This window comes from Streptomyces sp. GbtcB7, from assembly GCF_019091445.1.
GTDB classification, from domain to species: Bacteria; Actinomycetota; Actinomycetes; order Streptomycetales; family Streptomycetaceae; genus Streptomyces; species Streptomyces mirabilis.
Genome location: NZ_JAGXJM010000004.1, coordinates 73,152 through 130,822, shown reverse-complemented (window position 1 = coordinate 130,822; position 57,671 = coordinate 73,152). Strand labels below are relative to the sequence as shown.

General features: G+C 70.3%; 44 protein-coding genes (2 of these 44 cut by a window edge). 16 read left to right on the top strand and 28 right to left on the bottom strand.

Annotated elements, in window-relative coordinates; translation table 11 throughout:
* On the top strand, positions 1-165 hold the 3' portion of the coding sequence (locus KVT44_RS08495) for a hypothetical protein (protein WP_217566581.1). The gene continues 84 nt to the left of window position 1, outside the view; only the last 165 of its 249 coding nucleotides appear in the window; its start codon lies beyond the left edge, outside the window; its stop codon occupies positions 163-165.
* A gap of 798 nt (positions 166-963) precedes the next feature.
* Here KVT44_RS08495 and wecB read toward each other — a convergent pair.
* The gene (gene wecB, locus KVT44_RS08490) at positions 964-2,229 is read right to left on the bottom strand and encodes a non-hydrolyzing UDP-N-acetylglucosamine 2-epimerase (RefSeq protein ID WP_099922586.1); all 1,266 of its coding nucleotides are present in this window, start codon (positions 2,227-2,229) and stop codon (positions 964-966) included.
* 415 nt (positions 2,230-2,644) lie between these two features.
* On the opposite strand from wecB, the gene KVT44_RS08485 reads away from it, so the two are divergent.
* Together KVT44_RS08485 and wecC are read left to right on the top strand one after the other, a co-directional pair.
* Positions 2,645-3,397, top strand: coding sequence for a WecB/TagA/CpsF family glycosyltransferase (locus tag KVT44_RS08485; RefSeq protein WP_217566580.1), 753 nt, complete (start codon positions 2,645-2,647; stop codon positions 3,395-3,397).
* 86 nt (positions 3,398-3,483) lie between these two features.
* Positions 3,484-4,725, top strand: a complete 1,242-nt coding sequence (wecC, locus tag KVT44_RS08480; protein ID WP_099922588.1) for a UDP-N-acetyl-D-mannosamine dehydrogenase — start codon at positions 3,484-3,486, stop codon at positions 4,723-4,725.
* A gap of 66 nt (positions 4,726-4,791) precedes the next feature.
* Here wecC and KVT44_RS08475 read toward each other — a convergent pair whose 3' ends face one another.
* On the bottom strand, positions 4,792-5,553 hold the full coding sequence (locus KVT44_RS08475) for a class I SAM-dependent methyltransferase (protein ID WP_217566579.1): 762 nt from the start codon (positions 5,551-5,553) through the stop codon (positions 4,792-4,794).
* Between the two features lie 268 nt (positions 5,554-5,821).
* Between KVT44_RS08475 and KVT44_RS08470 the strand changes: the two genes are divergently transcribed.
* The 5 genes from KVT44_RS08470 to KVT44_RS59975 are packed head-to-tail and all read left to right on the top strand — an operon-like array spanning position 5,822 to position 14,821.
* Positions 5,822-7,444, top strand: a complete 1,623-nt coding sequence (locus tag KVT44_RS08470; RefSeq protein WP_217566578.1) for a glycosyltransferase family 4 protein — start codon at positions 5,822-5,824, stop codon at positions 7,442-7,444.
* A gap of 2 nt (positions 7,445-7,446) precedes the next feature.
* Positions 7,447-9,366, top strand: coding sequence for an asparagine synthase (glutamine-hydrolyzing) (asnB, locus tag KVT44_RS08465; RefSeq protein ID WP_099922590.1), 1,920 nt, complete (start codon positions 7,447-7,449; stop codon positions 9,364-9,366).
* Positions 9,353-11,335, top strand: coding sequence for an alginate lyase family protein (locus tag KVT44_RS08460; protein WP_217566577.1), 1,983 nt, complete (start codon positions 9,353-9,355; stop codon positions 11,333-11,335). Before asnB ends, KVT44_RS08460 begins: the two co-directional genes overlap by 14 nt.
* Positions 11,332-12,537, top strand: a complete 1,206-nt coding sequence (locus KVT44_RS08455; RefSeq protein ID WP_217566576.1) for a glycosyltransferase — start codon at positions 11,332-11,334, stop codon at positions 12,535-12,537. Before KVT44_RS08460 ends, KVT44_RS08455 begins: the two co-directional genes overlap by 4 nt.
* Before the next feature lies 1 nt (position 12,538).
* Positions 12,539-14,821, top strand: coding sequence for a bi-domain-containing oxidoreductase (locus KVT44_RS59975; protein ID WP_217566575.1), 2,283 nt, complete (start codon positions 12,539-12,541; stop codon positions 14,819-14,821).
* Positions 14,822-14,964: 143 nt separating this feature from the next.
* Here KVT44_RS59975 and KVT44_RS08445 read toward each other — a convergent pair whose 3' ends face one another.
* The 7 genes from KVT44_RS08445 to KVT44_RS08415 all read right to left on the bottom strand — a co-directional run bounded on the left by KVT44_RS08445 (position 14,965) and on the right by KVT44_RS08415 (position 24,346).
* Positions 14,965-16,326: a lipopolysaccharide biosynthesis protein gene (locus tag KVT44_RS08445; protein WP_217566574.1), complete on the bottom strand. Its 1,362-nt coding sequence runs from the start codon at positions 16,324-16,326 to the stop codon at positions 14,965-14,967.
* Positions 16,323-17,804 carry an O-antigen ligase gene (locus KVT44_RS08440; protein ID WP_217566573.1) on the bottom strand — a complete coding sequence of 494 codons (1,482 nt, stop codon included), beginning with the start codon at positions 17,802-17,804 and terminating at the stop codon, positions 16,323-16,325. Before KVT44_RS08440 ends, KVT44_RS08445 begins: the two co-directional genes overlap by 4 nt.
* 26 nt (positions 17,805-17,830) lie before the next feature.
* Positions 17,831-18,982 carry a hypothetical protein gene (locus KVT44_RS08435; protein WP_217566572.1) on the bottom strand — a complete coding sequence of 384 codons (1,152 nt, stop codon included), beginning with the start codon at positions 18,980-18,982 and terminating at the stop codon, positions 17,831-17,833.
* A gap of 408 nt (positions 18,983-19,390) precedes the next feature.
* Entirely contained in the window at positions 19,391-20,863 is a 1,473-nt protein-coding gene (locus tag KVT44_RS08430; protein WP_254649130.1) for a sugar transferase, read from the bottom strand.
* A 279-nt stretch (positions 20,864-21,142) separates the two neighbouring features.
* The gene (locus tag KVT44_RS08425; RefSeq protein ID WP_308313932.1) at positions 21,143-21,976 is read right to left on the bottom strand and encodes a glutaminyl-peptide cyclotransferase; all 834 of its coding nucleotides are present in this window, start codon (positions 21,974-21,976) and stop codon (positions 21,143-21,145) included.
* Positions 21,969-23,855: a DUF4012 domain-containing protein gene (locus KVT44_RS08420; RefSeq protein WP_217566571.1), complete on the bottom strand. Its 1,887-nt coding sequence runs from the start codon at positions 23,853-23,855 to the stop codon at positions 21,969-21,971. The genes KVT44_RS08425 and KVT44_RS08420 overlap by 8 nt, the downstream gene beginning before the upstream one ends.
* Complete coding sequence (locus KVT44_RS08415) at positions 23,852-24,346, bottom strand: hypothetical protein (RefSeq protein ID WP_217566570.1); 495 nt, start codon at positions 24,344-24,346, stop codon at positions 23,852-23,854. Before KVT44_RS08415 ends, KVT44_RS08420 begins: the two co-directional genes overlap by 4 nt.
* Positions 24,347-24,698: 352 nt before the next feature.
* Between KVT44_RS08415 and KVT44_RS08410 the strand changes: the two genes are divergently transcribed.
* Together KVT44_RS08410 and KVT44_RS08405 are read left to right on the top strand one after the other, a co-directional pair.
* On the top strand, positions 24,699-26,150 hold the full coding sequence (locus KVT44_RS08410) for a polysaccharide biosynthesis tyrosine autokinase (protein WP_217566569.1): 1,452 nt from the start codon (positions 24,699-24,701) through the stop codon (positions 26,148-26,150).
* Positions 26,147-26,761 (top strand): low molecular weight phosphatase family protein, encoded by a 615-nt coding sequence (locus tag KVT44_RS08405; RefSeq protein ID WP_217566568.1) that lies wholly within the window; start codon positions 26,147-26,149, stop codon positions 26,759-26,761. Before KVT44_RS08410 ends, KVT44_RS08405 begins: the two co-directional genes overlap by 4 nt.
* Positions 26,762-27,029: 268 nt before the next feature.
* Here the strand turns inward: KVT44_RS08405 and KVT44_RS08400 are convergent, their stop codons facing one another.
* Together KVT44_RS08400 and KVT44_RS08395 are read right to left on the bottom strand one after the other, a co-directional pair.
* Positions 27,030-27,689 (bottom strand): response regulator transcription factor, encoded by a 660-nt coding sequence (locus tag KVT44_RS08400; protein WP_190168931.1) that lies wholly within the window; start codon positions 27,687-27,689, stop codon positions 27,030-27,032.
* Positions 27,662-28,927 carry a sensor histidine kinase gene (locus KVT44_RS08395; RefSeq protein WP_217566567.1) on the bottom strand — a complete coding sequence of 422 codons (1,266 nt, stop codon included), beginning with the start codon at positions 28,925-28,927 and terminating at the stop codon, positions 27,662-27,664. The genes KVT44_RS08400 and KVT44_RS08395 overlap by 28 nt, the downstream gene beginning before the upstream one ends.
* Positions 28,928-29,163: 236 nt before the next feature.
* On the opposite strand from KVT44_RS08395, the gene KVT44_RS08390 reads away from it, so the two are divergent.
* Together KVT44_RS08390 and KVT44_RS08385 are read left to right on the top strand one after the other, a co-directional pair.
* Positions 29,164-29,901 carry an ABC transporter ATP-binding protein gene (locus KVT44_RS08390; protein WP_217566566.1) on the top strand — a complete coding sequence of 246 codons (738 nt, stop codon included), beginning with the start codon at positions 29,164-29,166 and terminating at the stop codon, positions 29,899-29,901.
* On the top strand, positions 29,895-32,459 hold the full coding sequence (locus tag KVT44_RS08385; protein WP_217566565.1) for an ABC transporter permease: 2,565 nt from the start codon (positions 29,895-29,897) through the stop codon (positions 32,457-32,459). Before KVT44_RS08390 ends, KVT44_RS08385 begins: the two co-directional genes overlap by 7 nt.
* A 47-nt stretch (positions 32,460-32,506) precedes the next feature.
* Here the strand turns inward: KVT44_RS08385 and KVT44_RS08380 are convergent, their stop codons facing one another.
* Both KVT44_RS08380 and KVT44_RS08375 read right to left on the bottom strand, forming a co-directional pair.
* Entirely contained in the window at positions 32,507-33,457 is a 951-nt protein-coding gene (locus tag KVT44_RS08380) for a nucleoside hydrolase (protein ID WP_217566564.1), read from the bottom strand.
* A 150-nt stretch (positions 33,458-33,607) separates the two neighbouring features.
* Positions 33,608-33,916 (bottom strand): DUF1876 domain-containing protein, encoded by a 309-nt coding sequence (locus KVT44_RS08375; protein WP_229888807.1) that lies wholly within the window; start codon positions 33,914-33,916, stop codon positions 33,608-33,610.
* Between the two features lie 738 nt (positions 33,917-34,654).
* Between KVT44_RS08375 and ettA the strand changes: the two genes are divergently transcribed.
* From ettA to KVT44_RS08360, 3 genes are read left to right on the top strand one after another with little or no spacing between them, the layout of a single operon-like run.
* On the top strand, positions 34,655-36,319 hold the full coding sequence (gene ettA, locus KVT44_RS08370) for an energy-dependent translational throttle protein EttA (RefSeq protein ID WP_082417016.1): 1,665 nt from the start codon (positions 34,655-34,657) through the stop codon (positions 36,317-36,319).
* Between the two features lie 6 nt (positions 36,320-36,325).
* Positions 36,326-36,739: a thioesterase family protein gene (locus KVT44_RS08365; protein WP_099922606.1), complete on the top strand. Its 414-nt coding sequence runs from the start codon at positions 36,326-36,328 to the stop codon at positions 36,737-36,739.
* Positions 36,740-36,741: 2 nt separating this feature from the next.
* Positions 36,742-37,431, top strand: coding sequence for a hypothetical protein (locus KVT44_RS08360; protein WP_217566766.1), 690 nt, complete (start codon positions 36,742-36,744; stop codon positions 37,429-37,431).
* 20 nt (positions 37,432-37,451) lie between these two features.
* On the opposite strand, the gene KVT44_RS08355 is transcribed toward KVT44_RS08360, so the two are convergent.
* The gene (locus KVT44_RS08355) at positions 37,452-37,856 is read right to left on the bottom strand and encodes a globin (protein WP_217566563.1); all 405 of its coding nucleotides are present in this window, start codon (positions 37,854-37,856) and stop codon (positions 37,452-37,454) included.
* Between the two features lie 130 nt (positions 37,857-37,986).
* Between KVT44_RS08355 and KVT44_RS08350 the strand changes: the two genes are divergently transcribed.
* A complete protein-coding gene (locus KVT44_RS08350) occupies positions 37,987-38,994 on the top strand; it encodes a methyltransferase domain-containing protein (protein WP_217566562.1) in 1,008 nt (335 codons plus the stop codon).
* 33 nt (positions 38,995-39,027) lie between these two features.
* On the opposite strand, the gene KVT44_RS08345 is transcribed toward KVT44_RS08350, so the two are convergent.
* From KVT44_RS08345 to KVT44_RS08280, 14 genes are all read right to left on the bottom strand, one after another.
* Positions 39,028-40,419, bottom strand: coding sequence for an FHA domain-containing protein (locus KVT44_RS08345; RefSeq protein ID WP_217566561.1), 1,392 nt, complete (start codon positions 40,417-40,419; stop codon positions 39,028-39,030).
* 73 nt (positions 40,420-40,492) lie between these two features.
* Positions 40,493-41,839: a VWA domain-containing protein gene (locus tag KVT44_RS08340; protein WP_099922609.1), complete on the bottom strand. Its 1,347-nt coding sequence runs from the start codon at positions 41,837-41,839 to the stop codon at positions 40,493-40,495.
* Positions 41,840-41,956: 117 nt separating this feature from the next.
* Entirely contained in the window at positions 41,957-43,390 is a 1,434-nt protein-coding gene (locus KVT44_RS08335; protein ID WP_217566560.1) for a PP2C family serine/threonine-protein phosphatase, read from the bottom strand.
* On the bottom strand, positions 43,391-45,955 hold the full coding sequence (locus tag KVT44_RS08330) for a serine/threonine-protein kinase (RefSeq protein ID WP_217566559.1): 2,565 nt from the start codon (positions 45,953-45,955) through the stop codon (positions 43,391-43,393).
* A gap of 19 nt (positions 45,956-45,974) precedes the next feature.
* Complete coding sequence (locus tag KVT44_RS08325; protein ID WP_190168921.1) at positions 45,975-47,300, bottom strand: hypothetical protein; 1,326 nt, start codon at positions 47,298-47,300, stop codon at positions 45,975-45,977.
* A gap of 82 nt (positions 47,301-47,382) precedes the next feature.
* A complete protein-coding gene (locus tag KVT44_RS08320) occupies positions 47,383-48,402 on the bottom strand; it encodes a glutamate ABC transporter substrate-binding protein (protein WP_190168920.1) in 1,020 nt (339 codons plus the stop codon).
* 29 nt (positions 48,403-48,431) lie between these two features.
* On the bottom strand, positions 48,432-49,883 hold the full coding sequence (locus KVT44_RS08315; protein WP_254649160.1) for a hypothetical protein: 1,452 nt from the start codon (positions 49,881-49,883) through the stop codon (positions 48,432-48,434).
* Between the two features lie 404 nt (positions 49,884-50,287).
* Positions 50,288-51,301, bottom strand: coding sequence for an N-acetylglucosamine kinase (locus KVT44_RS08310; protein WP_229888806.1), 1,014 nt, complete (start codon positions 51,299-51,301; stop codon positions 50,288-50,290).
* Complete coding sequence (locus KVT44_RS08305; RefSeq protein WP_060896508.1) at positions 51,298-52,563, bottom strand: 6-phospho-beta-glucosidase; 1,266 nt, start codon at positions 52,561-52,563, stop codon at positions 51,298-51,300. The genes KVT44_RS08310 and KVT44_RS08305 overlap by 4 nt, the downstream gene beginning before the upstream one ends.
* Before the next feature lie 7 nt (positions 52,564-52,570).
* A complete protein-coding gene (locus KVT44_RS08300; protein ID WP_217566557.1) occupies positions 52,571-53,464 on the bottom strand; it encodes a carbohydrate ABC transporter permease in 894 nt (297 codons plus the stop codon).
* A 5-nt stretch (positions 53,465-53,469) separates the two neighbouring features.
* The gene (locus KVT44_RS08295; RefSeq protein WP_075031872.1) at positions 53,470-54,411 is read right to left on the bottom strand and encodes a carbohydrate ABC transporter permease; all 942 of its coding nucleotides are present in this window, start codon (positions 54,409-54,411) and stop codon (positions 53,470-53,472) included.
* Between the two features lie 15 nt (positions 54,412-54,426).
* Positions 54,427-55,764, bottom strand: a complete 1,338-nt coding sequence (locus tag KVT44_RS08290) for an ABC transporter substrate-binding protein (protein WP_075031871.1) — start codon at positions 55,762-55,764, stop codon at positions 54,427-54,429.
* 80 nt (positions 55,765-55,844) lie between these two features.
* On the bottom strand, positions 55,845-57,056 hold the full coding sequence (locus tag KVT44_RS08285; RefSeq protein WP_217566556.1) for an ROK family transcriptional regulator: 1,212 nt from the start codon (positions 57,054-57,056) through the stop codon (positions 55,845-55,847).
* A gap of 295 nt (positions 57,057-57,351) precedes the next feature.
* A protein-coding gene (locus KVT44_RS08280; RefSeq protein WP_217566555.1) for a hypothetical protein crosses the window boundary here: on the bottom strand, positions 57,352-57,671 show its 3' end. Its footprint extends 364 nt past the window's final position; only the last 320 of its 684 coding nucleotides appear in the window; the start codon falls outside the window, past its right edge — the gene reads right to left on this strand; its stop codon occupies positions 57,352-57,354.

Sequence of the window (57,671 nt, the reverse complement as noted above, 5' to 3'; positions counted from 1 at the left end):
GGCAACTCGTGGGACAACGGAGATCTCGGCGGCTTCCTGGAGGCTCTGGCCGCATGGATCGACGACGCAGACGGGTGGTACGGCAACGCCGGCCGCGAGTTGCCCGCCAACGGCGACTGGAACTTCTTTGCTCGGGCCCTGCGTGCGGCCACCAGGTACGAGTAGCCAGCAGCCTGGGCAGTTGGCTGTGCCTGCGTGTCTAACTGCGTGTCCAACTGCGTGACAACGCCCACGGACAGCGGCGGACAAGCGCGCACACCTGCAGACCATCGCAGCAGGTGAGAGCCGCACGGGCCCAAGGTCGAGCGCCCGCCCAAGTACTCACCGATGACGTGTGCCGCCGAGCCCTCGACGATGCCAAGGCCCCGTGCAAAGCCCTTGTGGATGCGCTGCGTTGGACGGCCGCGAGGGTACATCCAGGGCACAGGCGCCGGGGAAACTCCATAGACCTGTGAGAACTGCGGAGAGGTGCTTCCCCTGGTCGACGAACATCCCACCAAGAAACCCCAGGTTAGCCCCCGCCTCTTCCAATCGCTGCACGAGTGGCAGGACTTCTCGCATCGGTTGCATGAGCGGGGCATCAGCCGTACTGCCTCGTGTGGCCGTCAGCCGAGACGCGTGAGCTGAGGCTCGTGCGCTGAGGCTTTGCGGATTCGGGGCGGGGTCTTCGGGCCCTGCTTTCGTCATGTCCCTGGAGGAGCCCGCTGGGGTTGCTGTGGCCTCGGGACTGCGGTCGAGAGTGGGGACGATGTCACGCTGGCCGTCGCCGTTGAAGCCGTCGGGGACCTTGCTGCCCGTACCGCGGGGCACGGGCAGCTTCGGGGCGCTCGGGCCGCGACCGCTTACCAGGCGGTGCCGTACGGCGGCCACACCGTCGTGACGGCTCCGCGAGCAGCGCGGCCCCACGGCGACGACGGCTGCCCCGTTCTCCGGACGCGCTCGGCGCTTTTCAGTGCGGCCTTCCTACAGGTTGCTGCCACTGTTCGAGAGGGAGAGCCGGAGCCCGTCCGCTTCGAGGTCGGTGGCGGCTGCATCGGGCCGACGCGACTGCGCCGGGAGGTCGTCCGCGGTCGTCGTCGTGGCGGCCGTGACCGTCGTACCGGCGAAGTCCGCCGGCGCCTCGCACAGTCCGAACCAGTGTCCCAGGGCCTGAACCGCGCGTTCCGCCGCGAGCCCGTCACCATAGGGATTCACCGCCTGCGCCATCTTCGCGTGCGCCCTGGGGTCTCGGAGCAACCGCGTCACCTCCGCCACGATGCGCGCAGCGTCCGTGCCGACGAGCGCCACGGTGCCGGCGGCCACCCCCTCGGGACGCTCGGTGGCGTCGCGCATCACCAGTACCGGCTTGCCGAGACTCGGTCCCTCCTCCTGGACACCACCGCTATCCGTGAGGATCAGGTGCGCACGGTTCATCAGATGAGCGAAGCCCTCGTAGTCCAGCGGCTCGACGACCCTCACGTTTTCCAGTCCCGCGACCTTGGGCAGGATGGCGGCCCGTACCGCCGGGTTGCGGTGGATGGGGAAGACCACCAGCAGGTCGGGATGGAGCGCGGCCAGTGAGGCGAGGGCGCCACCGATGGACTCCATGCCCTCGCCCCAGGACTCACGGCGGTGTGCTGTGACAAGGAGGACTCGCCGGGAGTCCGTCTCCAGTAGCCCCACGGTGGGGTCGGACACCTGGCCGGCAGTGCGGTCCAGGGTCTTCAGCAGGGCGTCGATGACCGTGTTGCCGGTGACGACGACCGACTTCTCTTCGACTCCTTCGCACAGGAGATTCTGCCGTGCGCTCGAAGTCGGCGCCAGATGCAGGTCCGCCAGCCGGGTGGTGAGCCGGCGGTTCATCTCCTCCGGGTAGGGCGAGTACTTGCTTCGCGTCCGCAGCCCCGCCTCGAGATGGATGACGGGGATCCTCTGGTAGAAGGCGGCCAGCGCACCGGCGAGCGTGGTGGTGGTGTCGCCCTGGACGAGCACCGCGTCCGGCTGCTCCTTCTCGAGAACCGGCTGGAGCCGGTGCAGCGTGCGGTTGGTGATGTCCGTCAGAGTCTGTCCGGCGGTGAGGATGTCCAGGTCGTAGTCGGGCACGATGCCGAACAGCCGGTTCACCTGGTCGAGCATCGACCGGTGCTGCCCGGTGACCGCGACCAGTGACTCGAAGTCGGCCGATTCGCGTAGTGCCTCGATAGCGGGGGCCATTTTGATCGCTTCGGGACGGGTTCCGTAAACGGCCATGATTCGCTTCAAGGTTCGCCTCTGACTGTGGGGGTGGGCGTACTGACGTGTATGCAGCTAGCTATCCCGCTGAACGGCGGCCGGGGCGGAGGCGAGCGCGCCGGTCGGCTGGCCGGATGAGAGAAATCGCTCTTTCAGTCGTCCCTGATCGGCCGTACCGCTGCTTCCCTCTGCCTTTCGACAGGGGAAGGGTTCACCATGACGGCCCGTCAAGCGTCCGGGTGGTCCGGCGTCGACTGTCGGAAAGGGGGAACCGGGGCCGAACGGTGGTCCGTTCGAGTTGCATTGCCGGCCCGTGGCGCACTTTGGGACCGTGTGGGCGTCAATTGGACTTAGCGTGGCGGACACGTCCACTGTCCAGGCGGAGGCTATGGGGCCAGACAATGTTCCCGCACCGATGGACCGGTCTCACCGCTTGAGCGACACAGTTCCGGTTTCCGTGTGCGGGTTGCCGGTGCACGCGCTCACCCTGGCGGAAAGTATCGCCGCGGCCGATGAGTTGATCGCCGATGGGCGACCTCACCAACACGTCTCGGTAAACGCGGCGAAAATCGTCAGGGCCCAACGGGATTCCGAGCTGGCACGCATTATCCGTTCCTGCGAGCTGGTCAATGCCGACGGGCAAGCTGTGGTGTGGGCCGGCCGGATGCTCGGACGTCCTCTTCCCGAACGAGTCACCGGCATCGACTTCATGCTGGCGCTGTGGGAACGAGCGGCGCGCGAGCGCTATCGGGTCTTCCTGCTGGGTGCCGAGCCTGCCGTGGTGCGTCGGGTGGCGGCCATCGCGACGAGCCGGGGCGTGGACGTCGTCGGATACCGCGACGGCTACTGGTCGGACGAACAGGAGCCCAAGGTGGTGGCCGCCGTCCGCGCGGCCCGTCCCGACCTCCTCTTCCTCGCGGTGCCGACGCCGCGGAAGGAGTACTTCCTCGCCCGGCACCTGGCCGATCTGAACTGCGGACTGGCAGTGGGCGTCGGCGGGTCCTTCGACGTAGTGGCCGGGATTAGGGCGCGTGCACCCCGATGGATGCGCAAAGTCGGCCTGGAGTGGTCCTTCCGGCTCATGCAGGAGCCACGGCGTCTGTTCGTCCGCTACCTCATCGGCAATACCGCGTTCGTCCTGCTGGTCCTGCGCGACGCCGTGATGCAGCGGAAAGCGCACCGGTAGCGCCGTGGCTGTTCCGCCCGCCCCGCACTCAGCGGCGAACCGCCGTACCCAGTGTGCTCTTTTACGAAGTTCAGAAAGGAACTCGTGTGTTCAGCACTGTCTCCGTTGTAGGGCTCGGTTACATCGGGCTGCCGACCGCTGCCGCACTCGCCACCAAGGGAGTGGACGTCGTCGGTGTGGACGTCAACCAGGCCACAGTCGACCTGATCAACGCCGGACAGGCGCCCTTCGTGGAACCGGACCTCGCCGTCGCGGTGAGCGGCGCGGTGGCGATGGGACGCCTGCGCGCCTCCTCGCAGACCGAGCCTGCCGACGCCTTCATCATCGCCGTCCCCACTCCCGTGGGCGAGGACCGGGAACCGGATCTGTCGTACGTCCGGGACGCGGCGGCATCGGTGGCCGACGTGCTGCAACCGGGCGCTCTCGTGGTGCTGGAGTCGACGTCGCCGCCGGGAACGACGCTGCGGCTCTCCGAGTGGCTGGCCGAGCGACGACCGGACCTCACCTTCCCGCACAGCGCCGGCAGTGCCGCGGACGTGCACGTCGCACACTGCCCGGAGCGCGTCCTGCCGGGCAGGATCATGATCGAGATCGTCACCAACGACCGTTTGATCGGCGGGGTGAGCGAATGCTGCGGCGCTCGGGCGAAAAGCCTGTACGAGCTGTTCACCCAGGGACGATGCCATGTCACGGACGCCACCACCGCCGAGATGGCCAAGTTGACCGAGAACGCGTTCCGCGACGTCAACATCGCCTTCGCCAATGAGCTGTCGATGATCTGCGACCACCTCGGCATCGACACGGCTGACGTGATCTCACTGGCCAACCGGCACCCACGGGTGAACATCCTGCAGCCGGGCCCAGGGGTGGGCGGCCACTGCATCGCCGTCGATCCGTGGTTCATCGTCAGTGCGGCCAGCGAGCAGGCCCGGCTGATCAGAACCGCCCGGCAGGTCAACGATGCCAAGCCGACCCATGTGATCGCGGAGGTGTCGAGGACCGCGGCGCGCTTCAAGGACCCCGTCATCGCCTGCCTTGGACTGGCGTTCAAGGCAAACGTGGACGACCTGCGGGAGAGTCCCGCTCTGCACATCGCCGCCGAACTCGCCCGGGAGGAAGTGGGCCGTCTGCTGGTGGTCGAGCCGCACATCACCGAACTGCCCTCCGTGCTCGCGGACACGGGTCAGGCGAAGCTCGTGGATCTCGAGGCGGCCCTCAACGAGTCGGACCTGATCGTGCTGCTCGTCGACCACGACGCCTTCCAGGGTGTCAAGCGCACCATGGTGCGGGGCAAGGTCGTCTTCGACACCCGCGGTCTGTGGCACTGACGTTCCTCGTGCCTGACAGCACATCCGGGGGGCCGGGTACCACAGGGGAACCCGGCCCCGCCCGGGTCACCGGCGGCCGGTGACGATGACGTACCAGCCGAAAGGACGCAGCCAACGGGGCAGAAGGTAGCCGCGCAGCGACGGATGTTCGACGGTCACCCGAACATCACAGAACCCTGAGAAGAGCTGCTTGGCCGACCTGCGGCTGTACAGGCGCACCAGTGGCCGGTCCTTCAGCCGGGCCGCGCCGTACTCGAGCTCCGGCAGATAATCGCGCCAGCTCTGCGAACGCCAGCGCATACCGATGAGATAGGTGAGGGCTTTCTGCGCTGCGAACGTGCTGTGCTTGTGATACAGCGCCACCATGAACGTCGCCCCCGGACGCATGACCCGCCACATTTCGGCCACGGCCTGCTCCGGATGATCGGTGTGATGCAGGACGCCGAAGGAATACACCCCGTCGAAAGACTCGTCGGGAAAGGGCATGCACTCGGCGTCGGCGACCTGTGCGACCCCGGGCCGGCCCTCGAGCTCCAGTCTTGTCTGCGTCAGCCGAGCCCCGCGTTCCGCCAGGTCGATCGCGACGGTATCCCGGGCGATGCCGGCGATCACCGAATGATCGGTCCCGGCCCCGCAGCCGATCTCCAGCACGCGTCCGGACGGCACCCACGAGCGCAGCAGATTCGGCAGCCAGGGCTGCAGCCGATAACGGCTGCTGGTCATTTGATCGTAGAATTCCTTCGTGCCTTCAGGGGCGGCTGCATGATTTGTACCCGCAGGGTTTGCCGACCACTGTTCGCTCGCCGCTTTACGAGCCTCGGTTTTCATGCGTGAGATCCTACTCAACGGCGATGCCTTCGAAGGAAAACCGCTCGGCCGTTTCCGGGCGGATATACGTCGATCGGCCGTTGCGGTTGCGGGCAGCCGCATCCAACGCCCGTCGTGCCGTCATTAATTCATTTTTGACGTCACTCCTTCGCTTTGCTGTGTTGTATCGCGACGCAATGCTTCGTCCGGAATACCTTGACATCCTCGGACCGAACACAGTCGCCTTCCGGAGGTTCCCCTGACTGCCCATCCTGATCTCAGAGGCGGTATGAACGGCCGGCAGCGGTGGGCGGTCCTGACCGAGTCGCGCTTCGGGGTGCCCGGCGTCAGGCGTACCGCCGCCTCGATACTCGGGCAGGAACCCGTCGTGGTGATGGCCGCGTCCGACGCCATCCGGGATGTCCGCGGATACCGGGCGCAGCTGCGGCGGCAGCGTGTCTCAGCGGTCGCTCTGCTCACCAACGACACGGCACGCAGGCCCTTCGCAACCCTTGTCGAGCTGGTCGTTGCGCTGGCACCGGTGCGTGAACGGTGCATCATCGACCTGAGCCGCCCCGACGAGTACGTTCCCGTCGGCAGTCGCGGAGCGCTGACGGTCCGCTGTGTGCTGGACGCGGCAACGGCCGGCCGACGCGTTCTGCGTGAACTGGTGGCCCGTGAGGCGTGGGCTCCGCAGAACCGCCGCACGGTTGGCTCACCCGAGAGGCCGTGGGTCCTCGCTTTATGGCGGGACGCGGGGGAGGTCGGGGTCGGTGGGGCTGTCAGCCATGTCTCAGGAATCCTCAACGGTTTCCGGCAACTCGGCTGGCGGGTGGCGTTGGTGACCAACGGCCGCCCGCCCGAGCAGTTGAGAGCCGCCGTCGATGTCGTCGAGATCGCCGCACCCCTGCCACGCGGTGAACGTTTCATCCGGGAGTCGGCCCAGCTGGCTGCCAATGACGGAATGCGCGAGGCGGCACTGGCTCTCGCCCTGCGAACACCGCCGTCCTTGGTCTATGAGCGTAATTCGTTCCTGTCGCGCGCCGGGGCCGACATCAGCAGGCAACTGGGCGTTCCGCTGGTGCTGGAATGGAACGCCTCCGTCGTGTGGGAGAACCGGTACTGGTACCGGAAAGCGCCCTTGAAGAGGCTCTTCCAGGCGATCGGGGCACGGTGCGAGCGGCACGCGGTGCGGAGTGCGAGTGTCGTTGCGGCCGTCTCGCGGGCCGCTGCGGCGATGGCAACCGACATGGGAGCCGACCCCTCCAGGGTGGAGGTGGTCGCGAATGCGGTCGATGCGGCGTGCATCCCCGAGCCCTCACCGCTGCCGGCCCGCGAGGGAGCCAGGTTGGGCTGGGTCGGCAGCTTCGGTCACTGGCATGGGGTGGAAGTGGCGATCGAAAGCCTCTGCCACCTTCCGCCGGACGTCCGGTTGGTCCTTGTCGGTGATGGAGAGCGGCGACAGGACTGTGTGCGGATGGCCGACAGACTCGGCGTCGGCGACCGCATCACCTGGACCGGCAGCGTCTCTCACGGCGAGGCGCTCGATGTCCTGTCGCGCTGTGACGTTCTTGTCTCGCCGCACGTGTGGAAGGGACCCGACCCCTTTTTCGGTTCCCCCACGAAGCTGTTCGAGTACATGGCGCTCGGCAGGCCTGTCGTGGCCAGCCGTCTGGAGCAGATCGGCGAGATGCTGACAGACGGCGTGACCGCGGTGCTCACCGAGCCCGGTGACCCGAAGTCCCTCGCCGAGGGCGTCACACGAGTGCTGGAGCTGACCGACCACGGGGCGGCGCTCGGTCGCAACGCGCGTCAGGAAGCGCTCGCCGAGCACACCTGGGAACGGCGGGCCGGACAGATCCTCTCCAGGCTGTCCCTGCCGACCACCCACCCGGCCACGGAGAAGGGCTGACCATGTGCGGGATCGCAGGCATCTATGAGTACGGGCGTTCAGAGGGACGTGTCACGCCGGAAGCGGTCACACAGATGCGCGACAGACTGGCCCATCGCGGCCCCGACGGCGCCGGAGTGCACGTCAGCGAGGACGGCCGGGTGGGTCTCGGTCACCGGCGGTTGGCCATCGTGGACCTCGCTCACGGCGCCCAGCCCATGTTCGGCGAAGGCGGGGAGTGCCTGGTCTTCAACGGCGAGATCTACAACTACCCCGCCCTGCGCCGTGATCTCGAAGGCCGGGGCGCCAGGTTCCGCACCCAGTGCGACACCGAGGTCATCCTCCACGCGTACCGGCACTACGGCGACGCGTGCGTCAAGCATCTGACAGGGATGTTCGCCTTCGCGCTCTGGGACCCCAAGGCGGCACGTCTGCTGTTCGCAAGGGATCCACTCGGCGAAAAGCCTCTCTACTGGACCGCTCGGGACGGCACCTTCCTGTTCGCCTCCGAGGCGAAGGCACTGCTGGCACACTCTAGGGTCGCCCCCGAAGTCAACATGACGGTCCTCGAGAGCTACCTCGCCAACCTCGTGGTTCCCTCCCCGGCGACCCTCTACCAGGGGATCAACAAGCTGCCTCCCGGGACAGCCGGTACGTGCGACGCCGGAGGAGTCCGTACCTGGCGGTACTGGGACGTCACCACGGAACGCTCTTTCCTGGACGTGTCGTTGCCGGACGCCGCGTCGCACGTACGGAACCTGCTGGAAAGGTCCGTGCAGGCACGGCTGATGAGCGACGTTCCGGTCGGGGTCTTGCTCAGCGGGGGGTTCGATTCCACCTCGCTGGTCGCCCTGCTCCGCGATCGGGCCGCTCGAACCTCGACCTTCTCTGTGGGCTTCACCGACGCGCCCGGTCTCGATGAACGACACGAGGCGCGCTGGGTGGCCCAGCATTTCGGCACGGACCACCACGAGGTGACGGTGTCTCCGCGACAGGCACTGGAATCGCTGACGACCATGGTGCACCACCAGGACGAGCCGCTCGCGGATCCGGTCTGCATGCCGTTGGGCTTCGTCTGCGCGCTGGCCCGGCGCCGCGGGGTTCCCGTGGTGCTGGCCGGCGAGGGCGCCGACGAACTGTTCTGGGGCTATCCGGGCTATGTGCGGGCGATGCAACGACAGCGTGAGTTGCGGCTGTTGCAGAGACTGCCCGCCGGGTCGCGCCGCTTCCTCGCCGCTGCAGTACCGCGCTCACGGCGCCGAAGGGGCTTCGATCTGATGATGGGGGCCGTCGGCGGCAGACAGCTCCCGATGCACTATCCCCTGGGCATGCCGTCCTCGGTTCGCTCCCAGGTACTGGTGGCGCACCCGTACGACCCGCCTCTGATCCCACCGCAACTCACCGGTGATGAGACCGCCCTCCAGACGGTGGCGTTCGACACACAGCACTACGAGTTCACACTCCGGCTGCCCGAGCTGCTGCTCATGCGCATCGACCGGTTCTCCATGGCGCACTCGGTCGAGGCCCGCGTCCCCTTCCTTGACCAGGAGTTGGTGGAGTACGCCTATCGGCTGCCTGTGCACCACAAGCTGGACCGCGACCGCACCAAGGTGGTGCTGCGCCGAGCTCTCGCCGACATCGTGCCCGAGAGGGTGACGAACCGGGCGAAGCAGGGGTTCGGGGCTCCGATCGCGCACTGGCTGCGCGGTCCCATGGGGGACGCACTTCTCGATCTCCTGACAGCACCCGCGATGCGACGATACTTCCGGACCGACGCAGTTGCCGACATGGTCGCGGAACACCGGTCCGGACGGGCGCACCATGCCTGGTTCCTCTGGCCGATCCTCAACTTCGCGGTCTGGCACCGCGTGTGGATCGAAGGGGAATCGGCGGACGAGCTGACCGACCGGTTGCTGAGAAGGTGCCCCGTTGAGGCACGTTGACCACACCAACCCCGCGCGTGTGGGGCGCCCGCACCTGGCCCGTCTGCGCCGACTGGCCGTCTCGGCGGCCGCCTTGCCGCCCCGTGTGCTCGCCGCCGAACTGGGCTGGCGCACCTTCCGGACCGGATGCAGGGCATGTGCGGACAGACGGGATCGAACGGTCGGCGCACGTCCGCCGATCCCCGAGAACTGGCGTCCCTTCGTCCTCGGCGCTGTGGGCGCCCGCCCGAAGGTGGGGCCGAGCCCCTTGGAGCTGGAGGAATGCCTTCGTGAGGCGGACGCGGCGCTCGAGGGCAGGTTCACCGTCCTTGGTTACGGCACCGTGACAGTCGACAAGAAGCCGCATGGCTGGCATCAGGATCCGGTCCACGGGTTCACATGGCCGGACCGGCACCACCGTCTTCTCGGCCCCGTTCCAGGCCGCGCCGACATCAAGGTGCCCTGGGAGGTCGGCCGGCTGCAGTGGCTTACCGCTCTTGCGCGTGCCCACGCCTACACGGGCGACTCCCGGTACCGCGACGGGGCGGTGGAACTCCTCCGTTCCTGGGCAGCCGCCAATCCGGTGGGGGTCGGGCCGAACTGGACGAACGCGATGGAGGCGGGAATCCGGGCTGCCAATCTGGTGTGGGCGGCGGAGATCCTCGGCGACCCGCGCTTCGCGTCGTTGGCCGGCGGAATGCTACGGGACCACGGATGGTTCATCGTGGCCAACCTCGAATACAGTCCGCGTCTGACCAGCAACCACTACCTGGCCGACCTTGTCGGACTCGTCCACGCCGGCGGGGCCCTGCGCCACAGCCCCGCCGGGCGGCTCTGGCTCCGCATCGGCGGCCGGCAGCTGCAGCGGGAGATCGTCAAGCAGTTCCACGAGGACGGTTCCAACTTCGAGGCATCCACGGGTTACCACCGTCTGTCGACGGAGCTGGCCCTCGTCGGCCTGCTCGCGCTGCGCCGCCTCCGCATGCCGGTGCGGCCCGAAGTCCAAAACCGTCTTCTGGCGGCGGTCGAGGCATTGTCCGCACTGACCAAACCCGACGGACTTCTGCCCGCCCTCGGGGACGACGACAGCGGTCTGGTGATCGGTCTGCAGTCCGGACGGGATCCACGCGACGCCTCGCCGATCGTTGCCGCCGCGGCGGCTCTGGAGGAGGAAACGGACACGTCCGGGGAGACGGTGGGGCCGGAACTGGCTCAGTGGTGCGGAGCGCCGACGAGGCGGACCGGCACCCGACCACAGGCTGCCTCCTTCGCGTCGGCCGGCTGGCACGTCCTGTCGGCGGGACCGTACTGGTGCCTCGCGGAGTGCGGCGGAGTGGGACAGCTCGGCAATGGTGGCCACGGCCACAACGACACGCTGTCGTTCGTGCTCTGCGTGGACGGGCACGAGATCGTGACGGACCCTGGGACCGGCGTCTACACACCGGATCCCCGTCTGCGGAACCTGCTGCGTGCCACCCGCTCGCATTCCACGGTGGAGGTGGACGGTCAGGAGCAGAACCGCTTCGATTCCGCGTTGCTGTTCACCATGCGGAGCGACGACCGCGCCCGGGTCGTGGACCACCACGCGGACGGCTCGGGCCGTCAGGTCGTCGAGGCCATCCATGAGGGGTACCGCCGGCTCGACGACCCGGTGGTGCACCGGCGCCGGTTCACCCTGGACCCGCAGGGCCTGACGATTTCCGACCACTTCGGGTGCCGCGCCCCACACACCCTCGCGGTCAGCTTTCCGCTGTCCCCCGGCGTGCGCGCCGAGCAATGCGACGGCGAAACGCTGCTGATGGCCGACGGCACGGTGGTGGTCCTGAGCCAGACAGCCGGCCCCCGGCTCGCCTTCGCCGTCGAGGAGATGCCTTGGTCTCCCGCCTACGGCCGGGTCGTCACCGCACCCGTCCTTCGCGCCACGCTGCGGGCCGAGGGTCCGGTCTCATGGGAGCTTCGGTTCCGGGCGGCGGACGGAGCACGGACATGAAGATCCTCATGGCTGTGGTGTCGGACCTACGCAGCGACGCCCGCGTACGACGGGAGGCCACCGCGCTGGCCGAGGATGGCCATGACGTGCGGGTCGTGGGCTTCGATTCCGGCGTCCGGCGCCGAAGCAGCACCGTCGAGGAGGGGGTTCGCTACGACGTGGTGCCCTTCCCGTCGCGGAATCTTCCCCGCTTGCTGCGGCTGGCCTGCGCGGGCATCGGCGCCGCGCAGGCTGTGCTGCTCATGGGCCGCGGAAGGCCGGACGCCGTGCACTGCCACAATCTCCACCTCAGCCTGCCCGCGCTGCTCGTGGCGCGCCGCAACGGCGCCGCACTGGTGTACGACGCGCATGAGTTGGAGGCCTGCAAGTACCGGGGGCCGGTGCGATGGGTGATCCAAAGATGGGAACGAGTGGTCTGGCGCCACTCACATGCCAGAATCACCACCAATCCCTCACGCGCGGCATACCTGGAGCAATTGCACGGCAGCCGCCCCGCCGTCATCGGCAACTATCCACGGACACCCGACCCCGGCATGGAGCCGAAGGACCTCCGCTCTCGGCTGGGCATTCCCCGCCACCGGCTGGTGCTGATCTTTCAGGGGGGCTTCTACCTCGACTCCCGTTGCTTCGGGGCGGTCGCGGCCGCCCTGCGCGGGCTGCCGGGCTGGCACTGGGTGCTCATCGGTTTCGGTAGTGACGACACCGTGCGGAAACTGCGCGACCTGATCGCGGAGTGCGGGATCGAGGACAGAGCCAGCATCCTGCCCGCCGCACCGGTGGACGAGCTCCTCTCGTACACCGCCGGCGCGGACGTCGGCGTGGTGGCTCTCACCAATTCCGGTCTGAACTGCTACCTGGGGGACACCAACAAACTCTTCGAGTACCTGATGGCCGGCCTCGCGGTGGTGGGCAGCGACTTCCCCGAGGTGCGAAGGGCGGTGCTGGAGAGCCCGGCCGGCCCGACGGGGGCGGTGTTCGATCCGGCGAGTTCCGCGTCGGTCGCCCAGGCCCTGCGTGAGGTCGCCGCCGACCTGGCGACGTTCCGGCGCAACGCCGGGAAAACACGGACCGCGTATTCCTGGGAGAGCGAGAGCAGGACGCTGACGCGCCTGTACCGCGCGCTCGCCACGCCGGGGGACACACGGCCCGATACCGAACTGGGGCGGCCGGCTGAGCCGTCCACTCTTCCGAAAGGCGCTTGACGTGAAGGCAGTACTGCTGTCGGCTCGGGACGGTTCGATCAGTGTGGCGGAGATTCCGCCCCCCGTGGTGCAGTGGGGCACGGTGCTGATCCGCAACACCTACTCGCTGATCAGCGCCGGTACCGAGCGGGCGACGCTCGAGACGGGCGCCAGTAGCCTCGTGGGAAAGGCACGCCAGCGCCCCGACCAGGTCCGACAGGTCCTCAACACGGCTCGGCAGCTCGGCGTCGTGGAGACCTACCGGATGGTCCAGGACCGGCTCGACCGGCCCATGACGCTCGGGTACTCCTGCGCGGGTGAGGTGATCGCGGTCGGCGAGGGAGTCGGCGACATCACCCCCGGTATGCGTGTGGCAGCGGGGGGAGCCGGCTACGCATCCCACGCGGAGATCGTGGCCGTGCCCCGTAATCTCGTCGTGCCCGTGCCGGATAGTGTGGAGGACCGCTGGGCCGCGTTCGCCACCGTGGGGGCCATCGCACTCCAGGGAATCCACCAGGCCGAGGCGGTTCCGGGATCCCGTGTCGCGGTGATCGGCCTCGGACTGGTGGGACAGCTCACCCTGCGGCTCCTGCGGGCCTACGGGTACGACCCGGTCGGCGTGGACCAGGACTCCGCAGCCGTCGATGCGGCCCGGAGCAGCGGATTCGTCGCCTACCGCAGGGACACGGAAGACCTCCCGGGAACCGTCGCGCGTCATTGGGGTGGCGCACGCGCGGACGCCGTTCTGGTGACGGCGGCGACCTCGAGCACTGATCCGGTGGAGCTGGCCGGGAGCCTGGCGCGAGACCGGGCCACCGTGGTCATCGTGGGAGACGTCAAGGTGGCCCCGCCTCGTGCGTCCTACTACCACAAGGAACTTTCGGTCCGTTACTCCCGCTCGTACGGACCGGGACGGTACGACCCGCGCTTCGAGGAGTCGGGCCAGGAGTACCCCGAGGGTTACGTGCCATGGACCGAACGCCGCAACCTGGCCGAGGTCCTCAGGCTTGTGCCCGGACTCGGCCTGGAGAGCCTCGACCCCCGGATCTTCGCCGTCGAGGAGGCCGCCGAGGCGTACCGCGTCCTGAACACAGAACGGCCGCGGCGGCGTGTCGCTCTGCTGTTGCGCTATCCCGGCACCGCCGAGGTGACCGAGCCACGGCGGTGTCAGGACAAGCCCGCCACTTGGTCACCGCCTGCTGCCGACGCGAGGATCGCCGCGATCGGGGCGGGGAACTTCGCCACCAAGATGCTGTTTCCGCATTTGCGCCGTGAACGAGGTGTCAGCTTCTCGTGGGTGTCGAGCGCACGAGGTCTCACGGCCGTGCAACAGGGCAGGCGATGGGGATTCCGCAGTGTCGCGGAGAGCGCCGAGCACGGACTGGCGTCAGGCGATGCCGACTGCGTCATGGTGCTGTCCCGCCATGACAGCCACGGACGCTATGCGGCAGAAGTGCTGCGCCGCGGTATTGCGTTGTACTGCGAGAAGCCCTTGGGCCTATCGGAACAGGAGCTGGAGGAGGTGGCGGCCGCCTGGTCCCGGTCCGGCGCCCCGGCGCTCGCCGGCTTCAACCGGCGGTTCGCCCCAGCAGTCCGGGACTTGCGTGCCGCACTGCCCGAGGGGGCCCCGCTCCAGGTTGTCTATCGGGTCTTCGCCGGCCGACTGCCTGCCGATCACTGGTACTTCGACCACCGGCAGGGTGGCCGACTGCTCGGTGAAGTCTGCCATTTCATCGACACCGCGAACTTCCTCGTCCCGGGCAGGCCGGTGAGTGTGACCGCCACGGGCGTGGACAGCAGGGACCCCGTGTCGGCCCAGAGTGTCACTCTGCAGATCGCCTACGCCGACTCGTCGACCGCTTCCATCGTGTACGGCGGCCTCACACCGCCCGGGGCCCCCAAGGAGTTCATTGAGGTGGCCTGCGACGGTGTCGCCGCCAGGATCGAGGACTTCGAGTCCTTGGCGGTGTGGAAGGGTGGGAAGAAGTCGGAGTCGGTCTATCGGGGGGCTCCGAAGGGACACGCCGAGGAGATGCGGGCCCTGACGCGGCTGCTGCAGGGCGAGAAGGTCGCCGAGGCGGACTTCCGGCTGGCGCTGTGGAGTTCGCTCGTGGCATGCAGGGCGTCCGCTGCTCTCACGGGAAGCGGTCGGGCAGGGACCACCCCGACCACCCCGGCGCTTGCGGAGGCCCTCGGCTGCACACCCGGCGCTGGTGAAGTCGGGAAGCCCCGGGGTGTGGACCGGGAGCGAGCCCAGCTCACGCACGAGGAGGCCGTGGGTACAACAGGGTTCTCCGGCACGTGAGTTCCCCAGGGCGGGTCCGAGCCCGTTCCGGGAGAACGGGGCGCGGGCCCGCCCCTTTCGGCCTGTTCTGCGTGGTGGTGGTGTGGCGGCGTGGTGGGAAGCCAATGACGGCGGTGCCGGACGGGTCACCAAACCGCTCCGGGCTACCGCGCGGCTGCGCCCTGCCCCGTCGCCGGACGGAAAGTTTCGGAGGCGGTCCCCGAGCCCGCCTCTCCGATCTGGGGGGCTGTCTCCCCCGCGCTCACGGCTCGCCGGTACCGAATGAAGTGAACAGCCAGGTTGACGGCAAGGGCCAGAAGGCTCGCCCACGCCGCTCCCGCGGCCCCGAAGCCCGGAATCAGCAGAAGATTGAGGATGAGGTTGGACACCGTCAGGGTGATCGCCGCGGTCCGCAGGTCGGATCCGAGACCGTGCGCCGCCAGGAAGGTATTGAACAGGCGGGTCACGGCACCCACGACCTGCGCCGCTGCGAGGACCGGCACCAGCCCCGCCCCCATCAGGAACTCATCGGAATAGACCAACCGGACCAACGGCGCGGCAAGCATGCTCAACGCGACTGCCGGTACGGCACTCGCCACCGTCACCGCCGCGACCCAGTACAGGTCCATACGAGGCTGACGGGCGAGCCGCCCGAACAGCGCCGTCGCCAGACCCGCACCCGGAAGCCCGATGGGGAACGCGAGCGATGCGGCGCACATGTAGCAGGCGAACGAGCGTGGCTCGCTGCCGGCACCGAGCATCAGCGTGTCCATGTGGTACGTGCCCATGCTCAGCACCCGACCGATGTAGGCCGAGAAGCCATAGTCACGGGCACCCCGGATCATCCGCGCCATGGATTCGCGGAGCCCGCAGAAAACAGGCCGGAGGTACGCCAGGAGCGCAGACCACCCCGCGAGAAGGAACAGGGCGTCCGTCAGAAGTACCTCGGACGACGTCAGGTGTACTCCGAACGCCGGCATGGCCGTGAGGAGGCCGAGAAAGCCCGTCCGTGAAAGCACTGAGGCGATCGAGTAGCTGTGGAGTCGGCCGAGCCCCTGCGCTGTTTGCAGACACACGAAGTCAAGGGGAAAACCCACGGATACGAGGGCCACCAGTCTCAGAGCCGGCCCCGCGTGAACATTGAAGCCGGAGTCCACGATCCACGACAGCGCGAAGATCGTAAGACCGAACAGGACGGACACGGGCAGGAAGAACGTCACGACCGCACCGGTGATGCGATGCCGCTCTGCCGACTCCGAACACGCCAGCATCCGTGCCGCGGGCAGGAACAGCCCGAACTCGAAGAACATCGCGCTGAACAGCAGCAGTTGTTTGCCGAAGGTGTAGCTCGTGTAAGCGCCGACGTCCAGGGATCTGGCGAGCAGAGCCGATGTGGCCATGCCGAGTCCGCCGAGCACCGCGCTCGAGGCGGCGAAGCCGACGGCCTGACGGACCGTGGTGGAGGCGAAGGCCGTCCTGACCTTCACGCACCCTCGGACGACGCCACCAAGACCGACGGAGGTCATGACGCCGACTCCACCAGCCGCGGTTTGACGGCCCGGCCCGTGCCGACTTCAGCCTGCCTTTCGGCGGCCGGCGGTTGGGACTGCTGGATCGCGGCTGCCGCGAGTCCCAGGAGCACGGCGAGGACGACGTTGCTCGGCCCCAGGGGCAGCATGGTCAGCTCGACGGAGAACGCCAGGTAGGACACGGCACCGGCGATCACTGCTGCTCGCAGCACTTGGTACGTCGGATCAGCAGGCGCCGATCGGCTGAGCCGACGGAGCATCCTGACACAGAATCCGCACACGGCGACCAGAGCCGTGAACCCCACTGCTCCCTGCTCCGCCAGGGTCGCGATGAACGAACTGTGCGGAGACTTCACCGCCCGCACCCCCCACACCTCCCGGACGCCGACGCGGCTCTGCGTGGCGGCGAACTGGTTGATGCCCACGCCCGTCAGGGGGGCGGATCGCCAGATATCCACTCCCATCTGGTAGGTGGCGAGCCGCCCCGCCACATTGGCCGTGTTGCCCATGCGCGTGCGGAACACCGCGTTGTCCTGGAGCGGCACGTACAGCGTCAGCGTTGCCAGGGCGACGGCCAATCCCACGACGGCGAATCTCAGCCTGCGCCCGAACCGCAGGCCGAGGCCGATGACGAGGATGACCGGGACACAGGCCCAGGCCACGCGGAAAAGCGAGACGATCATGCCTACGAGCTGCACGGTGGCGAGCACCGGGCCCACGAACGAGGGGAGCACTCTGAGGCGTGCGCCGTGAGTCCGTCCGCTCATCCACCAGAACAGGGTCGCGGCCAGGGTGAGGGCCAGGGTGAGTGCGTAGACCTCTGGGACCGAGTAGGGACCGGAGACCCTGATCACGCCGCCGGCCTCCGAGTCGGCTCGTACGGCACCACCGCTCAGTGAAGCAAGCTCGTATCCGAAGAGGCGTTCCGTGATGCCGAACAGGGCCACAAGGGTCCCGCTCACCATGAGCCCCGCTGCCCACACCCGCAGCTTCCGGGGCGTGTCCGCTGTGCGACGGCAGATGCAGAAGGCGGCGCAGGGGAGCAGAACCGCGTCGACGAAGGTCTCGAGAGCGCCCACGACATTGGGGCGCGTGGTCGCGGCGCGGATCAGGAACAGTGCCGCGAACACCACTGCGGCGATGACGAAGGCGCGCACGCTCGGCGCGCTGGGCCTCCTGGCGCTCCGCTTCATGAGGAGCGCGAGAACCAGCGCACTCAGGTACATGCGGTCGAACGTCAGAAGCGAGCCCGACTGGGGATAGCGGACGAAGGGGTAGAGGGCCGGCGAAAGGACCAACCAGGTCACGCCGGCAGCCAGCGGGATCCGATCGCACAGGAGGGCGAACGCCGTCAGCATCGCGGCGGCGAACAGCACCACCGTCGGCACACTCGGTGAGATCAGGACGGCGGTCAGCGTGAGGATGCCGACGGCCGTGTAGAGGACGGTCCAGGCGGCCGACGGAGTGAGCCTCATGGATCGGGTCGTCCTCACCGGCGCGCTCACTGGCCGCGCCGAGTCACGTAGAAGGCGGTCAGCGCGTCGAGGAGTGGTGCCAGGCTCCACCGCGGCGACCTCCGAACCGGGGGGCCCGGGAGGGCCTTGGCGTACAGGGCCGGCGCCCCGCCATCTCCGGGAAGCGCCGGGCTGACGGTTTCCAGGACCTGGTCTGCGAAGCCAGGGCGGACGTAACCGCGTTCCTCCGCCCAGACCGCCATACGGACGGCCGTCGCGTCGTTGTTCGGGTCACGGCGCGCGTGCCGGCCCCGCGCAGTCTTCACGTCCGCGTAGTAGCGGGGTACCGAGCCGTCAAACAAGTGATCGAGGTAGTACCGAGTTCCCGAGTCGATCACCTTGTTCGGTTTGAGCCCGAGTCCTCGCGACGCCGCGTCGAACCGCAGCAGCACATAGCCGGTGTGGAAGCCGTCCACCCACCCGAGGTTCGCGGACGTGCCGTACGGCCACGAGCCGTCGGGGCGCTGCCCCTCCGCGGTGGCGGTCACCGCCGAGCGCGCCGCATCGGTCAGGCGCGAGGCAAGTGGCCGGCGCATCCCGTCCAGACCGGCGAGTCGTGCCGCCAGTGCCGCGCCCATGAGGTTCGCGTTGTGGATCAGCGTGGCGGACGCCGGCGTATAGGCGAAATGACGACCGGTGTACAACTGGTCCAGCAGCGCTGTGGCGAGACTTTCGGCGGCGGCGCCGTCCAGCGTTTCGGTGTCGAGGCATCCGTCCGCGCAGAACGTGGTGGCGACGATGTTCGGCATCGAGGCCGGGTAGTGCCCCCAGCGCGTCTGCACGTCGAACTCGTAGTTCCAGAGTCCCGCATAGCGGCCGCGCAGTTGTCTGGTGGCGGTCCACCGTCCGAGCTTCCGAGCCCGGCTGCGCCAGAGGGGCGAAGCGGCGAGACGGCTGCAAGCGGTCGCCCCCAGGCCGCAGGCCGTTGCCGTGCGCAGTGGGCGGATCGCCAGCCAGGGGCGGATATCGACCGGGCTTCTCTTCACCGTCTGCAGGAGAACCTGGCGCAGAAAGGGGTGGATGGCAAGGGACGCCAGGGGACTTGTCAGACCGTCGTAGGGGTCCGGGCCCGCCCAGTCGCAGCCGTCGAGCAGATGGAAAATGTAATCGGCACGTCTTTCGAGTTCTTCGGGTGTCATCAGATCGGCGGTGAATTCAGTCGCTGTCAGACTGCTGCTTTGCCAAGCGGCCACTGGCACTCCGAAGATCCGTCCGGCTGGTTCGGTTTTCCCTGCCGAAGTTACGGAAAGTCAGGCTAGTCTCAGAATCTCCGTAAAGGTGCTGGACGACGCACCTTCCCGGGTGAATTCCGGAGCCCGAATGCGCCGCACGGATGAAAGCCTGTTTCGCCGGGTGATGCCCGATGCACCGATACGAGAGATCGATGTGAAAGCGACGCGGCAGCCGTAGCCCCTTCCCATGCAAGGAGTTCCGGCCCCACCTAGTGCCGTGACAGGCACTGGCACTCCAGCCGGACTGCCGCCAGCTCCCGCGGACCGGCCGACCGCTCAGCCACCACCTCTCACTCCCGCCCTGGCAAAACACCGCTAGTAGGCCCCGGTGCCCCCGACGACCGCGCGCACCGTCCGCACCAGCACCCCGAGGTCCCCCGACGGTGACCAGTTGTCCACGTACCTGAGGTCCAGGGCGACCGTCTCGTCCCAGGAGAGGTCGGAGCGGCCGCTGACCTGCCACAGGCCGGTGAGCCCCGGCTTGACGGTCAGCCGGCGCCGCTCCACCTCGTCGTAACCGGCGACCTCGTCGGGCAGCGGCGGTCGCGGACCGACCAGGGACATGTGTCCCCGCACCACGTTGAACAGCTGGGGCAGTTCGTCCAGGGAGCAGCGGCGCAGCACCCGGCCGACGCGGGTGATCCGCGGATCGCGGCGGATCTTGAACATGCGGCCGTCCTGCTCGTTGGTCCCGGTCAGCTGATGCCTCAGCCGCTCCGCGTCGACGACCATGGTGCGGAACTTGGCCATGGTGAACGGTTTTCCGCCGCGTCCGATGCGCGTCTGCCGGTGCACGGCGGGGCCCGGGGAGTCCATCCGTACGGCGAGGGCCACCGCCGCGAACACCGGGGCGAGCAGCACGATCAGCAGCGCCGCGCCCAGCCGGTCCGTCACCGACTTGAGCAGCGTCGCAAGCCCCCGCCTCAGGGGCGGGGCCACGGCCAGCATGGTGAGCCCGGCCACGGAGAGGACGCCCACCCGGCGCCCGGCAACCTCGGTCAGACCCGGTACCACCACGAGCGGGCATTCCTCGCCGTGCAGGGCCCATGACAGCCGCCGCAGGCGTGTTCCGTTCATGTACAGTCCCGGCACGACGAGGACCACGTCCGCGTAGAGCCGCCGGGCCGCCTCCAGCACCGGGGCGGAGTCGGCCGACGGACGTGGCGGTGCCTGCCGGCCGATACGGGTGGCGACCGGGGCCAGTACGTGCGGGTCCTCGTCGCCGATCGGGCACACCCCGACGACGACGAACTCGTGGTCGGTCCGCTTCGCGAGGTGGCTCACCAGACCGTCGACAGCGTTCGCCTCCCCGATCACCAGGGCCCGGCGGACGGTCCGGCCGTCACGGCGTCGCGCGACCAGATGACGGTGGATCAGATGCTGTACGACGGCGCTCGTCGGGGCGCAGGGCACCAGGGCGGCCAGCGCAAGGAGGAACGGGGACTCCTCGCCTGTCGCCGCCCGCACCACCGCGAGCACTCCGACCAGCACCAGCCAGTCCTGCAGCGCGGGGCCGATGTTGTCGCGCTCACCGAGACAGCGCTCTCCGTAGCGGTCCCGTGCGCCGCGCACGAGCAGCCATGCTGCGGCCGCCACCATCGCGTAGGCCACGGCATGCGTGCCGCCGACCAGCGCGAAGGCCAGATACACCGGCATGGCGGCGCCGGTCACGTCGCCGATGACGGCGGCCGGCGCGTACCAGACGGGCTTGCCGGTGCGGCGGCCGGTCGGCGGCTGCTCCCGGATGACCTGTGCCTGCGCAGGTCTTGCCACTGGTACGTGGGGCATCGTCTCCCCGAACAGCCACATTCGCCCTCCAAGCGCATCAAAAAAGGACTATTCGAGTGTGAACGGCTGCCCGGTGAACAGCGGGGCGCGACGCTGAGCTGCGGGCAACTCTCACCCGATGAGCAGAGCTCCATGCCATGTGCATATGCAGACGGCCTGGGCCGAGAGGCGAGGAGTCCACGGCAGGGCGCTTCTGCGGGAGGGCGCTGGAGGGTCGCGCGGGGGCGTGCGGACCTCTACGAGCCCAGGCGCCTTGGCATACGCGGGGCCGCCCGTTCGTCAGCCCGAGACCAACACCACACGGAACATTCTGGGCCAGAACTTCCCCGTGATCAGGAACTGATCCGTGCCGGGGACCGCCGCGATACCGTTCAGCGCGGACCCCGGGACGACTTCGTCGTCGCGCAGCAGGCCCGAGGCGTCGATGCTCGCCGTCACCGCTCCGGTGACGGGATCGATGCGCACGATCCGGTCGGTGAAGAGCACGTTCGCATACACAGCGGCACCGACGCACTCCAACTCGTTCAGCTCCGTCACCGGCCGGCCTCCTTCGGTCACGGCGACCTCGCCCGTCTTCGCGAGCGACCTGGGGTCACGGAACGTCAGCCGTGACGAGCCGTCGCTGGTCACCAGTCGGCGCCGGGCCCGCTCGAGGCACACGCCCCAGCCGTCGTCCTGGTACGGGACGCGACGCAGTTCCCTGAGTGTCCTGGCGTCGCGCTCGATGGCGGTCCGGTTCCGCCAGGTGAGCTGCCACAGGGTTCGGCCGAGCACGGTGATGCCCTCACCGAACAAGGGCGCGGGGAGTGCCGTGCGGACCGTGGGCTTCTTGCCCAAAGGCCCTGCCCGTACCGAGGACCGGCCGGAGATGCCGGTGCCTTCGTAGAGCGTGTCGCCGGCCATCTCGAGTCCCTGGGTGAACGCTCGCGGGTCGTGCGGAAAGGTCTTGAGCACCTTGACCCGCAGGTGCTCGACCCGGTGGGCGGCGACCCGCCGCCCACCCGCGGCCCCGCCTGCCGGATCGTCCGGGGCGCGCTCTCCCGCCGCGCACGACGCGATCAGCAGGACACCCACGAGCACGGCCGCCCCGGTGCGGCACGGGCGCTCAGACACGGCAGGAACCGCCCGGTCTCAGGGTGGCTTGCAGCGGCGTCACCAGGGACTGCCGCAGAAGGACCGGGGCGCCGTCCGCGTGCGGCTCCAGCAGGTGCAGCACCAGCGTGCGGCTGGAGTGGGCGGGCAGTTCCAGGTCCAGCGTGTACACGGAGTGGCCGCGTTCGACGCCGGGCGCGAGCTGCGCAGGGCGGCCGTCCAGGGTGGCGCCGGTCAGGGAGGCGCCGACGCCCGCGTAGTACGACACCAGGAGCCGGTTGTCACCCGGCCGGGTGCGGTAGGGAGGGGAGTCCCCCCTCATGGTCACGTAGTCGGGCAGGCCCGAGGTCGGCGCCCGGTTTGTCAGGGTCATGATTGCGGTGACCGTACGGTCGCCGCCGGAGCAGGCGCCCGCTTCCCAGGTCAGGCTCCGGTCGAGGTAGTAGTCCAGCTTGCCGCCGGCCGCGTTGTTCACCACCAGCCCCGCGAAGGGGCCGGGAGTCTCCGGGAGCGTGCCCGAGTAGGGGCGCGACTCGAGGAGACGTTGCTCCGCCGCATGCGCGCTCCACACCTTCAACCGTCCGTCCCGCTGGGCGTCGTTCAGGGCGACGAGCAGGGCGGGCAGCCGGCGCATGTCGCCGGTCGCGGAGATCAGGGGCCCGGCGGCGGCGCGGGCCGCCTCGACGAAGAACGCCTTGCGCCGGGCGACGTCGTCGTACATCGCGTAGCTGGCCCGTTCGGTGAGGTCCACGACGTTGTCGGCGGTCAGCTCGGTGCCGCCCGCCATGCGGGCCGGGCCGGTGACGCGCAGCAAACGGCTCAGCGTGGCGGGATCGACGGCGAACACGCCGTCCACGCGCTCGCCGGTGTGTTCGCGCCACGCCGCGGCCCAGATGCGGGCCGCGTAGGGGAAGTGCGGGCTCATGTTGGAGTTGGCCCACACGCGGGTGGGCTCGCTGCCCTGGTACCGGGCCGTGAAGTCGGCTCCCAGGTCGAGGTCCGTCTTCGTCGTGGCCATCTCGGTGTTGTTGCCGAAGCGCTCGAAGGACAGATGACCCCGGTCGGCCGACAGCACGGCGAAAGCCCCCGGAACGCCCCCGGTGCCACGCGCCTCGGCGATGTTCTGGAACGCGAGGAAGTAACGCCGTTCCCCTCCAGCGCCGAGCAGGGGCGGCAGGACGCGGGCCGCCAGGGAGGCGTCGGTCATCACCGGGCCGAGGCGGTCGATCTGCCGCGCGAGCCCGGCCCGGGCCCGGTCGGCCGCCGGCAACCAGGTGGACCGGGGCAGCCCGTGCACGTCGGCCTGCACCTCGGCCGCGGCGCGGGCGGCCCGGGCGACTTCCGGCGCGTGCTTCTGCAAGGTCATCAGGGCCTCGGACATCCCGTCACCGCGGCCGTCCGGCGTGGCCGGTGGCAGGGCTCGCACCAGCGGGGACAGCACATCGCCGGCCAGCCGGTCGGCCGCGTACGCGGCCCCGCGTACGGTCCTGACCGGGGCGCCGAAGAAGGGGAGCGCGGCTGCGGGGTACCAGGCCGGGCCGGTGGTGAGGCGATGCGCCCGAGCGGCGTGGGCGGCTGCGGAACGCACCTCCCGTTCCCGCTCCTGGGCGGACGTGGGCACGGAACCGGAGGCGGCGCCGGGCACGGGCGCCACCGACTGCCGCAGCGCGTCGAGGTCCAGCCCGGCTGCGATCAACTCCGAACGGGCGAGCAGCCCGGTGACACCGATCCAGACGGCGCCGGCCAGGGGGAGCGCCGCGGCGGCCAGCAGGGTGTTCCTGAGCACGCGGCGGCGGCCCGGTGCCCCCTCGCGGGAGCGGCCGGGCCTGCGCGTGCGGAAGGCGTCTCGGCCGGGGCCGGGACGCCTTGGTTCCGCCGTGCCGATGTCCTGCTCCGTCATGAACTGCGGCGACGGCGCACGGCCAGCATCGTGCCCCCGCCCGCCGCGACCAGCCCCGCCGCGGCGCCGCCCAGCGCCAGGGCCTTTTCATTGCCTGTTTCCGCGAGGCCCGGGCGGTGATGGGGGTTCCACGAACCGCTGGGTTCGCTGCCTGGCCGACCGAGCCTGCCCTGCACCTTGATGCGGACGGAAAGCGTCAGGCTGGGGTGGCGGGCGGTCAGTTTGAACGTGTGGCGGCCCAGCGCGGTGCGCTTGGGGATGGTCACCTTGCCTGTGACGACTCCTCCCCCGTCCGCCCTGTACCTGCCCAGGACGACTTCATGCGAGAACAGCGACGCGGTGACCAGCTGTCTGGCGGCGAACCCGGTGCCGCGGAAGGTCAGTGCACCTCCGGCGGGCAGTGTGGTGCGGCTGAGGGTGAGGCTCGGGGGCGGTGGCGGGTACTGCGCATGGGCGGTCTGCGCCCCCACCAGCGGTGCCGCGACGAGCACGGCAGCCGATGCTGCCGATGCCAGAGCAACCCGCCATCTGGGCGATGTCGTCATCTTCTTGACTCTCCTCGACTTCAGTCCGGGCCAAGCCGCAGCGTCGGCCGTGAGCAAGGTTTGGGTACCAACCATCTAGATACATGGAATAAATGGGATATATAGGCACCGACTGGCGTGACGTCGGCCAGAAGCCACCGGATGGTCGAGCGCTTGCTTCCCAATGGCCCACGTTCGGCGGACCGACACAGGGGTGGCTCCCCCGGTTGACACGCGCGAGTCCCTATCGTCGGCTGCGTACATAGGGAACAGAACATTCCATTTCGGGTGGTTCCCTCGGTCCCATGAGGGGTGCAGCTTGGATCTCCACGGATTCCTGAAGGCTCTTGCCAGACGCTGGCCGACCGTTGTGGTCTGTCTGGTTCTCGCGATCGGGGCGGCGCTCGCCGCGACGAGCTTCAGCACACCCGTCTACGAGGCGAGGACACAGCTCTTTGTCGCCACCCGCACCAGCGAGGACACCGCCCAGCTGAACCAGGGGCAGAGCTTCTCGGAGGCGCGCGTGCAGTCGTACGCCGCGATCGTGACCACCCGTCAGGTGACCCGGCCAGTGGTGAAGGAGCTGCGGCTGCGCACCACCCCGGAGGAACTGGCGTCCCGGATCACCGCCGTCGCCCCGCTCAACACCGTGCTCATCGACATCACCGTCCGGGACACCGAGCCCGAGCGGGCGGCGCGCATCGCCAACGCCGTGGCGCAGCGGTTCAGCGCGGTCGTCGAGCGACTGGAGGCGCCCAAGCGCGCGCCCGGCTCGGAGCGGTCCCGAAGCAGCCGTACGGGCGACGGCAGCTCACCCGTCTCCCTGGGCGTCACCCAGGAGGCCGTCGCCCCCGTCGGTCCGGTCTCGCCCCGCCCGCTGCTGAACCTGGCCGCAGGAGTGTTCGGCGGCCTGTTGCTCGGTGCCGGACTCGTCGCCCTGCGCGAGACCCTCGACACCACGCTCAAGACCAGCGAGGCGCTGGGCGAGTTCACCGAGCTGCCGGGTCTCGGCACCATCCCGTACGACAGGAACGCCGCCAGGCAACCGCTCGTCAGCGCCGACGGGCACTCCCACCGCGCCGAGGCCTTCCGCAAGCTGCGCACCAACCTGCAGTTCTCGCAGGTCGACGACCCGCCCCGGATCATCGTGGTGACGAGTTCGGTGCCCGGTGAGGGCAAGACCAACACCGCGGTGAACCTCGCCCTCTCGCTCGCCGAGACAGGTCTCTCCACCTGCCTCGTGGACGGCGACCTGCGTCGACCGTGCGTGGCCTCGACCTTCGGTCTCGTCCAGGACGCCGGTCTGACCACCGTGCTCATCGGACAGGCCCGTATCGAGGACGTGATGCAGCAGGTCGGCGGCCGGCTCTCGGTTCTCGCCAGCGGCGCCGTACCGCCGAACCCCACGGAGCTGCTCGCCTCGGCGCGGATGGAAGAGGTGCTGCGCGAACTGGCGGACACCTACGAGGTCGTGATCGTCGACACCGCGCCGCTGCTGCCGGTCGCCGACACCCTCGGACTCGCCTCCTTCGCCCAGGGTGCGTTGCTCGTCGTCCGCGCCGCGAAGACCAGCCGGGATCAGGTCCGCACCGCCGCGGAATCGCTGGACCGCGTGGGTGTCCGCGTCCTCGGCACCGTCTTCAACATGGCTCCGGTGCCCAGGGGCGATCGCTACGGCACCTACGGGTCGTACGGCGAGCTGCCCGCTCCTCGTGTGTCGGACCCCGGGAAGGAGGCCGCCGCGGCGACACGTCTCGCGGGCGGGAAATGACCCGGGTCCTGTTCGTCTGCACGGGCAACGTGCACCGCTCGGTGCTCGCCGAGCGGCTGCTGGCCGCGAGGCTTCCGCCCGGTTCGGCCGTACGGCCGGAGAGCGCCGGAACGCAGGCGCGGCCCTGGTCCGGTATGGAGGCCTCCACCAGGTCGGTGCTGGAGGAACTGGGCGGTGACGGCTCCGGCTTCGCGGCCCGCCCGCTCACCGCACAGCTCGTCGCGGAAGCAGCACTGGTCCTCGGGCTCGCGCACGAACACCGGGAGGCCGCCGTACGGCTCGTGCCGACGGCGCTGCGGCGCTGCTTCACCCTGAAGGAGTTCGTACGTCTCGCTGTGGGGAGAGTCGACACGGTGCGGGGCGGGAAAGGTACGGCGACCACGCATGGCGACGTACCGGAGGGGCAAGTCCCGCCGGTCGTGGACGGTTTCGACGTCGTGGTCGCGGCCACCGCCGGCCGTCGGGGTGCCGTCGCCCCGGTCCCGCCGGCCGAGGACGACATCTCGGACCCGTGGGGGAGGCCCCACTCCGTGCTGTACGAGTGCGCCCGCGAGATCGACGGGACGGTGAGCGCACTCGCCCGGTTGCTGGGCGGCGGAGCGAGCCTCTGAGCCGAAGGTCCGCGAGGGACCTCACGTGGCTGGGAGTGGTATCCGCGGCGCGGGCCGGGACACGGCCCCCATCCATGGCGAAACAGCAGGTCAGTCCAGCCCGCCGAGTCATCGGCCGGCTGATTGGACCTGAGTGAGTGTGACCTCGGTGGTGCGCCAGGCGAGGCCGTGTGACACGCCTACGCTCGCGGTGTGGACAATCGGGCCGAAACAAGACCTCGGCGCGCTGCTCTCCCCCTGAGCATCCAGGTCCTCACCGTCCGGGCCGTCACGCGCGCAGATAGGCCAGGACCGCCAGCACCCTGCGATGGGTCGCGTCGGCCGGAGGCAGGTCCAACTTGGCGAGGATGCTGCCGATGTGCTTGCCCACGGCCGCCTCGGACACCACCAGTTCGCGGGCGATCGCGCCGTTCGACCTGCCCTCCGCGATCAGCGCCAGGACCTCACGCTCACGCGGGGTGAGCCGCTCCAGCGGGTCGCGGCGGCGGCGCAGCAGTTGGCGTACGACTTCGGGGTCGACGACCGTGCCGCCGTCCGCGACCTCGCACAGGGCGTCCACGAACTCCTCGACCTGCCCCACCCGGTCCTTCAGCAGATAGCCGATCCCCGATCCGTCGCCGGTGTCCAGCAGTTCCGAGGCGTACGTCCGCTGCACGTACTGGCTGAGCACCAGGACCGGCAGCGTGGGCCGCTTCTCGCGCAGCCGCACCGCCGCGTGCAGCCCCTCGTCCTCGAACGCGGGGGGCATGCGTACGTCCGTCACGACGATGTCGGGTGCGTGCTCCTCGACCGCGGCGACCAGAGCCGTGGCGTCCCCGACGGCCGCGACCACCTCGTGGCCGCAGCGGGTGAGCAGGCCGACGAGCCCCTCCCGCAGCAACACGCTGTCCTCGGCCAGAACTACGCGGAGCGATCGGTCCGTTCGCAAGGAAACTCCACACGCAACAGGGTCGGTCCGCCCCGCGGACTGGACAGGGAGAGTCTGCCATCCAGCACCGACACCCGGTCCGCGAGTCCGGTCAGCCCGCTGCCGGCTTTGGCGTCCGCGCCCCCACGGCCGTCGTCACGCACCTGAAGGAACAGACGCCCGTCGCGGTGCTCCCCGCTCACCGCCGCGCGGCTCGCCCCGCTGTGCCTGGCGACGTTGGCGAGGGCTTCGCAGACCACGAAGTACGCGGCGGCCTCGACCGCCCGGGGCAGCCGGCCGGGCAGTTCCAGGCCGTCGATGTCGACCGGGACCGTGGAGCGGTCCGCGGCGTCCGCGACCGCTGCCTGGAGGCCGTAGTCCGTGAGGACCTTGGGGTGGATGCCGTGGATGAGTTCGCGCAACTCCGCGAGTGCCCTGCCCGCCTCCTCGTGGGCCGTGGCGAGCTGGTCGGCGAGGGGCCCGGGCGGTGCGTCCAGACGGGCCAGGCCGAGCGTCATCGTCAGGGCCACCAGGCGCTGTTGAGCCCCGTCGTGCAGATCGCGCTCGATGCGCCGCCGCTCCGCCTCGAAGGCGTCCACCAACCGGACGCGTGAACGGGCCAGTTCGGCGACCTTCGCTCCCAGGTCGCCCTCGCGCGGCGCGATCAGCACACGCGTCAGTTCCGCTCGTGCGCCGGCCGTGACCCCCAGGACGTAGGCACCGAGCGCGAGGAGGACGAGCCCCAGCACGGCTGTGCCGAAGGCCGTCGGCCAGGTGGTGACCGTCCACTGCTTGAGCACCTTGGTCTCCCGGCCGTCGCCGGCCGTGGCCATCAGCAGCGGGGTCGCGGCCATGGACAGCGGGGCGAGCAGGGCGACCGTGATCACGAGGGCGTCGACCGGCCACAGCAGCCCCGCGAAGAGCAGCGCGTACCCCAACTCCCGCCATGTCACCGACTCCCTCAGCCGCGTCGTCAGCCAGGACCGCAGACCTCCCGCCTCGGGCACCCGATGCCGGTCGGGGGCCGGGTCCCGGTCGATCAGACGCAGCCTGTGCCGCTCCACCCAGGTCACCGGGAGACCGGAGAGGGCTGCGAGGAGCAGCAGCGGAAGCCCCACCAGCACGAGGGCGAGGACGCCGCCCGCGGCTACCGTGATCACGATTCCCACGAGGGCGGCAGCGCCGGTCAGGACGCCGGTGAGCAGGTATCCGGCCGAACGCCACGGCCACGACGACAGCAGGAAGTCCGACCGGGGCATGGCCTGCCAGACGTTCCGGGGGCGCGGAGGCGGAGGGTGCGACGGGCGGGGGTGCGTGGGCTGACGGTTCATAAGTTGACGGTTCATGGGCCGGGGGTGCATGGGCGTCACCGTAGAAGGGCCGCCCCGGGCGGTGCCATCGGGGCAGGGGGCGGACCGGGGGTATGCCTGGCCCTACCCCGAGTCTCGCTTCCGCCGCACTGCGTCGCGGTACCCCCACACGGTTTCGTGAAGCCATGAACATCGACGCGATCCAGTTGCACTCCGTCAGTAGGCGGTACGGGGCGGGCGACGGCGTGCTGACGGCACTCGACGAGGTCTCGCTCGCCTTCCGCGGGGGAACCTTCACCGCCGTCATGGGCCCCTCCGGCTCGGGCAAGTCGACCCTGCTGCAGTGCGCGGCCGGGCTGGACCGCCCCACGTCGGGGTCGGTCACCTTGGGCGGTACCGATCTGACGAAGCTGAGCGAGACCAAGCTGACCCTCTTGCGACGAGAACGCATCGGGTTCGTCTTCCAGGCGTTCAACCTACTGCCGTCCCTGACCGCCGAGCAGAACGTGGCGCTGCCCCTGCGACTCGCGGGCCGTCGCCCCGCCAGGGCCCGGGTGCGCGAGGTGCTCGAACAGGTCGGCCTGGGGGACCGGGCGCGGCACCGGCCGGCGGAGCTGTCCGGCGGTCAGCAGCAACGCGTCGCCCTGGCCCGCGCCCTGATCACCCGCCCCGAGGTGCTCTTCGGCGACGAGCCGACCGGCGCCCTCGACTCGCGGACCGGCCGAGAGGTACTGAGCCTGCTGCGCGCCATGGTCGACGACGAACGCCGGACGATCGTCATGGTCACCCACGACCCGGTGGCCGCCGCGTACGCCGACCGCGTGGTCTTCCTCGTCGACGGACGGGTCGACGGCGAGGTGGCCGGTGCCGGCGCCGAGGACATCGCCGCGCGCATGACCAAGCTGGAGGCCGCGCCGTGCTGAGCGTCGCCCTGCGCACCCTGCGCGCCCGCTGGGTCACCTTCGTCGGCAGCTTCGTCGCGCTCGCGCTGGGCGTCGCGCTCATCGCGGTGATGGGCCTGTCCCTCGCCTCGTCACTGAACGCGCCCGACGGGAAACCCGAGCGGTTCGCCGCCGCGCCGGTCGTGGTCAAAGGGGCCGACACCCTGCGCGTGCCCACCGCGAACGGCGTCCGGGTGCACAAGCTCGCCCAGCCGCGTGCCGTGCCCGCCGGGGCCGTCGCGAAGCTGAAGAAGCTCGGCACCGTCGTCGAGGACCGGTCGTTCGCCGTACGGGCCCGGGGCGGCCCCGGCGACCTGGTGGGCCACCCCTGGTCCACCGCCGCCTTCGCCCCGTACGAGATCGACGCGGGACGCGCGCCCCGGGCGGCCGACGAGGTCGTCGTCAGCGGCGACTGGGCGAAGCCGGGGGAGCGCGTACGGACCGATCGCGGAACGGTACGGGTGGTCGGCACCGTACGGGTGGTCGGCACCGGAAGGGTCGTAGTCACCGGACGGGTTGTGGCCACTGGACGGACCGGCGCCACCGAACGGGTCGGTGCCACTGGACGAGTCAGCGGCGCAGTCGCCCGACGCGGCTTCGAGAACGCCGTCTTCTACGCCGACGAGCGCGCCGCCGCACTCTCGCCCCGCAGTGTCCAGCTCGTCGTGGACGCCGACGCGGCGGCCGTGCGTGAGGCGGTGCGCGGCAGCACGGGCGTCCAGGTCCTCACCGGCGACGCGCGCCGTCACGCCGACGCGGACCCGGACCGGGACAGCGAGGCGCTCACCGCCATGAACGCCATGTTCGGCACAGCCGGCGGTGTCACCGGGTTCGTGTCGGTCTTCGTGGTGGCCTCGACCTTCGCCTTCGCGGTCGCTCAACGGCGCCGAGAGTTCGGGCTGCTGCGTACGGCCGGGGCGACCCCGGGACAGATCCGCCGGATGGTCCTCGCCGAGGCCCTGGTGGTGGGCGTGCTCGCCTCGGCCACGGGATGCGTGCTGGGCGCGTACGGTGCGCCACGGCTGGCCGCACGGATGGTCGACGGCGGGCTCGCGCCGCGCTGGTTCACCATCGGCGACGCCACCTGGCCGTACCACCTGGCCTTCTGGACGGGCCTGTTCGTCGCGCTGTGCGGTGTGGTGGCCGCCTCCTGGCGGGCGGGCCGCACGGCCCCCGTCCAGGCGCTGGGCGAGGCCTCGGTTGACACCAGGGCGATGACCCGGGGCCGACGGTTGTCCGGCCTGGTCCTGCTGGCGACCGCCGCCGTGACCCTGGTCCTGGCCCTGGTCGGGGACCCGGGCGAACTGCTGCACCGGAAGACCTACGTGAGCCGGCCGATGCTGCTGATCACCGCCGTCGCCCTGCTCGCGCCGGTCGTGGTGCGCCCGCTGACCCGGCTGATCGCCTGGCTCCCGGCCCGACTCCCCGGCGCCGGCGGCATGCTGGTCCGGGAGAACGCCGCCGCAGGTGTGCGCCGCACCGCCGCGATCGCGGCGCCGGTCCTGGTCACCGTCGCCCTGGCCGGCTCGCTGCTGGGCGCCACCGCGACCCTGAACGAGGCGAAGGCCGACGAGACGCGCCGGCAGACGGCCGCCGCCTTCGTCGTCACCCCGGCGAGCGGAGCGGGCTTCGACGCGGCCACCCTGCGCGGGCTGCGCGAGGTGTCCGGCGCGGAGGTGTCCGCGACCGCGTCGAGCGCCGTCTACGTTCTGGAGGACGGCGTGTCACTGGCCAAGTCCGAGGCGCGCGCGGCGGATCCCGGACCGCTCGCCGCCACCACCCGGCTGCCGGTCGAGGCCGGGAGGACGAGCGACCTCGACGACGACTCCCTCATCGTCAACCGGGAGTGGCAGCGTCATACCGTGGGGCAGCGGGTGTGGGTGTGGCTCGGCGACGGCACGAGGAAGTCGCTGCGGATCGCCGCGGTGATGACCACCGGCACCGGCGACAACGGTGTGTACGTCACTTCGCGCAACGCCCCGGGCGCGACCGTCGACCGCGTCGACGTCGCCCTCGCCGCCGGTGCGGACGCGCACGCCGTGGCCGCCGCACTGCGCGCGGCGGTGGACAGCTCGGGCGGGCAGGTCCTCACCAAGGACCAGTGGGTACGCGCGAGTCACCCCGAGACGAACCGGACGACCCGGCTCGGCCTCCTGCTCGTCCTGGGCATCGCCCTCCTCTACACCGGCATCTCCCTGGCCAACACCATGGTCATGGCGACCTCCGACCGGGTGCGCGACCTGGCCGTGCTGCGCCTGGCCGGAGCCACCCGGTGGCAGGTGCTCCGGCTGGTGGGCGCCGAGGCGCTGACGGTCGTCGCGGTCGGAGGAGTACTGGGGCTCCTCGTCGCGGGGCTCAACCTGCTGGGCATGTGGAGCGCCCTGGGTCTGCTGTCGGCCCCGACCACGATCGAGCTCCCCTGGACGGCCGTCGGTGCGGTCCTCGGCGCCTGCGCGGTGACGGCCGTCGTCTGGTCCGTCATCCCCGCCGCACTCGCCCTGCGGCGCCGGGCGGTGGAACTGGCGGGTGTCCGGGAGTGACGCCCAGCGCTCTCCCGTACCGCTACGCGGAGGTCCGCGACGTACCGCTACGCGGAGGTCCGCGCGGTGGTCGCGGCGATGGTTTCCAGCGAGCTGATGAGCAGGTCCCACAGGCGCTCGGTGTGCAGCTTCGTCGCCACGGAGGTGTTCGCCGGGCCGGACCGGCCGCGGAAGTCGGTGACCGTCATGCCGTAGGTCGCCGTACCCCGCAGCTCGACCTCGACATGGGCCGGCGTGACCTCCATCAGGCTCGGGTCGATGGCCCGGCCGACCGCGCACGCGTCGTGGATGGTGGCCATCGCGCCGTGCACCTTGCCGACGTTGGCGTTGTAGTGGTCGAGGAGGTCGACGACGAACCGGGACACGGGTGTGCCCAACGCCCCGATACGGGACAGCAGTTCAGGTGTGGCGGCGGCCTGTGCCGTCAGATCGAGGCCGACCATGGTCAGGGGCCAGCCCGCCGAGAAGACGACCGCGGCCGCCTCGGGGTCGGCGTGGACGTTGAACTCGGCCGCCGGTGTGATGTTGCCGCGGGTGTACGACCCGCCCATCAGGACGACCTCCTTGACCAGTTCGGCGATACGGGGCTCCCGGCGCAGCGCCAGCGCGATGTTGGTCAGGGGCGCGGTGGGGACGAGGGTGATCTCACCGGGGTGGGCGAGGACCGTCTCGATGATCAGATCGACGGCGTGCCGGGGGTCGGTCTCCACGGCCGGAGGGATGAAGGCGGGGCCGTCCATTCCGGTGTCCCCGTGGATCTCGGCGGCGAGGGTCTGGTCCCGGACGAGGGGACCGGCGGCGCCGGCCGCGACCGGTACGCCGCGCAGGCCCGCCAGGGTGCAGACCTGCCGGGCGTTCAGGGTGACCTTCTCGATGGTCTGGTTGCCCGCGACGGTCGTGATGGCGACGATCTCGACGTCGGGGTTCCCGGCGGCGAGCAGGATGGCGATGGCGTCGTCGAGCCCGGGGTCGCAGTCGATGATGATCTTCTTGGGCATGGGCGTCCTTCGGGGTGGGACGGGGATGCGGACCGGATCACTGAGAACAGCATGCGCCAGGCCCACCCTGCCCTGGTCGGCCACACGCCACCCCTGTCGGCCCCACCCCGCCCCTGTCGCGAAGGCTCACCTCAGCCGATGCGAGGTGACTCACCTCAGCGGATGCGAGGTCCTCCCCGACGCCTCGTCGATCTCGTCGTGCGCCTTGGTCAACAGCTTCATCGCCAGTTCGTTGAGCGCCCGCGCGCCCGCGACCTCCTCGCCGACTCTCGGCTGGTTGGAGTCGGAGGGGTGGCGGCTCGCGTACCCGTGAGCGCGTACCTCGTTCCCGTCGGGGAGCCGGAGGAGAGCGGCGGCGCGGGTGCGGTGGTCGTCCTCCTCGAACTCGATCTCGACGTGCCAGCCGACAGCGGTCCGTGCCTGCGCGGCGGCCGGTTGCGGCTGTGTCATCTGTGTCATTGCGATCACCTCCGAGGCGGGCCCCAGCCCCTGATACGGGCCTCGGCCCCTACTACCAGAGTGTGCTTCTTCCCCCGACTCCGCACGGGATGACGCCCGATGGCGACAAGAAGTGACCGAACGACTACGAACCGCCCGCGCCAAGCCCGTTGAACCAGTGACAGGTCGGCTGTCGGCGCCGTCGGTGAACGGCCAGGTCCCGGCCCCCTGGCTCCCACCCGCGGTATTCCGACCTGCGCCGCCTGCGAACCCCCGGCTCGACCAGCTCGCCGGCAAGGACGGATGATCGCGAGCGTCGCGAACACCAGGAGGACCAGAGCTGGCCATTGCGACGGCAGGTGGCGGTGTCGGTGGCGGCCGTGACCGATCTCCGAAGGCGGCCGTCGGCGCGCGCCACAGGCCGTGCCACATCGGACGGTCAACCAGGGTCAACACCGGTTCGCCGCAGTCGAGATGCGCCGCCGAGCCGGGGACTCTCCAAGCCTGGAACGACAGGCTTACAAGGTGGTGCTCGTGGTCTCCGGTGCGGTCATGAGCATCCCTGGGCCGTCCCGGGACCGCGCGAGGTCGCTCGGCGGTGACCGGCGACGACAACCAGTGACAGGTCAGCTACCAGCGCGGTTGGGGAACGGCCAGGTCACGGGGCCCTGACCGAACGGGTTTCCCCCCAGGGGTAGCCGTCAGGCAAGATGGGGTGTATCTGCCCACTGCCGATTTCAAGCGTCCGGACGGTTTCTCTTGGCTGAGTTCATTTACACCATGCGCAAGACGCGCAAGGCGCACGGCGACAAGGTGATTCTCGACGACGTCACCTTGAGCTTCCTGCCGGGTGCGAAGATCGGTGTGGTCGGTCCGAACGGTGCTGGTAAGTCCACCGTTCTCAAGATCATGGCGGGGCTCGAGCAGCCCTCCAACGGCGACGCGTTCCTGTCGCCCGGGTACAGCGTCGGGATGCTGCTGCAGGAGCCCCCGCTCGACGAGTCCAAGACCGTTCTGGAGAACGTCCAGGACGGCGCCGCCGAGATCATGGGCAAGCTCAAGCGCTTCAACGAGGTCGCCGAGCTCATGGCGACCGACTACTCGGACGCGCTCATGGAGGAGATGGGCAAGCTCCAGGACGACCTGGACCACGCCAACGCGTGGGACCTGGACGCCCAGCTGGAGCAGGCCATGGACGCCCTGGGCTGCCCGCCCGGCGACTGGCCGGTCACCAACCTCTCCGGTGGTGAGAAGCGCCGCGTCGCGCTGTGCAAGCTGCTGATCGAGGCGCCCGACCTGCTGCTCCTCGACGAGCCCACCAACCACCTGGACGCCGAGTCCGTGCAGTGGCTGGAGCAGCACCTCGCGAAGTACGCGGGCACCGTCGTAGCCGTCACCCACGACCGGTACTTCCTCGACAACGTCGCCGAGTGGATCCTCGAGCTCGACCGTGGCCGCGCGCACCCCTACGAGGGCAACTACTCCACGTACCTCGACAAGAAGGCCTCCCGCCTCAAGGTCGAGGGCCAGAAGGACGCCAAGCGTGCGAAGCGTCTGAAGGAAGAGCTGGAGTGGGTGCGGTCCAACGCCAAGGGGCGGCAGGCCAAGTCCAAGGCGCGTCTGTCCCGCTACGAGGAGATGGCCGCCGAGGCCGACAAGATGCGGAAGCTGGACTTCGAGGAGATCCAGATCCCGCCGGGCCCGCGTCTGGGCTCGATCGTCGTCGAGGTCAACAACCTCTCCAAGGCCTTCGGGGAGAAGGTCCTCATCGACGATCTCAGCTTCACGCTGCCGCGTAACGGGATCGTCGGCGTCATCGGTCCCAACGGTGCCGGCAAGACCACGCTCTTCAAGATGATCCAGGGACTCGAGACGCCGGACTCCGGCACGATCAAGGTCGGCGAGACCGTCAAGATCAGTTACGTCGACCAGAGCCGCGAGAACATCGACCCGAAGAAGTCGCTGTGGGCCGTCGTCTCGGACGAGCTGGACTACATCAACGTGGGCCAGGTCGAGATGCCGTCGCGCGCGTACGTCTCCGCCTTCGGCTTCAAGGGTCCCGACCAGCAGAAGCCGGCCGGTGTCCTCTCCGGCGGTGAGCGCAACCGGCTCAACCTCGCCCTCACCCTCAAGCAGGGCGGCAACCTGCTGCTCCTCGACGAGCCGACCAACGACCTCGACGTCGAGACGCTGTCCTCGCTCGAGAACGCGCTGCTGGAGTTCCCGGGTGCGGCCGTGGTCGTCTCCCACGACCGCTGGTTCCTGGACCGGGTCGCGACGCACATCCTCGCCTACGAGGGTGACTCGAAGTGGTTCTGGTTCGAGGGCAACTTCGAGTCGTACGAGAAGAACAAGATCGAGCGCCTCGGCGCGGACGCCGCCCGCCCGCACCGTGCCACCTACAAGAAGCTGACCCGGGGCTGATCGATCTTGCGGCACATCTACCGCTGCCCGCTGCGCTGGGCGGACATGGACGCGTACGGCCACGTCAACAACGCGGTCTTCCTCCGCTACCTGGAGGAAGCACGTATCGACTTCCTGACCCGCCCGGACAAGCAGTTCAAGCAGGGGTCCGTGGTGGCGCGCCACGAGATCGACTACAAGCGGCAACTCGTCCACCGGCGCGAGCCGGTGGACATCGAGCTGTGGATCACCCAGATAAGGGCCGCGGCGTTCACGATCACGTACGAGGTCAAGGACGCGGAACAGCTCTACGTCCGGGCCGCGACCGTGGTCGTGCCGTTCGACTTCGAGGCCCAGCGCCCGCGCCGCCTCACCGCCGAGGAGCGCGAGTTCCTGGAGGAGTACCGGGACGACCAGGCTGACGAGGCCGTCGCGGCATGACCATGACCGCGCTGCACCTCACCGACGACGGGGAGGCGGCGGACCTCGCCGCCTTCCTCGCCCGGCTGATCCACTACGACCGCGCCGCCGCCGTACGCCTCCAGGCGTCCGGCACCGCGCTCGCGGTCTTCGGCCGGCCGCCGTCGTTCGAGGTTCTCGCGATCCGTACGGCGCGGCTCGCCAAGCCGTACGAGAACGGTCTCGACGTCACCCTCGACGTGACCGTCTCCGCCGGTGAACTCCTGGAGTCCATCGACGAGTCGGCGGCCACCGTCGGTGTTCCGGAGGCCGTCACCGGGCCGCCGTGGGCCGGGGTCCTCCCGCCCCGCGGAGGCTGGCAGCCGGAGCCGGGACTGCCCGGGCCGGACGCCGTACGCGCGATGGTCGCCACCGCGGTCGCCGAATTCCGGTCCCGCACACGGGAGTTGGCGCCCGAGGCCCGTACCCGCGTCGAACTCGACCGCATCGGACGGGAGATCTGGTCCCGGCCGATCGGTGACACCGGGCTTCAGGTACGGGCCGCGCACGCGGCGCAGTCGCTCGGGTTCCTGCTGCCGGTGCGTCAGACCGACCCGGGCGAGAGTCCGTTGAGGCTGTACTCGTCCGGGGCGTGGCTGCGGCTGCGTACGCCCTACGGATCGATCGCCGTCCGCAGGGCGGGACTCGGGGCACTGGACGTCAGCGTCCGCTGATCCCCCCCCGGGGAGCGCTCTCAGCCGGTCGTGTTGATCATCGACGCCGCCGCGTACGTCAGGTAGTTCCACAGCGTGTGCTCGTGCTCCTCGGAGAGGCCGAGTTCGTCGACGGCCACGCGCATGTGCGCCAGCCAGGCATCGTGTGCCGCCTGGTCGACGGCGAACGGGGCGTGCCGCATCCGCAGCCGGGGGTGACCGCGGTTGTCGCTGTACGTCGTCGGGCCGCCCCAGTACTGGATCAGGAACAGCGTGAAGCGTTCCTCGGCCGGGCCCAGGTCCTCCTCGGGGTACATGGCTCGCAGCAGCGGGTCTTCGGCCACTCCCTCGTAGAAACGATGCACGAGGCGCCGGAAGGTCTCCTCGCCGCCGACCTGCTCGTAGAAGGTCTGCTCCTGAAGCGTGCCGCGCCGAATCTCTTTCACCTCACCATCGTCTCAGACCGGGTGACCGAGGACGCAAGGCTTAGGACCAGCGGCCCAGCGCCCCCAGCGGCCCGGCGGCCCAGCGGATGCGGCACTCGCCTCGCGGCCCGTCCCGCCGCACAGTGGAGGTATGAGCGCGCACGCTCTCGACCACGATCACGACCGTGACCACGATCACGACCTCGACAACCTCGCCGCCGTGGCGCGGGCCGCCCTGGTGCGCGAGATCGACCGGAGCGGGGCCTGGGCCGCCGACCCGGTGTGGCGGGCGGCGTTCGAGGAGGTCCCGCGCCACCTCTTCGTGCCGTACTACTACGTCGGTGCCGTGGGCGGCTTCGAGCGGGTGTGGGGCGAGGACCCCGACCCGCGCAGCCGGGAGCACTGGGTGCGCGGCGCCTACGCGGACGCCCCGCTGGCCACCCGGGTGCGCGACGGCGTGCTGGTCTCCTCCAGCAGCCAGCCGTCGCTGATGGCGATGATGCTGACCGCGCTGGAGGTACGGGAGGGGGACGCCGTCCTCGAGATCGGCGCCGGCACCGGCTACAACGCGGCGCTGCTCGCCCACCGTCTCGGCGACCGCCTGGTGACCACGGTCGACCTCGACCCGGAGATCACCGAGTCCGCGCGCCGGCACCTGGCCATCGCCGGGTACCACCCGACCGTCGTCACCGGGGACGGCGCCCGCGGGGTCCCCGAGCGCGCCCCCTTCGACCGGATCATCGCCACCTGCACACTGACCTCGATCCCGCGGCCGTGGCTGGCCCAGTGCCGTCCCGACGCCCGCATCCTGGCGCCGCTGGCCACCGGTCTGATCGCGCTGCGCGTCCGGGACGCCGGGCATGCCGAGGGGCGCTTCCTGCACACGCCGGCCTACTTCGTGCCCCTGCGCGGCGCGAGCCGACCCGAGGAGTCGGAGCCGCAGGACCTGCGCGAGCTGCCGCGCCGGGCCCGCGGCGACGAGCTGTTCCGGTTCCTGCTGACCCTGGCAGGGAGCGGCCTCGACCCGTACGAGGCGTACGAGCTGTGGGAGCGCGAGAACCGGCCCGTGCGCGAGCGGTACGGGGTCACGGTCGACGGCGCGGACGTCTGGGCGTGGCTGGACGACCCCGAGGGGCCGTACGCCTGGCCGCTGCCGTGATTCCCGCCGTGACTCCTGTCGCGGCCTCCGCCGTCAGCCTCGCCTGATGGTGATCGTCGTCCAGGCGCCGACGTGCACCCGGTCGCCGTCCTGGAGCGGGACCGGCACGAAGGGCTGGATGGGCTCCTCGCCGCCGTTGACCGTGGTGCCGTTGGTCGAGTTCTGGTCGACGACCGCCCAGCTGCCGTCCGGCTGCTGGACCAGGACCGCGTGCTGGTGCGAGACGCCCGGGTCCTCCGGGGGCACCGAGAGGTCGATGTCGGGGGTGTCGCCGGTGGAGTGCCGACGGCGGCCGATCGTCATCTGGTTGCCGGTGAGCGGGCGCTGCTGCTCCGGTGAGTACGCGGGCAGGTTCAGGCCCGCGGCCTCGGGGCCGGAGCGCTGCATCATCGCCATGAAGTACTCGCGGTCGGGACCGATCGTCGCGCTCCAGGACAGCGGCTGGCGCTGCTGCTGGTAGTCGGGACCGGGGCCGGGCGGGGCCTGGGTCGCGCCGGGCTGCGGATAGCCGTAGCCGCCGCCCTGCCCCATACCGGGACCACCGGGGCGTCCGCCGGGACCACCCGGTCCGCCGGGCGAATTGCCCGACGGCGGGGAGATCACCCAGTCGTCGTCACCGCCGCCGAAGGACGGGCCCCCGGACTGCGGACCGCCGGGCCCGGGCGGGCCCTGCTGCGGGAACGTGGGCGCGGCCGGCTGCTGGGTGAAGGCCTGCGGGGCGCCGGGGCCGCCGGGACCGCCGGGCGTAGGCCCGGGCGGCGGCGGAACCGGACGGGACGGGTCCGCACCGAAGCCGCCGGGACCAGGACCAGGACCACCGAAGCCACCGGGACCACCGGGACCAGCACCAGGACCGCCCGGGCCGGAAGGACCACCCTGACGGGACGGGTCGCCGCGGAAGCCCGACGGATCCTGCCCATAGGGCGGAATCGGTTCCGCGGGGCGGTTCATCTGCGAGGGCCGCGAGCTCTGGTAGTCGAACGGGTCGTGACCGGGACCGGTCGCGGGGCCGCCCGGCTGCCCCTGCGAGGGCTGCTGGAAGCGCAGCGCCGGATTGGGCATTCCGGGCGCGGGCGACTGCGGACGCGGCGCCGCCGGGGTGTACGAGGTCGCCGTGTTCGTCAGGAAGTTCCACCGGCACTCCTCGCAGAACGGCGCACCGCCCTCGCGGGGCGTACGGCACTGCGGGCAGAGCTCCGGCTCGGGATTGGGCACGGCGGACAGGTGCGGGCGCCCACCGGGGGCGCCGGGTCCACCCGGGCCCCCGGGACCGGACGGCGGGGGCGAGCCGGGCGGCGGATAGCCGTAACCGGCGGCGGGCGGCGGCGGTGGAGGGGGCGGAGGCACGGCACCGGCCATGCGGTGACCGCAGACCTCGCACCAGTCGTCGGAACCCGACTGGTGTCCGTTCGGGCAGGTCGGCATGTCGGCGCTTCCCCCTCTCCTTTTCCGGCCGTTATGACCGGGTTTCTCCAGTTCCCAGCGGGAACCGGGCTCGCTACTTCTTTACACGAACAGTCTTTGTGGACCGTGTCTCAAGGGTCATTTCGTCAGCCTCTTCGACCCTTGCCTTCAATCGCACAGTACCTGCCGCGGCGTCGACCACGTCCACCACCTTCGCAAGCAGTTTCGCAGTATCGGCGTTGCCCGACGCGCTCGCGAGCTGAACGGCCCGGCCCAGCTTGGCCGTTGCCCCGTCGACATCTCCCGATTTGCGCAGATCCAGACCCTGTTGGATGACTTGCGCCAGTTCCGCCTGACCTGTGTAGTGCGCGACCTGGGCGTTGATCCTCGTCGAGGCCACCATGTCGTCGGTCCACACCGCCTTGACGAGCCCCTGGGCGCCGAGGTTGTGCACGCCCCCGTCGCCCTGCGGCACGACGAGCGAGACCCGGGCGGCCAGCATCTCCTGGCCCACTCCGGCCGAGGGGACCTCGACGCACACGTGGTAGTCGCGGGACTCGTCGCCCCAGGACCCGGTGGGGTAGTCGCCGGCGCGCGGGCCCGCCTCGGTGCGACGGTCGGTCAGCTCCTCGACCGTGGGGGCCACTTGCTTGACGAACTTGATCTCGGTGCCGACCGGCGTCCACAGGCGCAGCGCGACGTCCGCGACCTCCTTGCCCATGGCCGTCTCCATCATCTGTGTGAAGTCGGCGGACAGGGCGGCCGGGTCCGCGACGATGTCGGCGGTGCCGAGCAGGGCCGAGGCGATCCCGGTGACCTCCTTGACCTCCCAGTCCGTACCCACTCCACGCGCGTCACAGGTGAAACGTCCGGCACAGGAGTCGAGGGCGGCCTTGAGGTCCTGCGGCGACTCGTGTTCGTTGCGGCCGTCGGTGAGCAGGATGCCGTGCCGGATCGACACGTCGGCCGACGACAGCAGCCGGTCGGCGAGACGCAGCCAGGTGCCGATCGCCGTACCGCCGCCCGCGCTCAGCCTGCGCAGCGCCTCCTTGGCCTGGCCGCGGGTCGCCGCGTCGGCCACCGCGAGGCGACCGCCCGCGGGGTAGACCTCCTTGGCGACGTGCGTGCCGCCGATCACCGCGAAGTGCACGCCGTCGCGCAGGGTGTCGATCGCGGCGGCCGTGGCCTCGCGGGCGTTGCGCATCTTGGTCGGCGGGTAGTCCATCGAGCCGGAACAGTCGACCATGATCGCCACGGCGGCGTCCGGGCCCTGGCCCGCCGCGTACAGGTGGGGCGCGCCGACCGCGCTCCCGACGGTGCCGCCGCCGGTGGCGCTCACCGTGACGATCGCGTTGACCTCGCGGCCGCCCTCGGGCAGGTACTCGTTCTGGTACACGTCGACCGAGAACTGCGGCACGTTCGACTTCGAGAAATTGGCCATGCCTTCTTCGTCCCCCTCAAGACCTCCGGCGGTTGGCGGAGGCGATGACTGTATGCGGACCGGTCCCCTCCGGTCCGAGGCCGTCCCCGTGGGCACGGATTGCGCCTTTTCGCGGCCTCAGGCCGATCCTGCCCCCTGCGGCGGGGCAGGGAACGGCACGACGGCCACTGTTACGTTGTCGTGGCCCCCGCCGTCCAGGGCGTGACCCACCAGGACCTGGGCGCTGTGCAGGGGCCTTTCGGCGGCGTCCAGCGGCACGACTTCGGCCATCTCCTCGGCCGCCTCCGCGTAGTTCCACAGTCCGTCGGTGCACACCACCACCACACCCGGCCGGTCCGGCTTGAAGGAAGCGGTGTGCGGCTCCAGTTCGTACGCGTCCGCGCCGAGCCAGCCCGTGATGGCGTGGGCGCGCTCGTCGGCGTACGCCTGCGCCTCGCTCATCAGGCCCGCGGCGACCATCTGCGCGGCCCAGGAGTCGTCCTCGGTGAGCCGGGCGGGGGGTGAACTCCGGTCGACGGGGACCCAGTAGGCGCGGCTGTCGCCGACCCAGCCGACGATCAGAAGGGCGGGGGTGACGACGGCGCCGACGAGGGTGCAGGCGGGCGCGTTCTGGTGCGGGGCGTGTTCCTCGTGCGCGGGGGGCGCCTCGGCCAGCGAGTTGACGGCCTCGGCGGCCGCGAGGATCGCCTCGTGCATGGCCTGCTGCGGGTGGGTGCCGAGCGGCAGCGCCGCCAACAGCGCCTCGCCCGCCGCCCGGGACGCGGCGAGCGAGGCCTCGTCGGGGCGGGTCGCCGAGGAGACCCCGTCGCAGACGATCGCGACGACCGCGGGGGAGCCGTCCGGCAGCGCGGTCGAGGAGATCGCGAACGCGTCCTCGTTGCGGTGGTGGCGCAGACCCCGGTCACTGACCGCGGCCACCGCACCCAACTCCTGCTCCATGTGGTCCCGTTCGCGCGGCTGGGCGTGCCCGCAGTTCTCGCAGTAGCCGTCGCTGTCCACATGGCCTGAGCGGCAGGCGACGCACAGTTTGGTGCCCGCGGGGGGCGTGACGGATGCGCCGAGGTCGGCGGTCCGCGGATCGACGACGGGTCCGGCGGGGGCCCCGGCCGGCGGGGCGAGCGGGTACTCGTCGGGCTCCGGGGGCCGGTCGAACCGTACGCCCGAAGGCTGCCCATCCGAAGGCTGTGCACCCGAGATGTGGTCGCCCGAGGTGTGGTCGCCCGGCTGCTGGGCCGCCGCGGACTCCGTGTCCGGGTGGGGGAGTTCGGAGCCGCCCGAGTCCGTGCCCCGGATATCGGTCGCCCGGTGCACCGGCGCGGGCGTGTCGGAGCTCGCCGGCTCCGGCGCGAGCGGCCAGTCCAGGGACGCGGCGGCCTCGGAGGGGCGTGTCGACGAGCCGTTCATGGCGATCGTGGGGTGGTCCTGGGGCGGTGCGGGCACCGCCGACAGGTCGTACCCGCACGCACCGCAGAAACGGTCACCCGCCTCCAGGGGCTCCTCGCAACTGGGGCACCGCGAAAGGGCCGTCGGCTGGGGCATCTGGGACATCAATCACACCCACGTCCGGGGGCGGTAACGGTTGGCACGTTCCACCAGGTCGATCCTCTCCTCGCCACCCCGCGCGAGGCGGGCCAGCGTGCGGTACGAACGCTCCAGTGCGAAACGCAGACCGCGCTCGTCCACCTCACTGCCGAGCAGCACCGGTCCGCCGCCGGAGTGCGGGGCGGAACTCCGGCTACCGGAGAGTACCCAGTCCAGGGCGCAGCCCAGGACCTCCGTCGACAACTGCTCGCGTCGCACCGCGTCCAGACCGTATCCGTCAAGGGCCTCGACCTGCCCGGCCGCCGCTGTCAGATCGTCCAGGAACGCCGCTGCCGCCGCCTCCTCGGCCAGCCGCTGCCGCAGCCGCGCCCGCACCGCCGCGACCCGCGCCGCCGTGTAGTGGATCGACGACTCCGGTACGGACTCCAGTGTGCGTACGGAGCCGCGGCGGTCGCCCGCCGCGAGCTGCACGCGGGCCAGGCCGAACGCCGAGCTGACATAGCTGGGGTCGGTCGTCCACACCAGGCGGTAGTACTCGCCCGCGTTGTCCAGCTGCCCGAGCACCTCCGCGCACAGGCCGAGGGCCAGCTTCGGCGCGGGTTCGCCCGGGAAGGCGTCGTAGATCGCGTCGAAGGACAGCGCCGCGGTCTCGTGCTCCCCGGTCGCCAGGGCCGCGACGCCCCGGTACCAGACCACCCGCCAGTCGTCGGGGTGGTCCGCCTCCAGCGCCTCCAGTGCCCTGCTCGCACTGGCCAGTTCGCCCATCTCCAGCCGGGCCCGCAGCTCGCGCAGGCGCAGCTCCAGCGAGCCGATGGGCGCCGCGTGCAGCGCGGTGATCAGCTCCGCGGGAGCCGAGGCCATCAGGCCCGCGAGGAAACCGGCGTTGGGGTCGCCCGGGTCGACGCGGGGGACCGGCAGCGCGAGCGCGGTGGCCGCGGCGTTCAACGGCTTGACCAGAGCGGCCGGGGCCGGGGCCGGAGCGGGCGCCAGGGGGAGCGGCGGGGTGCCGTTCACCCCCGCTCCGTTGCTGCCGAGGGGCGGCGCGGGCGCGCGCTTTCTCCCCCGCAGGGGCACCGCGCGTGCCCCCAGCCGTGACACGTCCCCGTCCAGCTTCCCGAACAACTCCGTGTCCGTGACCTTCAGTTCCGGCCCGAACAGGGTGGACAGGGCCGGGCGCGCCCGCCCCGTCTGGAGGGACACGACCTCCCTGAGCACACCCGTCAGCTGCTCCGCCATCTCCTGCGCGGACGCGAACCGGCGCGCCGGATCGGGGTCGGTGGCGCGCACCAGGAGCCGGTAGAAGGACTCGTACGTCCGGAAGACCTCGATGTTGTCCGGGTCCGGCAGGGAGTCCACGAAGACGTTCGTGTACCCCTGGAAGTCGAAGGTCAGCACGGCCAGGGTGCGGGCGACCGTGTAGAGGTCACTCGCCACCGAGGGACCGACCTCGGCCACCTCCGGCGCCTGGTAGCCCACCGTGCCGTAGATGGCCGACTCGTCGTCGTCCATCCTGCGCACCGCGCCCATGTCGATCAGCTTGAGCTGGTCCTCGGTCTGGATCGCGTTGTCGACCTTGAAGTCGCAGTAGAGCAGATTGCGGCTGTGCAGATGACCGAGCGCCTCCAGGGCCTCGATGCCGTACGCGCAGGCCTGCTCCACCGGCAGCGGATCGCGCTTGCCGTCCGCTGTCCGACGGTCGTTGGCGATCTCCTTCAGCGACTTGCCGCCGACGTACTCCATGACGATGTACCCGTCCAGCGAGCCCGTCCGCTGGTCCAGGTGCTCCACGAAGTTGTAGATCCGCACGATGTTGGCGTGCTCGATCTCCGCGAGGAAGCGCCGCTCGGAGATCGCCGCCGCCATCGCGTCCTGGTCGCCGGTGTCGAGCAGGCCCTTGAGGACCACCCAGCGGTCGGAGACGGCGCGGTCGACGGCGAGGTAGACCCAGCCGAGCCCGCCGTGCGCGAGACAGCCCACCACCTCGTACTGGCCGTGCACGATGTCGCCCGTGTGCAGCTTCGGCACGAACGAGTACGGGTGACCGCACTTGGTGCAGAACCCCTCGGTGCGCCCCACCCGCTCACCGCGCGAACGGCCCACCGGTGCCCCGCAGTCGGAGCGCGAGCAGAACCGCTTCCGCTCGGGCACCTCCGGGTTCTCCAGCACCATCGCGCGCGGGTCGGGCCGCGGCACGTCCGGCACCTGCACCAGCCCGACGCCGAGCCGTCCGCGGCCACTGGAGGAGGCGGTCGAGCCCGAGCTGCGCACCGACACCGAGCGGCTGCTCGCGTTGCCGGACAGCGAGCGCGACAGACGTCCGGAGACCGAGCGCCGCGACTGGGAGGAGCGCGAGGACGTACGGGAACTGGAACTGCGGGAACTCGCCCGCGAACTGCTGCCGGAGCCGCGCGAGCCCTTGCCGCCCGCGGTGAGTCCGGTCGGGGGCGAGCCCACCGTGCCGTTCGCCGAGACGACGGGTGCCAGACCGCACGTGTCGCAGTACAGCTCGCCGCCGCCCACGTCCTCGTACGACCCCGGGCAACCGGGCCGCTGGCACTTCTGCTGCTCACTCACACTGCATCACCTTCAACGCTCACGCGTGTGGCCCCCTACGGTCGGTGGGCCCGCCCTGTTCGGGCACTCGCGGGCTGAGCAGATCGACGGCGGCCCGCTGATAGCGCAGCACCGCCTCCTCCGCCACCCGCAGATCGCAGGGCGCGCTCCACAGCATGCGTCGGGCCGCGTCGTAGCGCTCGATGAGGAACGGGTCCTCCGCGAGGCCGTGCCGGGCCACCTTCGCCTTGTACGCGTCGAGGCGGCCGCGCAGCTCCGCGCGGACCGCGAGCGGCGCGGTGACCGCGGTCAACGACTCGCGGGCACGCAGCAGCTCGTCCTCGGCCTTCTCCTCCAGCGCCTCCAGGAGGGGCGACAGACGGTGCCACTGGGCGTGTCTGCGGTACTCCGCGGCCGCCGCCAACTGCTCCTGCAGCACCGTCGGCGGCCCGCTGACGGCCGGCACCTCGGACGCGGCGATCTTCGCCAGCACCTCACCGCGGGCGCTCCTGGCCTCCGCGAGCGTGCGGTCGGCGCGACTGAGCACGTCCCGCAGCCGCACGAGGCGGGCCTCCGCGTCCTGGCGGACGGTGAGCACCGCGTCGATCTCCCGGCGGACGTCCTCCAGCGCGCGCGCCTCGCGGTCGTACGTCGTCGTGTCCGGACGTCCGCCGCCGGGCGCCGAACTGCCCTTCGTGGGCACCCAGAAGGCCAGCGGGTCGGAGACGACCTGCTGACGCAGGGTGCTCAGCGTCCGGGTGATCCGCTCCAGGTCGTCGCCCGCCGGGTGCTCACCGGGGCGTACGCCCACGGAGTGCGCGAGCTGGCGGGTGCGCTGGAGCTCCGCGGCCAGTAAATCGATCCGGGCGGGCAGCGCGGACCAGACGGCGTCCGCTGCGACGACCATGTCGAGCGAGGACGCGTACAGCTCGTTCATCCGCTCCACCAGCGCCACCAGGGAGAACCGCTCGCTGAGCTTCCCGGTGCCGGAGAGCGTCGGCGCGTTCGCCGCGGCGGTGGTCGAACCGGCGACCGTGATGCCCGCGCCGCGCAGCAGTTCGGTCAGCTCGACCAGGTCCTCACGGCTCGACCAGCGTCGCCGGGAACGGATGTCGCGGGCGGAGCGCAGCGCGTCCGTGTACGCGTCGAAGTACGCCCACAGCAGCGTGATCGACGCGTCCGCGGTCGACCAGCGCTCCTTGGTCGTGCCCGTGAGCTCGGCGCCTTCGAGGAGTCTGCGGCCCGCGTGGTCCTGCAGGGCGAGGAGCGAGGTCTCGATGGCCTCGTGCTCCGCGCCGAGCCGCGCCAGCGCACGGTCCACCTCGTCCCGGTCCATCACCGGCTCGGGGGGTCCCGTGACGCCCATCGATCACCTCTCGCTCTCGGTCGTGCCCGTAGCTTGCGTTCCCGCCGGCCGCGTCGTCCGCGCCGCCGTTACCCGGTTTCCGTTACTTGTAGTGCGCCGTGGGCGGAGTCGCCGACGGGGAGTCCGCCTTCAGGGTCGCGGACAGCCACTTGGTGTACGAGGCCTGCCAGCCGCCGCTCTTGCGGTAGTCCACGAGCACCTGGTTGACCCGGCGTACCAGATCGTCGGCGCCCAACTTCATCGCCACGCCGTAGTAGTCCTCGGTGAAGGTCTTGCCCTTCAGCTCGACCGTCGGGTCCTGCGCCGCCTGGCTGGCAGCGAGCGCGCCGTCGGTCACCACGGCGTCGACCTGACCGAGCTGCAGCCGCACCAGGCAGTCGAGTTGGTTGGGCACGGTGGTGGTGATGTCCGCGGAGGAGGCGAGCGCGCCCGCCTTCTTGTCGGCCGACAGCTTGTCGTACGCCGTCGAGCCCGCCGCCGAGCAGATCCGCTTGCCCGCCAGCGTCTTGTCGTACCCCTTGATGTCCGAGGTCTTGGGGGCCAGGACCTGCTGCCCGGTCAGGAAGTAAGGGGCCGAGAAGGCCACGTCCTTGAGGCGGGAGCAGGTGATCGTCATGGTGCGCACCACCATGTCGACCTGACCGGACTTGATCGCGGGGATGCGCTGGTTGGTGGGGATGGCGTGGAAACGGACGGCGTTCGGGTCGTCGAGGATCTCCCTCGCGATCTCGTGCGCGAGATCGATGTCGAAGCCCTCCAGGTCGCTGCTCTTCGCCGTGTTGTTCGGATCGCGGTAGCCCCAGCGGTAGCTGTTCTGGTCGACGCCGACCGACAGATAGCCGCGCTGCTTGATGGCCGTGATCGTCTTGCCGCTGTCGTCGGAGGACGGGGAGGGGCTCTGGTCCTGCGGGTCGGTGCACGTGTCGGCCCTGGCCTGGATGCCCTGGCCCACGCCCTGGCCGCCGGTGCCCGTGCTGCCGTCCCCGCGGGCGCTGCTCAGCGGCAGCAACAGGGCGAAGACCGCGGTGACGACCAGGGCGAGGGCCATCGCACCCACGCCGCCCCAGCCCTTCAGGCTCGCCCTCAGACGTCGTGCGGTCATCGCCATGCCCCCTTTCACCGCTCCCCCTCTCACCGGTACTCCGAAAGCCTGCGCCCGATGCCCAGCAGGGCGCCCGCCGCGGCCAGCGCCGCGAGGACGGCCGCGCCCGCGGGGAGCCCGCTCATCGCGTCCCGGCCGTTGCCTGCCGCCTGCTTGAACTCACTCTCCTCGTGCGTCAGCGCCGCCGCGAGGTTGGTGTCCACGCCGTCGAAGCACTCACCGGTCGGCTTGTCGGCCGCCGAACCGATCACCTTGTTCAAAGCGCCCTGGTAGTCGCCCGAGTCGTCGGCCGTGCGGGCCTCCTGGTGGCGGGACTTCCAGACCTTCATGTTGCCCGTCGCGGCCTCGACGGGCTTCTTGCCCGCCGTGTCGTCGGCGAGGCCCTCGGCCAGCGCCAGGCCCTTGGTGAGGGTCTTCATGTCCTGCTGGAAGTCGTAGTCGTAGAGGTCCATGACCTCCGTCGCGGACACCTGCTTGGTCTCCGCGCCCCGGCTGACCAGCGTCAGGTTCTCGTTGCCCCGCGCCTTCAGGGAGGCGATCCGGGCGTCGTGCAGCACGTTCAGTGAGCGGACCCCGTGGTCGTACGAGGAGTTCAGCCCGGCCCTGGCCACGCTGTGCCCGACCACCAGCCAGAGCAGCACCACCGCGGAGGCGGCCGTGGCGGCGACCAGTCCCTGGTTCAACACCCGGTTCGTACGGCGGTAATGGCGTCGCTGGGCCCAGAAGAGCCCGCCGAGCGCGAGGACGCCGAGACCGATCGCGGCCCACGGGTAGGGCTTCGCGTCGGCGTAGTCGGCGCTCAGCCGGGCGTTCTCCCGCTTGTAGAGATCCTCGGCCGCGGGGAGCATCTGCTGCTGCATCTTCTCGTTCGCGTACCGCAGGTAGGCGCCGCCGAGCGGATAGCCCTGCCGGTTGTTGGCGCGGGCCCGCTCGATCAGGCCCTTGTACTCCGGCAGCAGCTTGTTGAGCTTGGCGATCGTGTCCGTGGACGGGGATCCCGGATCGGAGTTGGCGGCGGCGGTGATGAGCCCCTGCGCGGCCGTGCGGATGTCCTTCTCGTACCGGTCGCGGGTGTCCGCGCTCTCCTGGCCGCCCGCGAGGAAGCCGCTGGAGGCCGCGGTGTTGGCGTCCGCGAGCGAACGGTAGATGTCCGCGGCGCCGGCGCTCAGCGGTTGGCTGCTGTGCAGCACGTCGTCCGCCGCGCTCGAACGTTCGGTCATCTGCCAGGCGGTGACCGTGCCGAACGCGACGACCAGGAGGGCGAGGACGGCGCCGATGAGGCGCAGCCGGCCCGGTTCCGTCGTCGCCGCGGCGCGCAGGCGGTCCACGCCCTCCGCCCAGGCGGTGCGGCGTGCGGGGGCGGTGTCGGGCGTGGCGGGTCTGCCCGGTGGCGAGGGGGGCCCGGACCGCGGCGCCGTCGCTGTCGCCGTCGCGCCGTACTGGGCCGCTGTCGCGCCGGACTGCGGCGGGACGGCAGGCATCGTGGGCGTGGCCGGCTGCCCCGGTGGCGCCGTGCCCTTCGGCGGCTGTGTCACTTGACCTCCCCCATGGTCATCCGTCGGTCACCTCCCCCGCGTACGCGGGAGCACGAAAAGAGGTGCACGGCCGCAAGTATCGCCGCCGGGACTGACATCCGCACAGGCCTTGACTCGATCTTGTTCGGATTGCAGCCCACCCTTCGTACAGCGGTGGCCCGTTCGGACGGCAGCGCGACCGCGGCGCTCCGCGCCACCCCCCTGACCATGAATACGCGGCCGGTGTGTGTTCGGTTCCCTTTCGAATGTGCCGGTATTGGGGTGTGTGCGAAGGGGGCTTTCCGGGTGCGGGTGGGTGGGGGCTGGTCGCGCAGTTCCCCGCGCCCCTGAAAGCCTGGGGGCGAAGTCCCTCAACCCCCCTCGTAGAAGGCCCGTACGCGGGTGTGGACCTCGGTGGGGGCGTGGACGTGGTCCAGGCCCAGGAGGGCGGCGCCCAGCACGGGGCGGGACGAGATCACCTGGGGGACCGCCTTGGGGGCCTGGGCCGACAGGAGTTCGCGGATCCGGTCGTCGAGTTGGGGATGGCGGGCGGCAAGGACACCACCCCCAAGGAGGACGGGGGTCTCCTCGGCGAGGAGGTCAAGCCGGGTCAGAGCGACCGTGGCCATCGCGACGACCTCGTCCGCGAGCCGGTCCACGAGAGCGCGAGCGACCTCGTCACCCTCCGCCGCCGTCGCGAACAGCACCGGAGTCAGTTCATGCCGGCGGTCGTGCTCGATGTGCTCCAGGTGCAGCGCCTCGATCAGGGCGTACATGGAGGACAGGTCGAAGTGGGCCGGGAGGGTGTGGGACAGGGCCGTGGGCCCGCCCCGGCCGTCCTCCGCGCGGGCCGCGTACCACAGGGCCTCCTCCGCCAGGCCCCAACCACCGCCCCAGTCCCCGGAGATCCGGCCGAGCGCCGGGAAACGGGCGGTGCGGCCGTCGGGACGCATGCCGACGCAGTTGATACCCGCGCCGCACACGACGGCGACCCCGCGCGGCTCCGCTATCCCGGCGCGCAGGATCGCGAACGTGTCGTTGCGCACCTCCACGCTCGTGCCCCACGCGCGCGCGTGCAGCGCGGCCGCCAACTGCTCCTCCTCCACGGGGAGATCGGCGTTGGCGAGACAGGCCGAGACATGGGCCACGGAGTCGACGCCCGCCTCGGCGAAGGCGCGGGCGACGGCCTCGCCCACGGCGTCCACGGCCGTGGCGACCCCGACCACCGGCGGCCGGAATCCCCCGCCGCGCGCGGCCCCGACCACCCGCCCGTCCACGGACACGACCGCGACGTCGGTCTTGCTGTTCCCCGCGTCGATGGCCAGGACCATGCCCGCGGGGTCGGATCCGGCGGCCGTCCCGGCGCCGGGTCCGGATGACGTCATGCCCACGCGAGGTGCTCCCGGTTGTGCGCGATCAGTTGGTCGGTGAGGGCGTCGGCGTACTCGTACTGGCCGATGAGGGGGTGGGCGAGGAGGGTCCGGAAGACCCGGTCGCGGCCGCCGCGCAGGGCGGCTTCCAGGGCCAGGTCCTCGTAGGACGTCACGGCCGCCATCAGCCCCGCGTACAGGGGGTCGACCGGCAGGACCGGCAGTGGTGTCGGGCCGTGCGGACCGACGGCCGCCTGCACCTCGATCACCGCGTCGTCCGGGAGGAAGGGCAAGGTGCCCTTGTTGTAGGTGTTGACCACCTGATAGGGGCTGCCGCCCCCGCCGAGCAGCGCGGCGGCGAGGTCGACGGCCGCCTCGGAGTAGTACGCGCCGCCCCGCTTGGCGAGCAGCTCCGGCTTCTCGTCGAGCGCCGGATCGCCGTACATCTTCAGCAACTCCCGCTCCATCGCGGCGACCTCCGCCGCCCGTGACGGCTTCGTCCGCAGCTCTCGTACGACCTCGTCGTGCGCGTAGAAGTAGCGCAGGTAGTAGGAGGGGACCACGCCCAGGCGGTCCACGAGGGTGCGCGGCAGGCGCAGGTCGTCGGCGATCGTGTCGCCGTGTTCGGCCAGCAGCTTCGGCAGGACGTTCTCGCCCTCGGGGCCGCCGAGGCGCACCCCGGTCTCCCAGCTGAGGTGGTTGAGACCCACGTGGTCCAGATGGACGTCCACGGGGGCGACCCCGAGCATCCCGGCGAACTTCCGCTGGAAGCCGATCGCCACGTTGCACAGCCCGACCGTCCTGTGGCCCGCCTGGAGCAGCGCGCGCGTCACGATCCCGACCGGGTTGGTGAAGTCGATGATCCAGGCGTCGGGGTTGGTACGGCGGACGCGCTCCGCGATGTCCAGGACGACCGGGACCGTGCGCAGCGCCTTCGCCAAACCGCCCGCGCCCGTCGTCTCCTGGCCGATGCAGCCGCACTCCAGCGGCCAGGTCTCGTCCTGCTCGCGGGCCGCCTGGCCGCCGACGCGCAGCTGGAGCAGGACCGCGTCGGCGCCTTCGACGCCCTTGTCCAGGTCGGAGGTCGTGACGATCCGGCCGGGGTGCTCCTGCTTGGCGAAGATGCGTCGCGCCAGGCCGCCCACCAGCTCCAGGCGGTCGGCGGCCGGGTCGACGAGGACCAGTTCCTCGACGGGCAGGGTGTCCCGCAACCGGGCGAAGCCGTCGATGAGTTCGGGCGTGTAGGTCGACCCTCCGCCGACCACGGTGAGTTTCATGTGTGTGTCAACCCTTCACTCCGGTGAGCGTGACGCCCTCGACGAACGCCTTCTGTGCGAAGAAGAACACGAGGATCACGGGGGCCATGACCAGCACGGTCGCGGCCATGGTGAGGTTCCAGTCGGTGTGGTGCGCGCCCTTGAACGACTCCAGGCCGTAGGAGAGGGTCCAGGCGCCGGGGTTCTCGGAGGCGTAGATCTGCGGGCCGAAGTAGTCGTTCCAGGCGTAGAAGAACTGGAAGAGGCCCACGGCGGCGATCCCTGGCTTCGCCATCGGCAGGACGACCTTCACCAGGGTCTTCAGGTCCCCGCAGCCGTCGACCTTCGCCGCGTCGAGGTACTCGTTCGGGATGGTCATCAGGAACTGGCGGAGCAGGAAGATGGAGAACGCGTCACCGAAGGCCATCGGGATGATCAGCGGCCACAGGGTGCCGGACAGGTCCAGCTGTTTCGCCCAAAAGAGGTACATCGGGATGATGACCACCTGCGGCGGCAGCATCATCATCGAGATGACCAGCATCAGTGACAGGTTCCGGCCGCGGAAGCGGAACTTGGCGAGGGCGTAGGCGACGGGGATCGACGACACGACCGTCAGGACGGTGCCGGCACCGGCGTACAGCAGTGTGTTCTTCCACCAGGTGAGGAAGCCGGGGGTGTCGAAGACCTTGCTGTAGTTGCCCCATTCCCAGGTGTGCGGGATGAGATCGCGGCTGAGTGCCTGCGAGTCGCTCATCAGGGAGGTCAGGAAGACGAAGACGAAGGGGAGGACGAAGAAGAGGGCGGCGGCGACGCCCAGGGCGTGGATCGCGACCCACTCCAGGAGCGCCTTGCGGCGGGCGGTGCGCTCGGCGGGCGAGACCGGGGCCCGCAACTCCACGGGCTTGTCGAGTACTTGTGTCATGGCTGTCAGTCACCTGCCTGGATGAGACCGCCCCGGCGCCGCATCAGGAACGCGGTGAACACCATGGACAGGGCGAAGAGCACGAGCGCGACCACACAGGCGGAGCCGTAGTCGAAGCGCTGGAAGCCGAGGTTGTAGACGAGCTGCGGCAGGGTGAGCGTCGACTTGTCGGGGTAGCCGGGCTCGAACTGCGTACCGGCGCCCTGGATGACGCCCGACGCGACCTTCCCGGCGATCAGTGGCTGGGTGTAGTACTGCATGGTCTGGATCACGCCGGTGACCACGGCGAACATCACGATCGGCGAGATGTTGGGCAGCGTGACGTACCGGAACCGCTGCCAGGCCGAGGCGCCGTCCAGCTCCGCCGCCTCGTACTGCTCCGTCGGTACGTCGAGCAGCGCGGCCATGAAGATGACCATCAGGTCGCCGATGCCCCACAGGGCCAGCAGGGTGAGGGCCGGCTTGGACCAGCTGGGGTCGTTGAACCAGCCGGGGGCCGGGATGCCGACCTTCTCCAGGATCGAGTTGACCGGTCCCGTACCGGGGTTGAGGAGGAAGGCGAAGGCCATCGTCGCGGCGACGGGCGGGGCGAGGTAGGGGAGGTAGAAGAGGGTGCGGAAGACGCCCGTGCCCGTCTTGATCTTCGTGATCAGCAGGCCCACGCCGAGTCCGAAGACGACCCGCAGGCTGACCATGACCAGCACCAGCCACAGGGTGTTGCGCAGCGCGGGCCAGAACAGCGGGTAGTGCTCGAAGACGTAGGTCCAGTTCTTCGTCCCGCTCCACGTCGGCGGTTTGAAGCCGTCGTAGTGCATGAACGAGAAATAGACGGTCGAGATCAGCGGATAGGCGAAGAAGACCGCGAAGCCGATCAGCCACGGCGACATGAAGGCGAGGGTGCGCAGCGCCGATCGGCGCCGCTTCGAAGCCAGTGTGACGGTGCTCATGTCCGTGCCCGTCTACTACTTCGCCTGCGCGATGTCCGTGTCGATCTGCGCGGCGGTCTTCTGCAGACCCGCCTTCAGATCCTTCGCCTTGCCGCTCTCGTAGTCGTATCCGAACTGCTGGATCGTCACGAGGTAGGTGCCGCCGTTGATGGACGCGGGAGTCGTCGTCGAGTTCGGGTTCGAGGCGATGTCCAGGAACGTCTTGAAGCGCGGGTCGTACTTCAGCTTCGGCGACTTGAGCGCGGCCAGCGTCGAGGGCACATTGTGAATGGCGTTGGCGAAGCCGACCACCGCGTCCGTGTCCGTGGTCATGTATTTGACCAGTTCCCAGGCCGCGTTCTGCTTCTTGCTGGTGGCGGCGATGCCCGCGATGGTGCCGGTGATGTAGCCCTTGCCGTACTGGTCGGCCTGGTCGTCGGGAACGGGCAGCGGGGCGACGCCGATCTCGAAGTTCGGCTTGGCGTCCTCGGCCATGCCGAGCCGCCATTCGCCGTCCAGCTGCATGGCGACCTGGCCGGTGTGGAAGGGGTGCTTGGGGCCCCACTCGTCACCGAGCTTGGAGCGGTACTTCTCCAGCTTCTGGTAGCCGCCGAGTTCGTCGACGAGCTTCTTCTGGAGGGTGAATCCGGCGGTGAAGGCGGGGTCCTTGGCGAGGTTCGACTTGCCGCTGCTGTCGAAGTACGTCGGGGAGAACTGGCCGAAGTAGTGCTCGGTGGTGGACTCCCAGCCGTGGTAGTTCGGCATGAAGCCCAGCTGGGAGTAGGAGTCGCCCTGGGAGACGGTGAGCTTCTTCGCGTCCGCCTCGAATTCGGACCAGGTCTTCGGGGGGCTGGAGATCCCGGCCTTCTTGAATGCGTTCTTGTTGTAGTAGAGGCCGTAGGCGTCACCGAGCAGCGGAACCGTACAGCGGTTGCCGTCGAACTGGGTGTACTCGTTCATCGCCTTCGGGAAGGTCGTCGCCGGGTCGATTCCCGCCTTCTTGAAGAAGGGGTTGAGATCGACAAGGGCGCCGGAGGAGCAGAACTTGCCCACGTTGTTGGTGGTGAACGAGGAGATCACGTCGGGAGCCTTGTCGCCGCCGGAGCGCAGGGCCTGGTTGATCTTGTCGTCGGTCATGTTGGCGACGATGTTGACGTGGATGTTGGGGTGCGTCTTCTCGAAGCCCGCGACCAGGGCCTTCACGCCCGCGATCTCGCCGGGCGCGCTCCAGGCGTGCCAGAAGTTGATCGTCGTGTCCTTGGAGGCGTCGTCGCTCGCGCCCGAGGACGACTGGCCGGTACAGGCGGTGGTGAGGAGGGCGAGCGAGGCGGAAGCGGCGAGAGCAGTGGCGACTTTCCTGGATATTCCGGGCATGGCGGGGTCTCCCTACGGCAGGGCGGTGGTGGTGTTCGCGGGACGATTCGCGGGACGGGGAGTCGGTCGAGGGGTGGGACTCAGCGGGAGGTGTCGAAGACCTCGTCGCGGGTGGCCGCCAGCGCGCTCTCCAACGCGCCGCGCAGCACGGGGTGTTCGTGTACGTCGCCGACCACGAGGCGCGGTCGGGAGGCGGCCAGCTCCTCCAGCTCTGCCTGCACCAGGACGCGCAGCGGTTCGCCGCCGGCGGTGAGCGAGGCGCCGCTGAGCACGACGAGTTCGGGGTCGAGCACGGAGACGAGTGAGGCGAGACCGGTGGCGAGACCGGTCGCGTACGTCTCCAGGAGCCGCAGGTGCGGCCCCTCGTTGATGCGGGCGGCCTGTTCGACGAGGGCGGCGGCGACCTCGGCGTAGGGCCCGGTCGGCACCGGCTGGATGCCCAGCTCGCGGGCGAGCTTGGGAATGGCCTGGGAGCCGGCCAGCTCCTGGTAACCACCGCTGTTGGCCTTGGTCACCTGGCGTACGAGGGGTGCGCCGGGCACGGGCAGGAAGCCGACCTCGCCCGCGCCGCCGGTCCAGCCGCGGTGCAGTCGGCCGCCGAGGACGAGGGCGGCGCCGAGGCCGCCCTCGTTCCAGAGCAGTACGAAGTCCTCGTGCCCGCGCGCCGCCCCGAGCCGCTGCTCGGCGATGGCCACCAGGTTGACGTCGTTCTCGTACTCGACGGGCATCGGCAGCGCGGCCGCGAGCTCGTCGAGGAGGCTGGGGGAGTGCCAGCCGGGCAGGTGGGAGGCGTACCGCAGGCGGCCGGTGTTGGGGTCGAAGGCGCCGGGCGTCCCGATGACGAGCCGCTGGACGTCGCCCCTGGCGAGCCCAGCCGCCTTCACCGCGCCGTCGAGGGCGTCGGTGACCTGGCGTACGACGGGCCGCGCGGGGCGCCGGCCCGGGGTGAGCAGCTCGTACTCGCCCACCGTGCGGCCGGTGACATCGGCGACGGCGGCGAGGATGCGCTCGGGCGTGACGTCCAGGCCCGCCGCGTGGGCGGCCCTCGGATTGACGGCGTACAACTGGGCGTTGGGGCCTGGCCGTCCCTCGCTCGTGCCGGTGGCCAGCACGAGTCCGGCGGCCTCCAGCCGGGCGAGGAGCTGGGAGGCGGTGGGCTTGGACAGCCCGGTCAGCTTTCCGATCCTGGTCCGCGAGAGCGGTCCGTGCGCGAGCAGCAGATCGAGGGCGGCGCGGTCGTTCATGGCGCGCAGGACGCGCGGGGTGCCCGGCGTACCGGCGGATCCTGCCATGTTTGTCGACACCTGCCTTTCAACTGCCCAGTCGCTCAGCTTCCCAGGGTGGCCGCGGGGAAGTCCACTGCAAGATCATTGTTAGGAAAGTTTCCTATTGGTGGGAGGAAGGTAGGCCGAGGGCCGCGGAGGCGTCAAGAGAAACCACCCCCGAGGCAACAGAGTCGTTACCTGGGCCGGAGGTCCGCATCCTCGCCCCGGACTTCCCCCGGACGCACGAAGTCGCCCGCGCCGCAGACGAATCCGTCTGCCGCGGGGGCGACTTGGGGTGAGCCGGGGGAGGACCCGTCCTCGGTTACTTCACGTCGACGTAGTCGCCCGTGGCCGTGGCGGTGCCCGTGGTGGGCGTGCCCGCGAACTTGTAGCGGTAGGAGCCGTCGGCCGAGGCCTTGACCGTGGCGGTGAGGGCGCCCGCCGTGCCGGAGGTCACCGTCTTGACGGTCTTGTAGGCGGTGGCGCCCTTGGCCTTGAACTGGAGGGCGACCGGCTGGCCCTGGTAGCCGGAGTACTTACTGGTCTCCCAGTTGGCGCGGGTGAGCGCGCCCTTGACGGTGAGGGCCTTGCCCTTCGTCACCGGCTCGGGGGTGGCGTCGGTGGTCAGCTTGGCGGCGCGCT

Coding starts and splice junctions, on each gene's coding strand:
- KVT44_RS08290 (WP_075031871.1), bottom strand. CDS start 55,764: ATGCCCGGAATATCCAGGAAAGTCGCCACTGCTCTCGCCGCTTCCGCC.
- KVT44_RS08470 (WP_217566578.1), top strand. CDS start 5,822: ATGAACGGCCGGCAGCGGTGGGCGGTCCTGACCGAGTCGCGCTTCGGG.
- KVT44_RS08475 (WP_217566579.1), bottom strand. CDS start 5,553: ATGAAAACCGAGGCTCGTAAAGCGGCGAGCGAACAGTGGTCGGCAAAC.
- KVT44_RS08435 (WP_217566572.1), bottom strand. CDS start 18,982: ATGACACCCGAAGAACTCGAAAGACGTGCCGATTACATTTTCCATCTG.
- KVT44_RS08440 (WP_217566573.1), bottom strand. CDS start 17,804: ATGAGGCTCACTCCGTCGGCCGCCTGGACCGTCCTCTACACGGCCGTC.
- asnB (WP_099922590.1), top strand. CDS start 7,447: ATGTGCGGGATCGCAGGCATCTATGAGTACGGGCGTTCAGAGGGACGT.
- KVT44_RS08320 (WP_190168920.1), bottom strand. CDS start 48,402: ATGACCGCACGACGTCTGAGGGCGAGCCTGAAGGGCTGGGGCGGCGTG.
- KVT44_RS08295 (WP_075031872.1), bottom strand. CDS start 54,411: ATGAGCACCGTCACACTGGCTTCGAAGCGGCGCCGATCGGCGCTGCGC.
- KVT44_RS08395 (WP_217566567.1), bottom strand. CDS start 28,927: ATGCCCCGGTCGGACTTCCTGCTGTCGTCGTGGCCGTGGCGTTCGGCC.
- KVT44_RS08390 (WP_217566566.1), top strand. CDS start 29,164: ATGAACATCGACGCGATCCAGTTGCACTCCGTCAGTAGGCGGTACGGG.
- KVT44_RS08360 (WP_217566766.1), top strand. CDS start 36,742: ATGACCGCGCTGCACCTCACCGACGACGGGGAGGCGGCGGACCTCGCC.
- KVT44_RS08375 (WP_229888807.1), bottom strand. CDS start 33,916: ATGACACAGATGACACAGCCGCAACCGGCCGCCGCGCAGGCACGGACC.
- KVT44_RS08405 (WP_217566568.1), top strand. CDS start 26,147: ATGACCCGGGTCCTGTTCGTCTGCACGGGCAACGTGCACCGCTCGGTG.
- KVT44_RS08455 (WP_217566576.1), top strand. CDS start 11,332: ATGAAGATCCTCATGGCTGTGGTGTCGGACCTACGCAGCGACGCCCGC.
- KVT44_RS08310 (WP_229888806.1), bottom strand. CDS start 51,301: ATGACGTCATCCGGACCCGGCGCCGGGACGGCCGCCGGATCCGACCCC.
- KVT44_RS08380 (WP_217566564.1), bottom strand. CDS start 33,457: ATGCCCAAGAAGATCATCATCGACTGCGACCCCGGGCTCGACGACGCC.
- KVT44_RS08305 (WP_060896508.1), bottom strand. CDS start 52,563: ATGAAACTCACCGTGGTCGGCGGAGGGTCGACCTACACGCCCGAACTC.
- wecB (WP_099922586.1), bottom strand. CDS start 2,229: ATGGCCGTTTACGGAACCCGTCCCGAAGCGATCAAAATGGCCCCCGCT.
- KVT44_RS08430 (WP_254649130.1), bottom strand. CDS start 20,863: ATGCCCCACGTACCAGTGGCAAGACCTGCGCAGGCACAGGTCATCCGG.
- KVT44_RS08325 (WP_190168921.1), bottom strand. CDS start 47,300: ATGGGCGTCACGGGACCCCCCGAGCCGGTGATGGACCGGGACGAGGTG.
- KVT44_RS08300 (WP_217566557.1), bottom strand. CDS start 53,464: ATGACACAAGTACTCGACAAGCCCGTGGAGTTGCGGGCCCCGGTCTCG.
- KVT44_RS08345 (WP_217566561.1), bottom strand. CDS start 40,419: ATGCCGACCTGCCCGAACGGACACCAGTCGGGTTCCGACGACTGGTGC.
- KVT44_RS08340 (WP_099922609.1), bottom strand. CDS start 41,839: ATGGCCAATTTCTCGAAGTCGAACGTGCCGCAGTTCTCGGTCGACGTG.
- KVT44_RS08445 (WP_217566574.1), bottom strand. CDS start 16,326: ATGACCTCCGTCGGTCTTGGTGGCGTCGTCCGAGGGTGCGTGAAGGTC.
- KVT44_RS08285 (WP_217566556.1), bottom strand. CDS start 57,056: ATGGCAGGATCCGCCGGTACGCCGGGCACCCCGCGCGTCCTGCGCGCC.
- KVT44_RS08315 (WP_254649160.1), bottom strand. CDS start 49,883: ATGCCTGCCGTCCCGCCGCAGTCCGGCGCGACAGCGGCCCAGTACGGC.
- KVT44_RS08350 (WP_217566562.1), top strand. CDS start 37,987: ATGAGCGCGCACGCTCTCGACCACGATCACGACCGTGACCACGATCAC.
- KVT44_RS08420 (WP_217566571.1), bottom strand. CDS start 23,855: ATGACGGAGCAGGACATCGGCACGGCGGAACCAAGGCGTCCCGGCCCC.